51 protein-coding genes and 1 pseudogene (2 of these 52 cut by a window edge) are annotated in these 57,671 nt (G+C 58.4%); 33 read left to right on the forward strand and 19 right to left on the reverse strand.

Going from position 1 to position 57,671, the window contains the following annotated elements; all coding sequences use genetic code 11:
- The 4 genes in view from gyrB to dnaA are tightly spaced (at most 38 nt apart) and all read right to left on the reverse strand, a layout consistent with a single transcriptional unit that may run on beyond the window.
- Positions 1 to 2,335 carry the 5' portion of a DNA topoisomerase (ATP-hydrolyzing) subunit B gene (gene gyrB, locus E4O97_RS01275; RefSeq protein WP_005783347.1) on the reverse strand. Its footprint begins 83 nt before the window's first position, so the window shows 2,335 of its 2,418 coding nt (coding positions 1-2,335); its start codon is at positions 2,333 to 2,335; the stop codon falls past the left edge of the window.
- Positions 2,336 to 2,339: 4 nt separating this feature from the next.
- Entirely contained in the window at positions 2,340 to 3,443 is a 1,104-nt protein-coding gene (recF, locus tag E4O97_RS01280; protein WP_032878606.1) for a DNA replication/repair protein RecF, read from the reverse strand.
- A 20-nt stretch (positions 3,444 to 3,463) separates the two neighbouring features.
- Positions 3,464 to 4,567 carry a DNA polymerase III subunit beta gene (gene dnaN, locus E4O97_RS01285; protein ID WP_005783345.1) on the reverse strand — a complete coding sequence of 368 codons (1,104 nt, stop codon included), beginning with the start codon at positions 4,565 to 4,567 and terminating at the stop codon, positions 3,464 to 3,466.
- Positions 4,568 to 4,605: 38 nt separating this feature from the next.
- A complete protein-coding gene (dnaA, locus tag E4O97_RS01290; protein ID WP_032878608.1) occupies positions 4,606 to 6,123 on the reverse strand; it encodes a chromosomal replication initiator protein DnaA in 1,518 nt (505 codons plus the stop codon).
- A 575-nt stretch (positions 6,124 to 6,698) separates the two neighbouring features.
- Between dnaA and rpmH the strand changes: the two genes are divergently transcribed.
- From rpmH to glmS, 21 genes are all read left to right on the forward strand, one after another.
- Positions 6,699 to 6,833 carry a 50S ribosomal protein L34 gene (gene rpmH / locus E4O97_RS01295; protein WP_003213577.1) on the forward strand — a complete coding sequence of 45 codons (135 nt, stop codon included), beginning with the start codon at positions 6,699 to 6,701 and terminating at the stop codon, positions 6,831 to 6,833.
- Positions 6,834 to 6,849: 16 nt separating this feature from the next.
- Positions 6,850 to 7,254 carry a ribonuclease P protein component gene (gene rnpA / locus E4O97_RS01300; RefSeq protein WP_003177079.1) on the forward strand — a complete coding sequence of 135 codons (405 nt, stop codon included), beginning with the start codon at positions 6,850 to 6,852 and terminating at the stop codon, positions 7,252 to 7,254.
- Entirely contained in the window at positions 7,247 to 7,492 is a 246-nt protein-coding gene (gene yidD / locus E4O97_RS01305) for a membrane protein insertion efficiency factor YidD (RefSeq protein WP_019816912.1), read from the forward strand. Before rnpA ends, yidD begins: the two co-directional genes overlap by 8 nt.
- A gap of 2 nt (positions 7,493 to 7,494) precedes the next feature.
- Positions 7,495 to 9,177, forward strand: a complete 1,683-nt coding sequence (gene yidC / locus E4O97_RS01310) for a membrane protein insertase YidC (protein WP_005792609.1) — start codon at positions 7,495 to 7,497, stop codon at positions 9,175 to 9,177.
- Between the two features lie 79 nt (positions 9,178 to 9,256).
- Positions 9,257 to 10,627, forward strand: coding sequence for a tRNA uridine-5-carboxymethylaminomethyl(34) synthesis GTPase MnmE (gene mnmE, locus E4O97_RS01315; protein WP_032878611.1), 1,371 nt, complete (start codon positions 9,257 to 9,259; stop codon positions 10,625 to 10,627).
- A 551-nt stretch (positions 10,628 to 11,178) separates the two neighbouring features.
- Positions 11,179 to 13,071, forward strand: coding sequence for a tRNA uridine-5-carboxymethylaminomethyl(34) synthesis enzyme MnmG (gene mnmG, locus E4O97_RS01320; protein WP_005792607.1), 1,893 nt, complete (start codon positions 11,179 to 11,181; stop codon positions 13,069 to 13,071).
- Positions 13,068 to 13,712 carry a 16S rRNA (guanine(527)-N(7))-methyltransferase RsmG gene (rsmG, locus tag E4O97_RS01325; protein WP_032878612.1) on the forward strand — a complete coding sequence of 215 codons (645 nt, stop codon included), beginning with the start codon at positions 13,068 to 13,070 and terminating at the stop codon, positions 13,710 to 13,712. Before mnmG ends, rsmG begins: the two co-directional genes overlap by 4 nt.
- A gap of 18 nt (positions 13,713 to 13,730) precedes the next feature.
- Entirely contained in the window at positions 13,731 to 14,528 is a 798-nt protein-coding gene (locus E4O97_RS01330; protein WP_005792605.1) for a ParA family protein, read from the forward strand.
- Positions 14,529 to 14,537: 9 nt separating this feature from the next.
- Complete coding sequence (locus E4O97_RS01335) at positions 14,538 to 15,410, forward strand: ParB/RepB/Spo0J family partition protein (RefSeq protein WP_057701858.1); 873 nt, start codon at positions 14,538 to 14,540, stop codon at positions 15,408 to 15,410.
- A 148-nt stretch (positions 15,411 to 15,558) separates the two neighbouring features.
- Positions 15,559 to 15,966 (forward strand): F0F1 ATP synthase subunit I, encoded by a 408-nt coding sequence (locus tag E4O97_RS01340; RefSeq protein ID WP_010565865.1) that lies wholly within the window; start codon positions 15,559 to 15,561, stop codon positions 15,964 to 15,966.
- Positions 15,967 to 15,982: 16 nt separating this feature from the next.
- Positions 15,983 to 16,852 (forward strand): F0F1 ATP synthase subunit A, encoded by an 870-nt coding sequence (atpB, locus tag E4O97_RS01345; protein WP_003195886.1) that lies wholly within the window; start codon positions 15,983 to 15,985, stop codon positions 16,850 to 16,852.
- A gap of 133 nt (positions 16,853 to 16,985) precedes the next feature.
- Positions 16,986 to 17,243: a F0F1 ATP synthase subunit C gene (atpE, locus tag E4O97_RS01350; protein WP_002555987.1), complete on the forward strand. Its 258-nt coding sequence runs from the start codon at positions 16,986 to 16,988 to the stop codon at positions 17,241 to 17,243.
- Positions 17,244 to 17,299: 56 nt separating this feature from the next.
- Positions 17,300 to 17,770 (forward strand): F0F1 ATP synthase subunit B, encoded by a 471-nt coding sequence (locus E4O97_RS01355; protein ID WP_003195835.1) that lies wholly within the window; start codon positions 17,300 to 17,302, stop codon positions 17,768 to 17,770.
- Between the two features lie 12 nt (positions 17,771 to 17,782).
- Positions 17,783 to 18,319: a F0F1 ATP synthase subunit delta gene (locus E4O97_RS01360; RefSeq protein WP_003195833.1), complete on the forward strand. Its 537-nt coding sequence runs from the start codon at positions 17,783 to 17,785 to the stop codon at positions 18,317 to 18,319.
- Between the two features lie 21 nt (positions 18,320 to 18,340).
- Positions 18,341 to 19,885, forward strand: a complete 1,545-nt coding sequence (gene atpA / locus E4O97_RS01365; RefSeq protein WP_003195831.1) for a F0F1 ATP synthase subunit alpha — start codon at positions 18,341 to 18,343, stop codon at positions 19,883 to 19,885.
- Positions 19,886 to 19,935: 50 nt separating this feature from the next.
- Positions 19,936 to 20,796 carry a F0F1 ATP synthase subunit gamma gene (gene atpG, locus E4O97_RS01370; protein WP_005792602.1) on the forward strand — a complete coding sequence of 287 codons (861 nt, stop codon included), beginning with the start codon at positions 19,936 to 19,938 and terminating at the stop codon, positions 20,794 to 20,796.
- Between the two features lie 27 nt (positions 20,797 to 20,823).
- Positions 20,824 to 22,200 (forward strand): F0F1 ATP synthase subunit beta, encoded by a 1,377-nt coding sequence (atpD, locus tag E4O97_RS01375; RefSeq protein WP_003195827.1) that lies wholly within the window; start codon positions 20,824 to 20,826, stop codon positions 22,198 to 22,200.
- Between the two features lie 44 nt (positions 22,201 to 22,244).
- Positions 22,245 to 22,661, forward strand: a complete 417-nt coding sequence (locus E4O97_RS01380) for a F0F1 ATP synthase subunit epsilon (RefSeq protein WP_003177061.1) — start codon at positions 22,245 to 22,247, stop codon at positions 22,659 to 22,661.
- Positions 22,662 to 22,784: 123 nt separating this feature from the next.
- Complete coding sequence (gene glmU, locus E4O97_RS01385) at positions 22,785 to 24,152, forward strand: bifunctional UDP-N-acetylglucosamine diphosphorylase/glucosamine-1-phosphate N-acetyltransferase GlmU (RefSeq protein ID WP_223017800.1); 1,368 nt, start codon at positions 22,785 to 22,787, stop codon at positions 24,150 to 24,152.
- A 229-nt stretch (positions 24,153 to 24,381) separates the two neighbouring features.
- A complete protein-coding gene (locus E4O97_RS01390) occupies positions 24,382 to 25,149 on the forward strand; it encodes a DeoR family transcriptional regulator (RefSeq protein ID WP_032878617.1) in 768 nt (255 codons plus the stop codon).
- A 10-nt stretch (positions 25,150 to 25,159) separates the two neighbouring features.
- On the forward strand, positions 25,160 to 26,992 hold the full coding sequence (gene glmS / locus E4O97_RS01395) for a glutamine--fructose-6-phosphate transaminase (isomerizing) (RefSeq protein WP_078822690.1): 1,833 nt from the start codon (positions 25,160 to 25,162) through the stop codon (positions 26,990 to 26,992).
- Between the two features lie 271 nt (positions 26,993 to 27,263).
- On the opposite strand, the pseudogene E4O97_RS01400 reads toward glmS, so the two are convergent.
- Positions 27,264 to 28,238 (reverse strand): annotated as a pseudogene (locus tag E4O97_RS01400) (IS5 family transposase).
- A 432-nt stretch (positions 28,239 to 28,670) separates the two neighbouring features.
- On the opposite strand from E4O97_RS01400, the gene E4O97_RS01405 reads away from it, so the two are divergent.
- Positions 28,671 to 32,915, forward strand: a complete 4,245-nt coding sequence (locus E4O97_RS01405; RefSeq protein ID WP_248160770.1) for an autotransporter domain-containing protein — start codon at positions 28,671 to 28,673, stop codon at positions 32,913 to 32,915.
- Positions 32,916 to 33,263: 348 nt separating this feature from the next.
- On the opposite strand, the gene E4O97_RS01410 is transcribed toward E4O97_RS01405, so the two are convergent.
- The 6 genes from E4O97_RS01410 to E4O97_RS01435 are packed head-to-tail and all read right to left on the reverse strand — an operon-like array spanning position 33,264 to position 38,944.
- A complete protein-coding gene (locus E4O97_RS01410) occupies positions 33,264 to 34,196 on the reverse strand; it encodes a phosphatidate cytidylyltransferase (RefSeq protein WP_057710628.1) in 933 nt (310 codons plus the stop codon).
- A 1-nt stretch (position 34,197) separates the two neighbouring features.
- Positions 34,198 to 34,818 carry a lysophospholipid acyltransferase family protein gene (locus tag E4O97_RS01415; protein ID WP_216090507.1) on the reverse strand — a complete coding sequence of 207 codons (621 nt, stop codon included), beginning with the start codon at positions 34,816 to 34,818 and terminating at the stop codon, positions 34,198 to 34,200.
- Between the two features lie 9 nt (positions 34,819 to 34,827).
- Positions 34,828 to 35,271: a hypothetical protein gene (locus tag E4O97_RS01420; RefSeq protein WP_032878622.1), complete on the reverse strand. Its 444-nt coding sequence runs from the start codon at positions 35,269 to 35,271 to the stop codon at positions 34,828 to 34,830.
- Positions 35,261 to 36,559: a phosphatase PAP2/dual specificity phosphatase family protein gene (locus E4O97_RS01425; protein WP_078822685.1), complete on the reverse strand. Its 1,299-nt coding sequence runs from the start codon at positions 36,557 to 36,559 to the stop codon at positions 35,261 to 35,263. Before E4O97_RS01425 ends, E4O97_RS01420 begins: the two co-directional genes overlap by 11 nt.
- Before the next feature lie 2 nt (positions 36,560 to 36,561).
- Positions 36,562 to 38,310: a bifunctional alpha/beta hydrolase/class I SAM-dependent methyltransferase gene (locus tag E4O97_RS01430; RefSeq protein WP_078822684.1), complete on the reverse strand. Its 1,749-nt coding sequence runs from the start codon at positions 38,308 to 38,310 to the stop codon at positions 36,562 to 36,564.
- A gap of 10 nt (positions 38,311 to 38,320) precedes the next feature.
- Positions 38,321 to 38,944 carry a CDP-alcohol phosphatidyltransferase family protein gene (locus E4O97_RS01435; RefSeq protein WP_078822683.1) on the reverse strand — a complete coding sequence of 208 codons (624 nt, stop codon included), beginning with the start codon at positions 38,942 to 38,944 and terminating at the stop codon, positions 38,321 to 38,323.
- 308 nt (positions 38,945 to 39,252) lie between these two features.
- Here E4O97_RS01435 and E4O97_RS01440 point away from each other — a divergent pair, with 308 nt between their 5' ends.
- From E4O97_RS01440 to cfaB, 8 genes are all read left to right on the forward strand, one after another.
- Positions 39,253 to 41,178 (forward strand): protease modulator HflK, encoded by a 1,926-nt coding sequence (locus E4O97_RS01440; RefSeq protein WP_078822682.1) that lies wholly within the window; start codon positions 39,253 to 39,255, stop codon positions 41,176 to 41,178.
- Between the two features lie 9 nt (positions 41,179 to 41,187).
- On the forward strand, positions 41,188 to 42,183 hold the full coding sequence (locus E4O97_RS01445) for a protease modulator HflC (protein WP_216092210.1): 996 nt from the start codon (positions 41,188 to 41,190) through the stop codon (positions 42,181 to 42,183).
- Entirely contained in the window at positions 42,180 to 43,214 is a 1,035-nt protein-coding gene (locus E4O97_RS01450) for a protease modulator HflK (RefSeq protein WP_078822681.1), read from the forward strand. Before E4O97_RS01445 ends, E4O97_RS01450 begins: the two co-directional genes overlap by 4 nt.
- Positions 43,211 to 45,097 carry a cation-translocating P-type ATPase gene (locus E4O97_RS01455; RefSeq protein ID WP_103734107.1) on the forward strand — a complete coding sequence of 629 codons (1,887 nt, stop codon included), beginning with the start codon at positions 43,211 to 43,213 and terminating at the stop codon, positions 45,095 to 45,097. The genes E4O97_RS01450 and E4O97_RS01455 overlap by 4 nt, the downstream gene beginning before the upstream one ends.
- A gap of 116 nt (positions 45,098 to 45,213) precedes the next feature.
- On the forward strand, positions 45,214 to 45,465 hold the full coding sequence (locus tag E4O97_RS01460; RefSeq protein WP_078822679.1) for a hypothetical protein: 252 nt from the start codon (positions 45,214 to 45,216) through the stop codon (positions 45,463 to 45,465).
- A 65-nt stretch (positions 45,466 to 45,530) separates the two neighbouring features.
- The gene (locus E4O97_RS01465) at positions 45,531 to 46,376 is read left to right on the forward strand and encodes a DUF692 domain-containing protein (protein ID WP_248133121.1); all 846 of its coding nucleotides are present in this window, start codon (positions 45,531 to 45,533) and stop codon (positions 46,374 to 46,376) included.
- Positions 46,367 to 47,155, forward strand: a complete 789-nt coding sequence (locus tag E4O97_RS01470; RefSeq protein WP_216090505.1) for a DNA-binding domain-containing protein — start codon at positions 46,367 to 46,369, stop codon at positions 47,153 to 47,155. The genes E4O97_RS01465 and E4O97_RS01470 overlap by 10 nt, the downstream gene beginning before the upstream one ends.
- A gap of 87 nt (positions 47,156 to 47,242) precedes the next feature.
- Positions 47,243 to 48,427 (forward strand): C17 cyclopropane fatty acid synthase CfaB, encoded by a 1,185-nt coding sequence (gene cfaB / locus E4O97_RS01475; protein ID WP_005792585.1) that lies wholly within the window; start codon positions 47,243 to 47,245, stop codon positions 48,425 to 48,427.
- A 76-nt stretch (positions 48,428 to 48,503) separates the two neighbouring features.
- On the opposite strand, the gene cls is transcribed toward cfaB, so the two are convergent.
- Entirely contained in the window at positions 48,504 to 49,943 is a 1,440-nt protein-coding gene (gene cls / locus E4O97_RS01480) for a cardiolipin synthase (protein WP_148853767.1), read from the reverse strand.
- 130 nt (positions 49,944 to 50,073) lie between these two features.
- Between cls and E4O97_RS01485 the strand changes: the two genes are divergently transcribed.
- Positions 50,074 to 50,595 (forward strand): DUF3617 domain-containing protein, encoded by a 522-nt coding sequence (locus tag E4O97_RS01485; protein WP_248160771.1) that lies wholly within the window; start codon positions 50,074 to 50,076, stop codon positions 50,593 to 50,595.
- Here E4O97_RS01485 and E4O97_RS01490 read toward each other — a convergent pair.
- The 6 genes from E4O97_RS01490 to folE2 are packed head-to-tail and all read right to left on the reverse strand — an operon-like array spanning position 50,592 to position 55,801.
- Positions 50,592 to 51,929: a dihydroorotase gene (locus tag E4O97_RS01490; RefSeq protein WP_248160772.1), complete on the reverse strand. Its 1,338-nt coding sequence runs from the start codon at positions 51,927 to 51,929 to the stop codon at positions 50,592 to 50,594. The genes E4O97_RS01485 and E4O97_RS01490 overlap by 4 nt on opposite strands.
- Positions 51,930 to 51,932: 3 nt before the next feature.
- Positions 51,933 to 52,493 carry a DapH/DapD/GlmU-related protein gene (locus E4O97_RS01495; protein ID WP_005792581.1) on the reverse strand — a complete coding sequence of 187 codons (561 nt, stop codon included), beginning with the start codon at positions 52,491 to 52,493 and terminating at the stop codon, positions 51,933 to 51,935.
- A complete protein-coding gene (locus E4O97_RS01500) occupies positions 52,490 to 53,368 on the reverse strand; it encodes a metal ABC transporter substrate-binding protein (protein WP_078822675.1) in 879 nt (292 codons plus the stop codon). The genes E4O97_RS01495 and E4O97_RS01500 overlap by 4 nt, the downstream gene beginning before the upstream one ends.
- An 11-nt stretch (positions 53,369 to 53,379) precedes the next feature.
- A complete protein-coding gene (locus E4O97_RS01505) occupies positions 53,380 to 54,246 on the reverse strand; it encodes a metal ABC transporter permease (RefSeq protein WP_005792579.1) in 867 nt (288 codons plus the stop codon).
- Positions 54,246 to 54,914: an ATP-binding cassette domain-containing protein gene (locus E4O97_RS01510; RefSeq protein WP_248160773.1), complete on the reverse strand. Its 669-nt coding sequence runs from the start codon at positions 54,912 to 54,914 to the stop codon at positions 54,246 to 54,248. Before E4O97_RS01510 ends, E4O97_RS01505 begins: the two co-directional genes overlap by 1 nt.
- Entirely contained in the window at positions 54,911 to 55,801 is an 891-nt protein-coding gene (gene folE2 / locus E4O97_RS01515; RefSeq protein ID WP_248160774.1) for a GTP cyclohydrolase FolE2, read from the reverse strand. Before folE2 ends, E4O97_RS01510 begins: the two co-directional genes overlap by 4 nt.
- A gap of 128 nt (positions 55,802 to 55,929) precedes the next feature.
- On the opposite strand from folE2, the gene E4O97_RS01520 reads away from it, so the two are divergent.
- Positions 55,930 to 57,141 (forward strand): N-acetylmuramoyl-L-alanine amidase, encoded by a 1,212-nt coding sequence (locus tag E4O97_RS01520; RefSeq protein ID WP_078822671.1) that lies wholly within the window; start codon positions 55,930 to 55,932, stop codon positions 57,139 to 57,141.
- Here E4O97_RS01520 and E4O97_RS01525 read toward each other — a convergent pair.
- On the reverse strand, positions 57,138 to 57,506 hold the full coding sequence (locus E4O97_RS01525) for a hypothetical protein (protein ID WP_032803757.1): 369 nt from the start codon (positions 57,504 to 57,506) through the stop codon (positions 57,138 to 57,140). The genes E4O97_RS01520 and E4O97_RS01525 overlap by 4 nt on opposite strands.
- 126 nt (positions 57,507 to 57,632) lie before the next feature.
- Between E4O97_RS01525 and dksA the strand changes: the two genes are divergently transcribed.
- Positions 57,633 to 57,671, forward strand: partial view of an RNA polymerase-binding protein DksA gene (dksA, locus tag E4O97_RS01530; RefSeq protein WP_148853769.1) — the start only. Its footprint extends 366 nt past the window's final position; 39 of the gene's 405 nt are visible here — the first part of the coding sequence; the start codon lies at positions 57,633 to 57,635; its stop codon lies off the right edge, out of view.

Raw genomic sequence — 57,671 nt, forward strand, 5'->3', positions numbered from 1 at the left:
TGAAGATCTGGTCTGCGCCAATGGCGTCTTCGATGGTCACACGCAACATACGACGCTGAGCCGGGTCCATGGTGGTTTCCCACAGCTGATCCGGGTTCATCTCGCCAAGACCTTTGTATCGCTGGATGGTATGGCGCTTGGTGCTTTCAGCCATCAGCCAGTCCAGGGCTTCCTTGAACTCTTTGACCGCTTTCTTGCGCTCGCCACGCTGAATGTAAGCACCATCGTCCAGCAGGGTGCTCAGTTGCGCGCCGAGGGTAACGACCGTTTTGTAATCGTTGCTGCCGAAGAAGTCGCGGTTGAAGGTGACGTAGTTGGACAAACCGTGGGAGATCAGTTCGACCTCCGGCAGCCACACGTTACGTTCACGGTCTTCGCGCAGGCTGGCTTTGTACACCAGGCCAGACTTCTCAACGGTACGCAGACGCACTTCGTACTGGGCCAGCCAATCCTGCATGGCGGCGTGATCGCCCAACTGCTCCAGGCTCACGGCCGGCAGGTAGATGAAGTGCTCGGTCAGCTCCTGAGGATACAGGCGCGACAAACGCTTGAGCGTCTTCATGACCATACGGAAGTCGTTGACCAGACGCTCCAGCGCCTCACCGGAGATGCCCGGGGCTTCGTCGTTCAGGTGCAGGCTGGCATCTTCCAGGGCCGACTGCGTCATGTATTCTTCCATGGCGTCGTCGTCTTTGATGTATTGCTCTTGCTTGCCTTTTTTCACCTTGTACAACGGCGGTTGGGCAATGTAGATGTAGCCACGCTCGATCAGCTCTGGCAGCTGACGGAAGAAGAACGTCAGCAGCAGGGTACGAATGTGCGAACCGTCGACGTCAGCATCGGTCATGATGATGATGTTGTGGTAACGCAGCTTGTCGATGTTGTACTCATCACGGCCAATACCGCAGCCGAGTGCAGTGATCAAGGTGCCGACTTCCTGAGAGGAAATCATCTTGTCGAAGCGCGCCTTCTCAACGTTGAGGATCTTGCCCTTCAACGGCAGGATGGCCTGGGTGCGACGGTTACGACCCTGCTTGGCGGAACCGCCAGCAGAGTCACCTTCCACCAGGTACAGTTCGGAGAGGGCAGGGTCCTTCTCCTGGCAGTCAGCCAGTTTGCCAGGCAAGCCGGCGATATCCAGCGCGCCTTTACGACGGGTCATCTCACGGGCTTTACGCGCGGCTTCACGGGCGCGGGCAGCATCGATCATCTTGCCGACAACCAGCTTGGCCTCATTGGGGTTTTCCAACAGGAAGTCGGAGAAGTATTTGCCCATTTCCTGTTCAACCGCGGTCTTCACTTCGGAAGACACCAGCTTGTCTTTGGTCTGGGAGCTGAACTTCGGATCCGGAACCTTGACCGAGATAATAGCCGTCAGGCCTTCACGGGCATCGTCACCGGTGGTGGCGACTTTATGCTTCTTCGCCAAACCTTCCGCTTCAATGTAGGTGTTCAGGTTACGCGTCAACGCAGAACGGAAACCCACCAGGTGAGTACCGCCATCGCGCTGGGGAATATTGTTGGTGAAGCACAACAGGTTCTCGTTGAAGCTGTCGTTCCACTGCAGGGCGATTTCCACGCCGATGCCGTCTTCACGCTGGATATTGAAGTGGAACACCTGGTTGACCGCAGTCTTGTTGGTGTTCAGGTATTCAACAAACGCACGCAGGCCGCCTTCGTACTTGAACAACTCTTCCTTGCCGCTGCGCTCATCCTTGAGGACGATGCCAACACCGGAGTTGAGGAAGGACAGTTCACGAATCCGCTTGGCCAGGATGTCCCAGCTGAAGTGGATGTTCTTGAAGGTCTCAGCCGATGGCTTGAAGTGGATCTGGGTACCGGTGGTTTCACTGTCACCAACGATTTTCATCGGTTCCTGTGGCACACCGTGGACGTAAGTCTGTTCCCAGATCTTGCCGCTACGGCGAACGGTGAGAATCAACTCTTCGGACAGAGCGTTCACTACCGACACACCTACACCGTGCAAACCGCCGGATACTTTATAGGAGTTGTCGTCGAATTTACCGCCGGCGTGGAGCACGGTCATGATGACCTCTGCCGCCGAAACGCCTTCTTCTTTGTGCACGTCTACCGGGATGCCACGACCGTTGTCACGCACGGTAATGGACTCATCCGGGTGGATGATAATGCTGATGTCGTCGCAGTGACCGGCCAGAGCTTCGTCGATGGAGTTATCGACCACCTCGAACACCATGTGGTGCAGACCGCTACCATCATCGGTGTCGCCAATGTACATACCGGGACGTTTGCGTACGGCATCCAAACCTTTCAGCACTTTAATGCTGGTCGAGTCGTACGTGTTTTCTTCGCTCATGCCTTCACTCCCGATGGTCGTGGGTCTGGGTGATACGGCCTTGTTCCACGTGGAACAAAGCGACTGGCGTTTCCGTCTGCCAGCCTTCCCTCAATAATTCGTGGTCTACACAGGTAATGAATACCTGGCAGCGTAAGTCTTCCAACAAGCGGCATAGCGAACGGCGGTGCTGCTCGTCGAGCTCCGACGGCAAGTCATCCACCAGATAAATACACTGACCGCGCCTTGCCTGGCTAACCAAGTGCCCTTGCGCAATACGCAGCGCACACACCACCAACTTCTGCTGGCCGCGGGACAAAATATCCGCAGCATTATGTGCACCTAATCTAAGGCGCAAATCAGCGCGTTGGGGGCCGGCCTGGGTGTGTCCGATTTGCTGATCCCGCTGCAGGGACGTCGCAAGCACAGCACTGAGCTCACGGTCTTTATCCCAACCTCGGTAGTAACTCAGCGTCAGCCCCTCGAGGTCCAACAACTCGCTCAAGGTCTGCTCAAAGACTGGTTTCAAGGCTTTGATATAGGCACGACGGTACTCATCTATTTCGTCGCTGGCCAGGCATAGCTCTCGGTCCCAGGCTGCTTGCGAAGCGGCGTCAAGTGTACCATGCCGCAGCCATGAGTTCCGCTGCCGCAGGGCCTTCTGCAGGCGCTGCCAAGTGGCCATGAAGCGGGGTTCCACGTGGAACACACCCCAGTCCAGAAATTGGCGGCGGATTTTCGGTGCACCTTCCAACAGACGGAAGCTGTCGGGGTTGATCAACTGCAACGGCAGAATTTCTGCCAGTTGTGCGGCACTGCGCGCATTTTGCCCGTCGATACGAATCTGAAACTCCCCGCCGCGATCGCGGGATATCCCCAGTGCACTCTGACCACCTTCCGCCAACTCGACTTGGCCAAACACTGTACACGCCAACTGTTCGTACTGAATCACCGGCAACAGGCGGGCACTGCGGAAGGAACGGGCCAGCCCCAACAAGTGGATAGCTTCCAGCACACTGGTTTTGCCACTGCCGTTGGCGCCATGGAGGATATTGATGCGGGGGGAAGGGGAGAAGGTCACCGGGTGCAGATTACGCACCGCGGTGACAGAGACGCGACTAAGGGACATCTAGCTTCTGCTGAGCATGATTACAGGCGCATCGGCATGACAACGTAAGCCGAGTCGTCGTTATCGGATTCTTGCACCAGGGCGCTGCTGTTGGAGTCCGACAGGATCAGGCGAACCTGTTCGGTAGTCATGACGCCCAGCACGTCCAACAGGTAGCTCACGTTAAAGCCGATTTCCAGAGAGCCGCCGTTGTAGTCGACGCCCACTTCTTCTTCTGCCTCTTCCTGTTCCGGGTTGTTGGCCTGGATTTTCAATTGGCCGTTGGCCAATTGCAGGCGAATACCACGGTACTTTTCGTTCGACAGAATCGCAGTACGGCTGAACGCTTCACGCAAGGCCTGGCGATCGCCAATCACCAGCTTGTCGCCACCTTTAGGCAACACACGCTCGTAATCCGGGAACTTGCCGTCAACCAATTTGGAGGTGAAGGTGAACTCACCAGTGGTCGCGCGGATATGGTGCTGACCCAACACGATGCTGACATTGCCGTCCGGCTCGGTGAGCAAACGCGCCAACTCAAGGATACCTTTGCGCGGAACGATCACTTGGTGACGATCAGGCTGGCCGATATCGGCACGCATCGAGCACATCGCCAGACGGTGACCGTCAGTGGCAACCGCACGAATGATGCCTTCGGATACTTCCAGCAACATGCCGTTAAGGTAGTAGCGCACGTCCTGCTGGGCCATGGCGAAGCTGGTGCGCTCGATCAAGCGACGCAGCTTGCTTTGCTCCAGGCTGCACGTCAGCGAGCCTGGCCCTTCTTCCACGGTTGGGAAGTCATTGGCCGGCAAGGTCGACAGAGTGAACCGGCTACGGCCAGCCTTGACCACCAATTTTTGCTCATCGACCTTGATGTCAATCAGCGCATCGTTGGGCAGGCTTTTGCAGATGTCCATCAGCTTGCGCGCCGGCACAGTGATTTCGCCGGGTTCGGCGGGCTCTTCAAGCTGCACACGACCAACCAGCTCGACTTCCAGGTCGGTACCGGTCAAGGACAACTGCTGGCCTTCGACCACCAGTAATACGTTGGAGAGCACCGGCAAGGTCTGTCGGCGCTCGACGACGCCTGCGACCAGTTGCAGGGGTTTCAACAGGGCTTCGCGTTGAATGGTGAAATGCATGGTCTAGTCCCTTGCCTTAATAAGCTGCGCTGGTGTCATCACGTAGTCAGTGTACGCAGCAGGTTCTTGTAGTCCTCGCGAATATCCGCGTCGGATTCCTTAAGTTCGTTGATTTTGCGGCAGGCGTGCAAGACCGTGGTGTGGTCGCGACCGCCAAACACATCGCCGATTTCCGGCAGGCTGTGGTTGGTCAGCTCCTTGGAGAGAGCCATAGCCACCTGACGCGGGCGTGCAACCGAGCGCGAACGGCGCTTGGACAGCAGGTCGGAAATCTTGATCTTGTAGTACTCGGCCACGGTGCGCTGGATGTTATCCACACTCACCAACTTGTCCTGCAGGGCCAACAAGTCTTTCAGGGATTCGCGAATCAACTCGATGGTGATATCACGGCCCATGAAGTGCGAGTGAGCGATGACCCGCTTGAGCGCGCCCTCCAGCTCACGCACGTTGGAGCGAATGCGTTGGGCAATAAAGAAGGCAGCGTCGTGAGGCAGATCAACCTTTGCCTGATCGGCCTTCTTCATCAGGATCGCAACCCGGGTTTCCAGCTCCGGCGGTTCCACCGCAACGGTCAGGCCCCAGCCGAAACGCGACTTCAGGCGCTCTTCCAAGCCTTCAATTTCTTTCGGGTAACGGTCACTGGTCAAGATGACCTGCTGGCCACCTTCGAGCAGGGCGTTGAAGGTGTGGAAAAACTCTTCCTGGGAACGTTCCTTGCGAGCGAAGAACTGAATGTCATCGATCAGCAAAGCATCAACGGAGCGGTAGAAACGCTTGAACTCGTTGATCGCATTGAGCTGCAGGGCCTTGACCATGTCAGCCACGAAGCGCTCCGAATGCAGGTACACGACCTTGGCGTTCGGGTTCTTCTTTAATAGGTGGTTACCTACGGCGTGCATCAAGTGCGTCTTACCCAAGCCAACGCCACCATAAAGGAAGAGCGGGTTGTAACCGTGCTTGGGGTTATCGGCGACTTGCCAGGCAGCTGCACGGGCCAGCTGGTTGGACTTGCCCTCGACGAAGTTCTCGAAGGTGAAGGTGCGGTTCAGATAACTGGTGTGCTTGAGCCCACCCTCAACCTGCACAGTGCGCTGTTCGGCACGAACGGGAGCCTGCTGGGAGCTGGCGCCTGCCATCGGATCGAAGCTGTCGCGAGACGGTTCTTCATGCTCTGGCGCATTTTTTTGCGCAGAGGATTTGGACGACGTTGCAGCAGGTGCAGTAGAAGCAGCAACCGGTGCCGCTGCCGCCTGGGCTTGCGATGCCGCTGCAGCCAAAGGCGCGTTCGGCGCAGCACGGGGTGCTGAGCTACGTTTGCTGCCTATTAATAAGGAGAGCACGGGCGCGAGGCCATTGCCATGTTCATCGAGCAATTCGAGAACGCGGCTCAGGTACTTCTCATTGACCCAGTCGAGAACAAAACGATTGGGTGCGTAGACACGCAACTCGTCGCCTTCGGCTTCGACCTGTAGCGGACGGATCCAGGTGTTGAATTGCTGGGCAGGCAGCTCATCGCGCAAAAGCTCCACGCACTGCTGCCAAAGTTCCACTGACACGGATATCCCCTAAGTTGAAAGCCGGTGAGGCAAAAACAGCCGCCATTGTAGCGACCAGCCGCCCACTTATCCACATGTAGGTTGCTCACAGGGCACCCAAAATCAATGTGTTAACCGCAGAAAAGGCGACCAATGGTCTGTGCATAAGCTCTGTGGATAAGCCACCCTGAGCTCGTTGCACAAGTGGGGGCAAAAGTCTGTGGGTAACCGGCCTGTGGATAACAACCCATTCCACGCACAGCTTATCCGATAGCGCAGCACAGGCAGAGCACTGCTTCTCCCCCGTGTTGTCATTCTCTGTACAGCACGCAGAATAAGGGCTAAAGGCAGTTATCCACAGATGATCGCCTGGCTAGCTTTTATAAGCTTTACAGAAAAGCTTTAAATAACTTCCTTCTTTATTTTTATATCTATGGCATGGCGGATGAAAGCAGAACGGCTCGGAAGGCGGCAAAGATCTAATTGAAGGAAAAGCTGGTTGGAAATTGACCTAGAGGCTTGCTTTCTCTAGAATCGCCGGTCTCTTAAAACGGGGGCCATTCCGGCCCGTTGTGGACGAACCAGGTAACAACGCCATGAAACGTACTTTCCAACCAAGCACCATCAAACGCGCCCGTACTCACGGCTTCCGTGCTCGCATGGCTACCAAGAACGGCCGTGCTGTCCTGTCGCGTCGCCGCGCCAAAGGTCGTGCGCGTCTGGCAGTTTGATAATCCGGTACTGGTGGTGAGTCAGGACTTCAGTCGGGAAAAGCGTCTGCTTACCCCCCGGCATTTCAAGGCAGTCTTTGACTCCCCCACCGGCAAGGTTCCGGGGAAAAATCTCCTGCTCCTTGCGCGTAACAACGATCTTGATCACCCCCGTCTCGGGCTGGTGATTGGCAAGAAGAGCGTCAAGCTCTCCGTTGAGCGCAATCGCCTCAAGCGTCTGATGCGCGAATCGTTTCGCCTCCACCAGGACACTCTGGTTGGTTGGGATATTGTTATCGTCGCGCGCAAAGGCTTGGGTGATGTAGAAAACCCCGAATTGATTCAGCATTTCGGCAAGCTCTGGAAACGTTTGGCTCGTACCCACAAGCCAGCACCAGCAGTCAGCACCGAAACTGTAGGGGTAGACAGCCTTGATGCGTAAACTGGCAATCGTTCCGATCCAGTTTTATCGCTATGCCATTAGTCCTCTGATGGCCAGCCACTGTCGTTTCTACCCCAGTTGTTCCTGCTACGCGTTAGAGGCCATAGAAAATCATGGTCTTCTGCGCGGTGGCTGGCTGACCTTTCGTCGTTTAGGTCGCTGTCATCCGTGGAATCCCGGTGGTTATGACCCGGTTCCACCTATCCCTACCTCCCGTTCTTCTTCGATGGCCGAGTAATCATGGATATTAAACGCACAATCCTGATCGTCGCCCTGGCAATCGTGTCCTATGTCATGGTCCTTAAATGGAACCAGGACTACGGCCAGGCTGCCCTGCCGACTCAGAATGTTGCTACCAATCAGGCTGCGCCGGCTATTCCGGACACCCCGCTGGGTAACAATGCGTCCGCGAGTGCCGATGTTCCCAGCGCGAATGGCGAGACAAGTGCCCCGTTAGAAACGCCAGTGGTCACCAACAAAGACCTCATCCACGTGAAAACGGATGTGCTCGACCTGGCTATCGACCCACAAGGTGGTGATATTGCACAGCTGAAGCTGCCGCTTTATCCACGTCGCCAGGATCATCCGGATGTTCCGTTCCAGCTGTTCGATAACGGCGGTGAACGTACTTATCTGGCGCAAAGCGGCCTGACCGGCACCAATGGTCCGGATGCACGTGCTACCGGTCGTCCGGTTTATTCGACCGAGCAAAAGACTTATCAACTGGCAGACGGCCAGAACCAGTTGAACGTCGACCTGAAATTCAGCCTCGACGGCGTCAACTACATCAAGCGTTTCAGCTTTACCCGTGGTTTGTACGATCTGAAGGTCACTTACCTGATCGACAACACCAGCGACAAAGCCTGGAGCGGCAACCTGTTTGCCCAGCTCAAGCGTGACGCCAGTTCCGATCCGTCTTCCAGCACCGCCACCGGCACCGCGACTTACCTGGGCGCCGCCCTGTGGACAAGTAACGAGCCGTACAAAAAAGTGTCGATGAAAGATATCGACAAGGGCACGCTGAAAGAAACCGTCCAGGGTGGCTGGGTAGCGTGGCTGCAGCACTACTTCGTGACCGCCTGGATTCCGAACAAGGGTGACGCGAACCTGGTTCAAACCCGCAAGGACAGCCAGGGCAACTACATCATTGGGTTCACTGGCCCGGCGTTGACCGTCGCTCCAGGTGCCAAGGCTGAAACCAGCGCTACCCTGTACGCCGGTCCTAAAAGCCAGGCCGTATTGAAAGAGTTGTCCCCAGGTCTGGAACTGACTGTGGATTACGGCTTCCTGTGGTTCATTGCCCAGCCGATCTTCTGGCTGTTGCAACATATCCACAGCATCGTCGGCAACTGGGGCTGGTCGATCATCTTCCTGACCATGCTGATCAAGGGGATCTTCTTCCCACTGTCGGCAGCCAGCTACAAGTCGATGGCGCGTATGCGTGCCGTTGCCCCGAAACTGGCGGCACTGAAAGAACAACATGGCGATGACCGGCAGAAAATGTCGCAGGCCATGATGGAGCTGTACAAGAAAGAGAAGATCAACCCGCTGGGTGGATGCTTGCCTATTCTGGTACAGATGCCGGTGTTCCTGTCGCTGTACTGGGTACTGCTGGAAAGCGTGGAAATGCGCCAAGCGCCGTTCATGCTGTGGATAACTGACCTGTCGATCAAGGACCCGTTCTTTATCCTGCCGATCATCATGGGCGCGACCATGTTTATCCAGCAGCGTCTGAACCCAACCCCGCCGGATCCGATGCAGGCCAAGGTAATGAAAATGATGCCAATCATCTTCACCTTCTTCTTCCTGTGGTTCCCTGCTGGCTTGGTACTGTACTGGGTGGTCAACAACGTGTTGTCGATCTCTCAACAGTGGTACATCACACGTAAGATCGAAGCGGCTACCAAAAAAGCCGAGGCGTAATTTACTCTGTGGATAACCACTCAAGACGCCCCCTAGTGGGGCGTTTTGCTTTCCGTCACTTTTGTTCTGGAACCTGCTGATGAGCGCTCCTCGTGAAACCATCGCTGCTGTCGCCACCGCTCAGGGCCGAGGCGGAGTCGGTATCGTTCGAATTTCCGGCCCCTTGGCGGGCGTTGCGGCCATGGCAATCAGTGGCCGAGAGCTGAAACCCCGTTATGCTCATTACGGCCAGTTTCTGGATGCTGACCAAAGCGTATTGGACGAGGGCTTGGCGATCTATTTTCCGGGACCCAACTCTTTCACCGGTGAAGATGTCCTGGAATTACAGGGGCACGGTGGTCCTGTGGTCCTGGATATGCTCCTGCAGCGTTGCTTGCAACTGGGTTGCCGCTTGGCACGGCCTGGGGAATTCAGCGAACGGGCATTTCTGAACGACAAGCTCGATTTGGCCCAAGCCGAAGCGATTGCGGATTTGATCGAAGCCAGTTCTGCACAGGCTGCACGTAACGCTTTGCGCTCATTGCAGGGGGCTTTTTCCCTGCGTGTGCATAACCTGACCGAACAACTGATCAGTCTGCGTATCTACGTTGAAGCGGCGATCGATTTTCCCGAAGAAGAAATCGACTTCCTCGCGGATGGCCATGTGCTGGCAATGTTGGATAAGGTCCGTGAGGAATTATCCACAGTGCTGCGTGAAGCCGGGCAGGGAGCCTTGCTGCGCGATGGTATGACGGTGGTGATTGCCGGGCGGCCCAATGCCGGTAAATCCAGCCTGCTCAACGCCCTGGCAGGGCGCGAGGCGGCGATCGTCACCGAGATTGCCGGCACTACCCGGGATATCTTGCGCGAACATATCCACATCGACGGCATGCCGCTTCACGTCGTCGACACCGCCGGGCTGCGCGACACCGACGACCAGGTGGAAAAAATTGGTGTGGAACGCGCGCTCAAGGCTATCGGGGAAGCCGATCGTGTGTTGTTGGTCGTCGATGCCACGGCACCGGAAGCTGTGGATCCTTTTGCGCTGTGGCCAGAATTCCTCGAGCAACGACCTGACCCGGCCAAAGTCACCTTGATTCGTAACAAGGCCGACCTGACGGGTGAAGCGATTGCCCTGCAAACCAGTGAGGATGGCCATGTCACTATCAGCCTGAGCGCCAAAGCGGCAGGTGACGGCCTGGAATTGCTGCGTGAGCATCTCAAGGCCTGCATGGGCTATGAACAGACCTCGGAAAGCAGCTTCAGTGCACGTCGCAGGCATCTTGAGGCACTGCGCCATGCCAGTGCCGCCTTGGAGCACGGCCGGGCGCAGCTGACCTTGGCGGGTGCTGGGGAGCTGCTGGCTGAAGATTTACGTCAAGCACAGCAACTGCTGGGAGAAATTACCGGCGCGTTCAGCTCGGACGATTTGCTGGGCAGGATCTTCTCCAGCTTCTGCATCGGTAAATAGACCTTCGTTGTCCACAGACAGGCCATTCGCGCCTGTCTGTTCAGCCCGTTTCAGGGCAACCCAATCCATTTTTTGACTGACTCGCCGAGCAATCGGTGTTTTTCCGTGCGCGCTATTCGCCTCGGCTGGTACTTTTCTGTGGATTAAACCCTGTGAGTAACCGCGCCTGTGCCCAGTTGATAACAGGGCTTGAAACCTGAGTAAAAACCCGTCTGTGGATAACCATCACTTTAATCCACAGGCTTAAAGCACTTATCCAAGGGCCTCATTGGTACATGACCACAGACTTTTGAATCGCTGTACACATTGAATATAAAGGGCTGTAGAGATCTATCCACAGAAACGTTGCTCAGTAGAAATAAACATAAAAACAAAGATTTAATAAATTTCTCTCTTTTAATTTCTATTGTCTGAGATTCATCCACAGCTGGTTAAATTTTGTGCAAAGGGTTCTTTAGGAAGGGCGAAGTCCCTATACTTGCCGCCATAGCTCCAAAACTCTTTCAACAGACAATTCCTGATTACCTACATAAGCAGGCACGAGGTGCGTGGTGGATTTCCCTTCCCGTTTTGAAGTGATCGTCATCGGCGGCGGTCATGCCGGTACCGAGGCAGCACTGGCGTCAGCACGCATGGGCGTAAAAACCCTGTTGCTTACGCACAACGTGGAAACCCTCGGTGCCATGAGTTGCAACCCCGCTATTGGCGGGATTGGCAAAAGCCATCTGGTCAAGGAAATCGATGCCCTTGGCGGTGTAATGGCGATGGCCACCGACAAAGGTGGTATTCAATTTCGCGTGCTAAACAGCCGTAAAGGCCCGGCCGTAAGGGCTACCCGAGCCCAGGCCGACCGCATCCTGTACAAGGCAGCGGTGCGCGAAACCCTGGAAAACCAGCCGAACCTGTGGATATTTCAGCAGGCTGCCGATGACCTGATCGTCGAGCAGGACCAGGTACGCGGTGTCGTCACGCAAATGGGTCTGCGTTTTCACGCAGATTCGGTAGTACTGACCACAGGGACGTTCCTCGGCGGACTTATCCACATCGGTATGCAAAATTATTCCGGTGGTCGCGCTGGTGATCCGCCGTCGATTGCCCTGGCAAAACGTCTGCGTGAACTGCCGCTGCGCGTCGGCCGCTTGAAAACCGGTACCCCGCCACGCATTGACGGGCGCTCTGTGGATTTCTCGGTGATGACCGAGCAAGCCGGCGATACGCCGATCCCGGTGATGTCGTTCATGGGTTCCAAAGAACAGCACCCCAAACAGGTCAGTTGCTGGATTACCCACACCAACGCCCGTACCCACGAAATCATTGCCGCGAACCTTGATCGTTCGCCGATGTATTCCGGGGTAATCGAAGGCATTGGCCCGCGGTATTGCCCGTCGATCGAAGACAAGATCCACCGCTTTGCCGACAAGGAAAGCCACCAGGTCTTTATCGAACCCGAAGGCTTGACCACTCACGAGCTGTACCCCAACGGGATTTCCACCTCGCTGCCGTTCGATGTGCAGATCCAGATCGTGCAATCGATTCGCGGTATGGAAAATGCGCACATCGTGCGTCCCGGCTACGCCATTGAGTACGACTACTTCGACCCGCGTGATCTGAAATACAGCCTGGAAACCAAGGTGATCGGGGGGTTGTTCTTTGCTGGCCAAATCAACGGGACCACCGGTTACGAAGAAGCCGGCGCCCAAGGTTTGCTGGCCGGAACCAACGCGGCATTGCGTGCACAAGGCAAAGACAGCTGGTGCCCGCGTCGTGATGAAGCGTACATCGGCGTATTGGTCGATGACCTGATCACCCTGGGCACCCAGGAACCGTACCGCATGTTCACTTCCCGCGCGGAATACCGTCTGATCCTGCGCGAAGACAACGCCGATCTACGCCTGACTGAAAAAGGTCGCGAGTTGGGCCTGGTCGATGACGCGCGCTGGGCTGCCTTCTGCAAAAAACGTGAAAGCATTGCGCTTGAAGAGCAACGCCTGAAAAGTACCTGGGTTCGCCCAGGCACCGAGCAGGGCGACGCGATCGCGGAAAAATTCGGCACGCCGTTGACCCATGAGTACAACTTGCTCAACCTGCTTTCTCGTCCGGAAATCGACTACGCTGGTCTGGTTGAAGTGACAGGCCAGGGCGCAGAAGACCCACAAGTCGCCGAACAGGTGGAGATCAAGACCAAGTATGCCGGTTACATTGATCGCCAGCAGGACGAAATCGCTCGCCTGCGCGCCAGTGAAGATACCAAGTTACCTGTGGATATCGACTACACCGGGATTTCCGGGCTGTCGAAAGAAATTCAAAGCAAGCTGGGGATAACTCGGCCTGAAACACTCGGGCAGGCTTCACGTATCCCTGGCGTGACCCCAGCAGCTATTTCGCTGTTGATGATTCATTTGAAAAAACGCGGCGCGGGCCGTCAGTTGGAGCAAAGCGCTTGAGTTCGTTGGTCACCTCGCAACACGCCGAAGAGTTATCCACAGGGGCGCGCCAGTTGGGCGTAGCGTTGACCGAAGTCCAGCATGAGTTACTGCTGGGCTACCTGGCCCTGTTGATCAAATGGAACAAGGCCTACAACCTGACCGCAGTGCGTGATCCAGACGAAATGGTCTCGCGCCATCTGCTCGATAGTCTCAGTGTGATGCCGTTCATCGAAAACGGTCGCTGGCTGGATGTCGGCAGCGGCGGCGGGATGCCTGGTATTCCGCTGGCCATCCTGTTTCCCGAGTCGCAAGTGACCTGCCTGGACAGCAACGGCAAGAAAACCCGCTTCCTGACCCAGGTCAAACTCGAACTCAAGCTGGACAACCTGCACGTTATCCACAGTCGCGTCGAAGCCTTTACGCCTGAACAGCCTTTCCACGGAATTGTTTCCCGGGCGTTCAGCAGCATGGAGAACTTCAGCAACTGGACTCGCCATCTAGGCGATCGCGACACGCGCTGGCTGGCAATGAAGGGCGTCCATCCAAGCGACGAGCTGTTAGCATTGCCGGCAGACTTCCACCTCGATAGCGAACACGCCTTGGCCGTCCCCGGTTGCCAAGGCCAACGCCATCTGCTGATACTGCGCCGCACGGCATGATTGGGAACACAAGCAAGAATGGCTAAGGTATTCGCGATTGCGAACCAGAAAGGTGGTGTGGGTAAAACCACCACCTGTATCAACCTCGCAGCATCCCTGGTCGCCACCAAGCGTCGGGTGCTGTTGATCGATCTCGATCCACAGGGCAACGCCACCATGGGTAGCGGTGTGGATAAACACGGCCTTGAAAACTCGGTCTACGATTTGCTGATTGGTGAATGTGACCTGGCCCAGGCCATGCACTATTCCGAGCACGGTGGTTACCAACTGCTGCCGGCCAACCGCGATTTGACCGCGGCGGAAGTGGTGTTGCTGGAAATGCAGATGAAAGAAAGCCGTCTGCGCAGCGCCTTGGCACCTATCCGCGAGAATTACGACTACATTTTGATCGACTGCCCGCCGTCGCTGTCGATGCTCACACTCAACGCGCTGGTTGCCGCCGATGGGGTGATTATCCCCATGCAGTGCGAGTACTTCGCCCTTGAGGGCTTGAGCGACCTTGTGGATAACATCAAGCGTATCGCTGAGTTGCTCAACCCGAACCTGAAAGTCGAAGGCCTGCTGCGGACAATGTATGACCCGCGCCTGAGCCTGATGAACGATGTCTCGGCGCAGCTCAAGGAACATTTTGGCGATCAGTTGTACGACACCGTGATTCCACGCAACATCCGCCTGGCCGAAGCACCAAGCTATGGCATGCCCGCGCTGGCGTACGATAAATCCTCGCGTGGTGCCATTGCCTACCTGGCGCTGGCTGGCGAGATGGTTCGTCGTCAACGCCGCAATTCACGCACCGCTGCAGCCCAGCCAACTTAAGGAATCCCCATGGCCGTCAAGAAACGAGGTCTCGGACGTGGACTGGATGCACTCCTGAGTGGTCCTACCGTCACATCGCTTGAAGAACAAGCGGTGCAGGCCGACGAGCGCGAGCTGCAGCACTTGCCCCTGGATCTGATCCAGCGCGGCAAATACCAGCCGCGGCGGGACATGGATCCCCAGGCGCTGGAAGAACTGGCCAACTCGATCAAGGCCCAGGGCGTGATGCAACCGATTGTGGTGCGCCCAATTGGCAGTGGTCGCTTTGAGATCATCGCCGGTGAACGTCGCTGGCGCGCCAGCCAACAGGCAGGCAAGGAAACCATCCCGGCGATGGTGCGTGATGTGCCGGATGAAACTGCCATCGCCATGGCGTTGATCGAGAACATCCAGCGTGAGGACCTCAACCCGATCGAAGAAGCGATCGCGTTGCAGCGTTTGCAGCAGGAATTTCAGCTGACCCAGCAACAAGTGGCCGAGGCGGTCGGAAAATCCCGTGTCACGGTTTCCAACTTGCTGCGTCTGATCGCCTTGCCGGAAGTCATCAAGACCATGTTGTCCCATGGCGATCTGGAAATGGGCCACGCTCGTGCTTTGCTGGGTTTGCCGGAAAATCAACAGGTTGAAGGGGCGCGACACGTTGTCGCACGAGGGCTCACCGTTCGTCAGACCGAGGCCCTGGTTCGCCAGTGGCTCAGCGGTAAACCTGCACCGGTTGAAACCGCCAAACCTGATCCGGATATCGCGCGCCTCGAGCAGCGCCTGGCCGAGCGGCTAGGCTCTGCGGTGCAAATTCGCCACGGCAAGAAGGGCAAAGGCCAACTGGTCATCGGATATAACTCTCTCGATGAGCTTCAGGGCGTCCTTGCCCACATCCGCTGAAACATTTGCTTATGTAGCGCGTGATCGGAAATCACTACCCGACAGTTGAATAGGGGCAGAACCGCCCCTATACTCTGCGCGCATTTTGTCGGCACAAATTATGCCAAGTTATTGATTTCCGGCAGCCGACCATTGAGGAGCAAGAGTGATGGAAACCCGCACGCCAAACACGTTGCCGTTCCATCGCTTGGCTGTTTTTCCGGTTTTGTTGGCTCAATTTGTCATTTTGCTGATCGCCGCTTTGGCGCTTTGGTACTGGCATGGAGTCGTAGCCGGATATTCAGGACTCTGCGGAGGCCTGATAGCCTTGCTGCCCAATATGTATTTTGCTCACAGGGCCTTTCGGTTTTCCGGCGCCCGAGCAGCCCAGGCTATCGTGCGGTCTTTTTATGCCGGCGAAGCAGGGAAACTGATTTTGACGGCAGTGCTGTTTGCACTGACCTTTGCAGGTGTGAAGCCATTGGCGCCGCTGGCTGTATTCGGCGTCTTCGTGTTGACCCAACTGGTCAGCTGGTTCGCTCCCCTGCTAATGAAAACAAGACTTTCGAAACCTTAGGGCGTTTGAGGCAACCATGGCAGAAACAACCGCTTCGGGCTATATCCAGCACCACTTGCAGAACCTGACCTTCGGTCAGCTTCCTAATGGCGGCTGGGGCTTTGCCCACACCGCAGCAGAAGCCAAAGAAATGGGTTTCTGGGCTTTCCACCTGGATACTCTGGGTTGGTCGGTCGCATTGGGTCTGATCTTCGTCCTGATTTTCCGCATGGCGGCAAAGAAGGCGACTTCCGGTCAGCCAGGTGCTTTGCAGAACTTCGTTGAAGTATTGGTCGAATTCGTCGATGGCAGCGTGAAAGACAGCTTCCATGGCCGTAGCCCGGTGATTGCACCGTTGGCACTGACCATCTTCGTCTGGGTATTCCTGATGAATGCCGTCGACCTGATCCCGGTGGACTGGATTCCTCAGTTGGCCATGGCGATCTCCGGCGATCCGCACATCCCATTCCGTGCCGTATCCACCACTGACCCGAACGCTACCCTGGGCATGGCCCTATCGGTGTTCGCGTTGATCATTTTCTACAGCATCAAGGTCAAGGGCATCGGCGGCTTCATCGGCGAACTGACCCTGCACCCGTTCGGCAGCAAGAACATCTTCGTTCAAGCCCTGCTGATCCCGGTGAACTTCCTGCTGGAATTCGTCACCCTGATCGCCAAGCCGATTTCCCTGGCTCTGCGACTGTTCGGCAACATGTATGCCGGCGAGCTGGTGTTCATTCTGATCGCTGTGATGTTCGGCAGCGGTCTGCTCTGGCTTAGCGGCCTGGGCGTAGTACTGCAGTGGGCGTGGGCTGTGTTCCACATCCTGATCATTACCCTGCAGGCCTTCATCTTCATGATGCTGACCATCGTCTATCTGTCGATGGCGCACGAAGAGAACCATTAAGACCAGTCTCGACTAGTCTGATGTCCTTCCCGGTCAAACGGGAAGGTGGCCCAACAGGGCTATGAAACGATTTGTTTTACCGCTTTAAAATCTAAAAAACCTAAACCATACGACGTAAAAGTCGGGAGGAAAGATGGAAACTGTAGTTGGTCTAACCGCTATCGCTGTTGCACTGTTGATCGGCCTGGGCGCCCTGGGTACTGCCATTGGTTTCGGCCTGCTGGGCGGCAAATTCCTGGAAGGCGCCGCGCGTCAGCCAGAAATGGTCCCAATGCTGCAAGTTAAAATGTTCATCGTCGCCGGCCTGCTCGACGCCGTGACCATGATCGGCGTTGGTATCGCACTGTTCTTCACCTTCGCGAACCCCTTCGTTGGTCAACTCGCTGGCTAATCACTCGAATTTTCGAGTGATTGGGGTGATGGACAACGAATGAGCGAGGTGTTGGCGTGAACATTAATGCAACCCTGATTGGCCAATCCGTTGCGTTCTTCATTTTTGTAGTGTTTTGCATGAAGTTCGTGTGGCCTCCGGTCATCGCGGCTTTGCACGAACGTCAGAAGAAGATCGCGGATGGTTTGGACGCTGCCAGCCGTGCAGCTCGCGACTTGGAGTTGGCCCACGAGAAAGTGGGTCAGCAACTGCGCGAAGCTAAAGCACAGGCAGCCGAGATCATTGAGCAAGCCAAGAAACGCGGTAACCAGATCGTCGAAGAGGCTGTTGAAAAAGCCCGCGTCGAAGCTGACCGTGTGAAGGCTTCGGCTCATGCCGAGATCGAACAGGAACTGAACGGCGTCAAAGACGCGCTGCGTGCCCAACTGGGTGCTCTGGCGGTCGGCGGTGCTGAGAAGATCCTCGGTGCCACAATCGATCAAAACGCGCACGCGGAGCTGGTTAACAAACTGGCTGCTGAAATTTAAGCGAGGGCGATCATGGCAGAACTGACCACGTTGGCCCGACCTTACGCTAAGGCAGCCTTCGAGCACGCCCAGGCCCACCAGCAGCTGGCCTCTTGGTCAGCCATGCTCGGCCTGGCTGCAGCAGTGTCGCAAGACGACACCATGCAGCGCGTGCTCAAGGCCCCGCGCCTGACGAGCGCAGACAAGGCCGCCACTTTTATTGAAGTGTGCGGCGACAAGTTTGATGTGAAGGTGCAGAACTTCATCCACGTCATTGCCGAAAACGACCGTCTCCCGCTATTGCCGGAGATCGCCGCTCTGTTCGACCTGTACAAGGCCGAAGCAGAGAAATCGGTAGACGTTGAAGTGACCAGTGCTTTCGCATTGAACCAAGAACAGCAAGACAAACTCGCCAAGGTTCTCAGTGCACGACTCAATCGGGAAGTGCGCCTGCAAGCTTCGGAGGACGCATCCCTGATTGGTGGTGTTGTTATCCGTGCCGGCGACCTGGTTATCGATGGCTCGATTCGCGGCAAAATCGCGAAACTTGCCGAAGCATTGAAATCTTGAGTTTGAAGGGGCAGCAGAGCAATGCAGCAACTCAATCCTTCCGAAATAAGTGAAATTATCAAGGGCCGCATCGACAAGCTCGATGTGACCTCCCAAGCCCGTAACGAAGGCACTGTCGTCAGCGTATCTGACGGCATCGTGCGGATTCACGGTCTGGCCGACGTAATGTACGGCGAGATGATCGAGTTTCCGGGCGGCGTCTACGGTATGGCCCTCAACCTGGAGCAAGACTCCGTAGGTGCCGTTGTATTGGGCGCGTACACCAGTCTGGCTGAAGGCATGAGCGCCAAGTGCACAGGCCGCATCCTGGAAGTTCCGGTTGGTAAGGAACTGCTGGGTCGCGTAGTCGACGCACTGGGTAACCCTGTTGACGGTAAAGGTCCACTGGGCAACACCGAGACCGACGCGGTCGAGAAAGTTGCTCCAGGCGTGATCTGGCGTAAGTCGGTAGACCAGCCTGTACAGACTGGCTACAAGGCTGTCGATGCCATGATCCCGGTCGGCCGTGGCCAGCGTGAGCTGATCATCGGTGACCGTCAGATCGGTAAAACCGCTCTGGCGATCGACGCGATCATCAACCAGAAAGACAGCGGCATTTTCTGCGTCTACGTAGCCATCGGTCAGAAGCAATCGACCATCGCCAACGTGGTTCGCAAGCTGGAAGAAAACGGCGCCCTGGCCAACACGATCATCGTGGCTGCCAGTGCTTCGGAATCTCCTGCGCTGCAATTCCTGGCACCGTACTCCGGTTGCACCATGGGTGAATTCTTCCGCGACCGCGGTGAAGACGCGCTGATCGTTTATGACGATCTGTCCAAGCAAGCAGTGGCTTACCGCCAGATTTCCCTGCTGCTGCGCCGTCCACCAGGCCGTGAAGCCTACCCAGGCGACGTGTTCTATCTCCACTCCCGTCTGCTGGAGCGCGCTTCCCGTGTTTCGGAAGAATACGTAGAGAAGTTCACCAACGGCGCAGTGACCGGCAAAACCGGTTCCCTGACCGCACTGCCGATCATCGAAACCCAGGCTGGCGACGTTTCCGCGTTCGTTCCGACCAACGTGATTTCCATCACTGACGGTCAGATCTTCCTGGAATCGGCCATGTTCAACTCCGGGATCCGTCCTGCTGTGAACGCCGGTGTTTCGGTATCCCGTGTGGGTGGTGCCGCTCAGACCAAGATCATCAAGAAGCTCTCCGGTGGTATCCGTACCGCTCTGGCTCAGTACCGTGAACTGGCGGCATTCGCCCAGTTCGCTTCTGACCTGGACGAAGCGACCCGTAAGCAACTTGAGCATGGTCAGCGCGTTACCGAGCTGATGAAGCAGAAGCAATACGCCCCAATGTCGATCGCTGACATGGCGTTGTCGCTGTATGCCGCTGAGCGTGGGTTCCTGACCGACGTTGAAATCGCCAAGGTCGGCAGCTTTGAACAAGCGCTGATTGCTTACTTCAACCGCGATCACGCCGAATTGATGGCGAAGATCAACGTGAAGGGTGACTTCAATGACGATATCGACGCTGGCATGAAAGCCGGTATCGAGAAGTTCAAGGCCACCCAAACCTGGTAAGCCGCAGCGGGAGCCGCAAGGCTCCCGCTTGCTAACCTGATAGGTGTTACATGGCAGGCGCAAAAGAGATTCGCAGTAAGATTGCGAGCATCAAAAGCACGCAAAAAATTACCAGCGCCATGGAAAAAGTGGCGGTCAGCAAAATGCGCAAGGCACAAATGCGCATGGCTGCTAGCCGTCCTTATGCGGAGCGTATCCGCCAGGTAATTGGGCATCTGGCCAACGCCAACCCGGAATACCGCCACCCGTTCATGATCGAGCGCGCCGTCAAGCGTGCAGGTTATGTGGTAGTGAGCAGTGACCGTGGTTTGTGCGGTGGTCTGAATACCAACCTGTTCAAGGCCCTGGTCAAGGACATGGCGGTAAACCGCGAAAACGGCGTCGAGATCGATCTGTGTGTGGTGGGTAGCAAGGGTGCGGCCTTTTTCCGCAACTTCGGCGGTAACGTCGTTGCAGCTATCAGCCATCTGGGTGAAGAGCCGTCGATCAATGATTTGATCGGCAGTGTGAAGGTGATGCTGGATGCGTACCTGGAAGGCCGTATTGACCGCCTTTCCGTGGTATCCAACAAGTTCATCAACACCATGACCCAGCAGCCAACCGTGGAGCAATTGATTCCACTGGTGGCGACTCCGGATCAGGAACTCAAGCACCACTGGGACTACCTCTACGAACCAGACGCCAAAGAGCTGCTTGATGGCTTGATGGTGCGCTACGTGGAGTCGCAGGTGTACCAGGCGGTGGTCGAGAACAACGCAGCTGAACAAGCGGCGCGGATGATCGCGATGAAAAACGCTACCGATAACGCCGGTGATCTGATCAGCGATTTGCAGCTGATCTACAACAAGGCGCGTCAGGCTGCGATCACCCAAGAGATCTCGGAAATCGTCGGCGGCGCTGCCGCGGTTTAACGGTTCAAATATTCAGAGGATCCAGCTATGAGTAGCGGACGTATCGTTCAAATCATCGGCGCCGTTATCGACGTGGAATTTCCACGCGACAGCGTACCGAGCATCTACAACGCGCTGAAAGTACAAGGCGCGGAAACTACCCTGGAAGTTCAGCAACAGCTGGGCGACGGCGTAGTTCGTACCATTGCGATGGGTTCCACCGAAGGCTTGAAGCGCGGTCTGGACGTTGTCGACACTGGCGCTGCCATCTCCGTACCGGTCGGTAAAGCGACCCTGGGCCGGATCATGGACGTACTGGGCAACCCGATCGACGAAGCTGGCCCGATCGCTACCGAAGAGCGCTGGGGCATTCACCGCGCAGCGCCTTCGTTCGCAGAACAAGCGGGCGGCAACGACCTGCTGGAAACCGGCATCAAGGTTATCGACCTGGTTTGCCCGTTCGCCAAAGGCGGTAAAGTCGGTCTGTTCGGTGGTGCCGGTGTAGGCAAGACCGTAAACATGATGGAACTGATCCGTAACATCGCCATCGAGCACAGCGGTTATTCCGTGTTCGCAGGTGTGGGTGAGCGTACTCGTGAGGGTAACGACTTCTACCACGAGATGAAGGACTCCAACGTTCTGGACAAAGTGGCACTGGTTTACGGTCAGATGAACGAGCCGCCGGGAAACCGTCTGCGCGTAGCACTGACTGGCCTGACCATGGCCGAGAAGTTCCGTGACGAAGGTAACGACGTTCTGTTGTTCGTCGACAACATCTACCGTTACACCCTGGCCGGTACTGAAGTATCCGCACTGCTGGGCCGTATGCCTTCTGCAGTAGGTTACCAGCCGACCCTGGCTGAAGAGATGGGCGTTCTGCAAGAACGTATCACTTCGACCAAGGAAGGTTCGATCACCTCGATCCAGGCGGTATACGTACCTGCGGATGACTTGACCGACCCGTCGCCAGCCACCACCTTCGCCCACTTGGACGCCACCGTCGTTCTGTCCCGTGACATCGCTTCCCTGGGTATCTACCCAGCGGTCGATCCACTCGACTCGACTTCGCGCCAGCTGGACCCGAACGTGATCGGCCAGGAGCACTACGACACCGCTCGCGGCGTTCAGTACGTGCTGCAGCGCTACAAAGAACTGAAGGACATCATTGCGATCCTGGGTATGGACGAGCTGTCGGAAGCCGACAAGCAGTTGGTAAACCGTGCTCGTAAGATCCAGCGTTTCTTGTCGCAGCCGTTCTTCGTGGCTGAAGTCTTCACCGGTGCCTCGGGTAAATACGTTTCCCTGAAAGACACCATTGCTGGCTTCAAAGGCATCCTCAACGGTGACTACGACCACTTGCCAGAACAAGCGTTCTACATGGTCGGCGGCATCGAAGAAGCGATCGAGAAAGCCAAGAAACTGTAATCCTGGCGCCCGGAAACGGGCGCTCATCAGGTTGAGGCAATCAGATGGCTATGACAGTCCATTGCGATATCGTCAGCGCGGAAGGGGAAATCTTCTCCGGTCTGGTAGAAATGGTGATTGCACACGGCGAACTCGGTGACCTGGGTATTGCCATGGGCCACGCGCCATTGATCACCAGCTTGAAGCCAGGTCCGATCACTCTGACCAAGCAAGGCGGGGAAAAGGAGGTGTTTTACATCTCTGGTGGTTTCCTCGAGGTTCAGCCGAACATGGTCAAGGTACTTGCCGACACCGTGCAACGTGCTGGCGACCTGGATGAAGCCTCCGCTCAGGAAGCCGTCAAGGCTGCCGAGAAGGCGCTGAACGAAAAAGGCGCAGACTTCGACTACAGCGCTGCTGCAGTTCGTCTGGCCGAGGCTGCAGCTCAGCTGCGCACGCTCCAGCAGATCCGCAAGAAGTAAGCGGCCTTGCCGTTACACTTCATGCGTGATTGATTAAAAAGGGTGGCCTCGGCTACCCTTTTTCTTTTTTTGCAAAACACTTCTTTGGTCTGAACCCGGACCGCCCAGGATTGGTAGCCATTCATGTCTCTTGAAATCGTCATTCTCGCCGCAGGCCAGGGCACCCGTATGCGTTCAGCCCTGCCCAAGGTGCTGCACCCGGTCGCGGGTAACTCCATGCTGGGTCATGTTATCCACAGCGCCCGGCAATTGGACCCGCAACGTATTCATGTGGTGATTGGCCACGGTGCAGACGTGGTCCGTGAGCGTCTGGCTGCGGACGACTTGAATTTCGTATTGCAAGACAAGCAACTGGGCACCGGCCACGCTACCGCGCAGGCTGTGCCCTTCATTACCGCCGACACGGTGCTGATCCTCTATGGCGATGTACCGCTGATTGAAGTAGAAACCCTGCAACGACTGCTCAAGCACGTAGTGCCTGGCCAGATGGGCTTGCTCACCGTTGAGTTGGACGATCCTACCGGCTATGGCCGCATCGTGCGCAATGCCGACGGCAAGGTTGCCGCGATCGTCGAGCACAAGGACGCCAGTGAAGCCCAGCGCGCCATTACCGAAGGCAACACCGGCATTCTTGCCGTACCTGCCGATAAGCTGGGCGACTGGATGAGCCGTCTGTCCAACAACAATGCCCAGGGCGAGTACTACCTCACCGATGTCATTGAGATGGCCGTCAGCGATGGCCTGGTGGTCGCCACTGAGCAGCCCCACGACCCGATGGAAGTGCAGGGCGCCAACGACCGCAAGCAGCTTGCAGAGCTGGAGCGTCACTACCAGTTGCGTGAAGGCCTGCGTCTGATGGCCCAGGGCGTGACCCTGCGTGACCCGGCGCGTTTCGATGTGCGTGGCGACGTAACAGTAGGCCGCGACGTGCTGATCGATATCAACGTGATCCTCGAAGGCCGGGTGATCATTGAAGACAATGTGGTCATCGGCCCGAACTGCGTGATCAAGGACAGCACCTTGCGCAAAGGCGTGGTCGTCAAGGCCAACAGCCATGTCGACGGTGCCGTGATGGGTGAGGGCAGCGATGCGGGGCCGTTTGCGCGCTTGCGTCCAGGTAGCGAGCTGGGGGCCAAGGCCCATGTGGGTAACTTTGTCGAACTGAAAAACGCACACCTCGGCGAAGGTGCAAAAGTCGGTCACCTGACTTACCTGGGCGATGCCGTCATCGGCGCCCGCACCAACATTGGTGCCGGCACCATCACCTGCAACTATGACGGCGCCAACAAGTACCAGACGACGATTGGTGAAGATGTATTCATTGGCTCCAATAACTCGCTGGTTGCTCCCGTCTCCATTGGCGATGGTTCAAATACGGCGGCAGGCTCGACCATCAACCAGGATGTGGATAAGTCCCAGCTGGCGGTAGCCCGCGCCCGTCAACGCAATATCGACGGTTGGAAACGCCCGGTCAAAATCAAGAAGACCTGAGTTATCCACAGCCTTGGCAGCGTCAAAACTCCAATGTGGGAGGGGGCTTGCTCCCGATAGCGGTGGACCAGTCAACTCATCAGGTGACTGACACACCGTCATCGGGGGCAAGCCCCCTCCCACATTTGCCGGTGTTGTTCGAAAAATAGTTATCGCCCCAGCTTGACGATCTTTCGCCAATAGGTTTTGATTGCCTTCGTTATCTTTCGGAACGAAACTTATCACTGCCATGTCGAAACGAAATACTCCCCAGCGGCGCCACAATATCCTCACCTTGCTCAATGAGCAGGGCGAAGTCAGCGTGGACCAACTGGCCAAGCGTTTCGAAACTTCGGAAGTCACCATCCGCAAGGACTTGGCCGCCCTCGAAAGTAACGGCCTGCTCCTGCGTCGCTACGGTGGCGCAATCACCATGCCCCAAGAGCTGGTAGGCGATGCCGCCCAGCCCATCTCGGCCTACAAGCGTGCCATCGCGCGTGCGGCCGTGGTGCGCTTGCGTGAACATGCGCGCATCATCATCGACAGCGGCAGCACCACCGCCGCCATGATTCCGGAACTCGGTCATCAACCCGGGCTGGTGGTTATGACCAACTCCTTGAATGTGGCCCGCGCCCTGAGCGAACTGGAACATGAACCGGTGCTGTTAATGACCGGCGGTACCTGGGACCCGCATTCGGACTCGTTCCAGGGGCAGGTTGCCGAGCAGGTGCTGCGTTCTTACGATTTCGATCAGTTGTTCATTGGCGCCGACGGCATCGACTTGCAGCGCGGCACCACCACCTTCAACGAACTGCTGGGCCTGAGCCGGGTGATGGCTGAGGTCGCCCGTGAAGTGGTGGTGATGGTCGAGTCCGACAAGATTGGCCGCAAGATTCCCAACCTGGAGCTGCCCTGGAGCAGCGTCCATACCCTTATTACCGATGATCGCCTGCCACTTGAGGCCCGCGACCAGATCCAAGCCCGCGGCATTACGCTGATATGCGCGGCAGTCATCTAGGAGAAACACCATGTGTGGAATTGTTGGCGCAGTCGCCGAACGTAACGTAACTGCTATCCTGATCGAAGGCCTCAAGCGCCTGGAATACCGCGGCTATGACAGCGCAGGCGTGGCTGTCTTCACCAACGCCGGCAAGCTGGAGCGTATGCGCCGCCCGGGCAAGGTCAGCGAGTTGGACCAGGCTCTGGCCGGCGAGCCTCTGGCGGGTCGCCTGGGTATCGCCCACACCCGTTGGGCCACCCACGGCGCGCCGTGCGAACGCAACGCCCACCCGCATTTTTCCGGTGACCTGGCGGTGGTGCACAACGGCATCATCGAAAACCACGAAGTGCTGCGTGAGCAACTCAAGGGCCTGGGCTACGTGTTCACCTCGGACACCGACACCGAAGTGATCGCCCACCTGCTCAACCACAAGCTCAAAGACCACAGTGACCTGACCACGGCCCTCAAGGCCACAGTCAAAGAGCTGCACGGCGCCTACGGCCTGGCCGTGATCAGTGCCAGCCAGCCTGACCGCTTGGTTGCCGCGCGCAGTGGCAGCCCATTGGTAATCGGCCTGGGCCTGGGCGAGAACTTCCTTGCCTCCGACCAACTGGCCCTGCGCCAGGTGACCGACCGTTTCATGTACCTGGAAGAAGGCGATATTGCCGACATCCGCCGTGAAAGCGTACAGATCTGGGACGTTGACGGTCAGTCGGTCGAGCGTGAAGCCGTGCAATACCGCGACGGTGCCGAAGCCGCCGACAAAGGCGAGTTCCGCCACTTCATGCTCAAGGAAATCCACGAGCAGCCGTCCGTTGTACAGCGCACCCTGGAAGGTCGCCTGAGCCAGAACCAAGTGTTGGTGAACGCTTTCGGCCCGCAAGCCGCCGAACTGTTCGCCAAAGTGCGCAATGTGCAGATCGTCGCCTGTGGCACCAGCTACCACGCCGGTATGGTGGCGCGTTACTGGTTGGAAGAACTGGCCGGCATCCCGTGCCAGGTCGAAGTCGCCAGCGAGTTCCGCTACCGCAAAGTGGTGGTGCAGCCCGACACCCTGTTCGTGACCATTTCCCAGTCTGGTGAAACCGCCGATACCCTGGCCGCCCTGCGTAATGCCAAGGAACTGGGCTTCCTCGGCAGCCTGGCGATCTGCAACGTCAGCATCAGCTCCCTGGTGCGTGAATCCGATCTGACCTTGCTGACCCAGGCTGGTCGTGAAATCGGCGTAGCCTCCACCAAAGCCTTCACCACCCAACTGGTGGGCCTGTTGCTGCTGACCCTGTCCCTGGGCCAAGTGCGCGGCACCCTCGCCGACGGTGTCGAAGCCACCCTGGTGGAAGAACTGCGCCGCCTGCCAACCCGCCTGGGCGAAGCCTTGGCCATGGACAGTACCGTGGAAAAAGTCGCCGAGCTGTTCGCCGACAAGAACCACACCCTGTTCCTGGGTCGTGGCGCGCAGTACCCGGTGGCGATGGAAGGCTCGCTGAAACTCAAGGAGATCTCGTACATCCACGCCGAAGCCTACCCGGCCGGTGAGCTCAAGCACGGCCCGCTGGCCTTGGTGGATGACGACATGCCGGTGGTTACCGTCGCGCCGAACAACGAACTGCTGGAGAAGCTCAAGTCCAACCTGCAGGAAGTGCGCGCCCGTGGCGGCCAGTTGATCGTTTTCGCAGATGAAAAAGCCGGTATGACCAACGGTGAAGGCACCCACGTCATCAACATGCCGCACATTCACGACACCCTGTCACCGATCCTCTACACCATTCCACTGCAGTTGCTGTCGTACTACGTTGCCGTGCTCAAAGGCACTGACGTTGACCAGCCACGTAACCTGGCGAAGTCAGTGACGGTGGAGTAAGGCTTACTGGCGTGTCGAAAAAGTGAAGCTATGAAATAAAGTCTGTCGCTGGCGCCTTCCTGCCCCCCCGGTTGAGCAGCCAGCGACGTTTTCCTGCGTGCCGCATTGCTCTCGACGCAACTCTAGGGAAGGTCTGAAGTACCCGCAGATTTTTGAAGCACGCGCTACTTGAGGCTCAAAAAATCGTGAGTCGGTCGAAAATCAGACCTTTCCTGCCTTTAGTTCATCGGGTTTTCCTCTGATTGCTGTGTTTCAGGGCAATCAACCCGCACTACAGGCGCACCTCTCCTGCATTTAACAACCGTTTGCGCACCATCCACAGGTTCGACAAAGCGAACAAGGTTGTCTGTTGCGCGATGTTTTTCGACAAGCCACGAAAGCGTACTTTCGTATAACCAAACTGGCGCTTGATTATACGAAACGGATGTTCAACCTTGGCCCGTACCTGCGCTTTCGCATACTCGATCTTGCGGCGAATCCGCCCGATCAAACTTTTTTCCGTGCTTTTTATAGCTGCTTGGACGCGCGGCAATCGACCAGATCATCTGGCGATCCTGATGCTCGGCTCGCTTGTCCACGCTGGTGTAACCGGCGTCGCCGCAGACATAAGTTTCCTCGCCGTGCAGCAACTGATCCACCTGCGTCACGTCCGCCACATTGGCCGTCGTGCCCACCAGGCTATGGACTAAACCAGACTCGGCATCGACGCCGATGTGCGCTTTCATCCCAAAGAAATATTGGTTTCCCTTCTTCGTTTGATGCATTTCTGGATCGCGCTTGCCGTCCTGGTTCTTAGTCGAACTCGGTGCATGAATGATCGTCGCATCGACCACCGTGCCGTGGCGCAGCATCAAACCACGATCCCCCAAATAACCATTGATGACCTGCAAAATCCCGCCCGCCAGCTCATGTTTTTCCAGCAAGCGCCGGAAGTTGAGGATCGTGGTTTCATCGGGAATCCGATCCAGATTCAACCTCACGAACTGGCGCAGAATCGTCGTCTCATACAGTGATTCTTCCATCTCCGGATCGCTATAGCCGAACCAGTTTTGCATCAGGTGAACTCGCAACATGGCCATCAACGGATACGCCGGACGGCCACCTTCGCCCTTCGATAATGCGGCTCGATCAACGCAATCAGCGCCTTCCAGGGCACCACCTGATCCATCTCGATCAGGAAGCGCTCGCGGCGGGTCTGCTTACGTTTGCCGGCATACTCGGCATTGGCGAAGGACATCTGGTTCATCGGGGTTCAACCGTTCAGTTTGTGCGAGGTGCGTACTTCATCAAATCTGGAACTCTTTTTCAGATTTTCCTTAGGTGAAAAGGATGTCGCTGGCAGTATATTTTGAACAAAATCTGTCGCAAACAAACACGTTGCTGGCGTTTTACCATTCAATGTTGTCGTGTCAAGACAAAGGTCTGGATTGTATTAAATTAGGATTAAGACCTTCCAGAGAGTAAAAAAGTGCACGGCTGCAACTTATGCCATCTAAAGCGTTTGTGCTGAAAGGTACGGTACAAAGTGTATGTGTGGGACGCACTGCATCTTGTGTTTCTCAGATCTCCCTTGCTTTAGGCCTGGGGTATTTCATGCTCCTTTGACCAGCTACCAGAGTTGCGTTGCTCACGAAAGATCGTACAGGACCTGAAACCAAAGAGCGCAAGGAGAGGTGTGATGAAAATCACGAATAGAAGTAGGGGGGCTCATCGTAAAGCCACAGTAATAACAACCAGTGCATTGCTCCTAGGGCTATGTGTTCCAGAAGCTATTGCTGAGGAAAAAATCCCGAAAAATTTCGCCATAAAAACCATGGCTTTTAATATCTGGAATCATGCGGAGAACTCAAGGATTTGGAAACTGGGAAGCGGTATAGAAAATCTCACATACTCAGACTCTATGAAAAAACTACTTTTGGATGTGTCTCCAGATATTCTTGTATTTCCTGAACTTGATAATAATGCTAGAACAATTAACACGAAGTACGGTGATCAAGTTTATGACGCATTCAAGCAAAATACAACTAATGTCTTGAATAGCGCTCCCCGAAAACAAGATAGTTTTGTCGATTTTCGCAAGAATGAAGATACATATCCTAAGGGCAGTCCTGAATATACTGACAGAGATAATCGTAAGAAAAATGGGCTATACTATAAAGGGATTGGAAGTGTTTTCTCTTCCGTGCCTTTTAAGGATTTGCCCGGAGATAGCATTAGAATTAATCCTGGCAATGGTTTTCCGGTAGGTGTCGTAACAGGCATTCATTTGGATCACTCGGACAGTTCGAGCGCTCGAGTCTCTGCGGCACAAGATTTTAATAAGGCAGCGGCAGCCAGCAACGTCCCGATGATTATTCTGGGTGACTTCAACGCCGGCGATGTTTCAGAGCGAGGGTTGAATAGGAAGACGCAGCAGAATTTAGTGATTAAAAAGGCTGACAGCAATGGATTATATACAGCGCTTGCCCGTGAATATACGGCTAGTAAACAAGTATATGCTGAAGTAGGGAAAACAGTTAAAAATTATTACGAAGGAAAAGAAAATTACGACGGGAAAAATATTCAAAAAATGTCGTGGGCAGAATGGGGAGAAGCTCTAGAGTCTGCTATAAAGAATAATAAAGATACTGGGCTGCAGGATGAAACCTACCCAGTTAACAGCAATCTTCCGAGAACGCTTAACACATTCAAGAGACAGTATCAGCTTTTTCAGAAAGACCAGAACAGGGAACTATTCCAACCTAGTCAAGTAGGTGATCAGCGTGCAACGTGGACAAGTGATGGGGAGAATTGGACTAACACATCTCCAAGCTGGGACCGTGCGACCATTGATCACATCATGGTCTCTCGACCTTTTGCCAAATGGATTGAGATTGCTGATGATGGTAAGCCATCAGGTAATCTTAGCAAGCAAGCCAAGCTGCCTAATAATAAGGACTCTCTTTCAGACCACGAACCCGTGGCGCAGAATCTGCGCTGGGTAGGGCCGCAGCTTGAAGTGTACAAAGACATTGCAGACAAAAAAGAAAAAACACGCCTTGTATGGGGAGCCGATGCTTACAACTTTGCGGGGAGAAACAAAAAATTTAATCTTGTTCGCAATAACTATCGTAATGATGTTTATCTTGGACAAGTTTCGGATGAGGCAGGTAATCCCACTTTAACGTTGCTGACTCTTCCAGAGAAAATGGATCTGCTCAATTGCAACGGTAGCAAAAGCAAGCTTCAGCGGGCTGTCGATGATTACTGTATCGACAATCACTCTTTTATCGGTGAAACCCTGGTAAAGGACGGGGGCCTTCTCGTCGTTGATGAGGATAAAGCTTTGGGAGGGAGCAAGGCTAAACTGCGGCTTGCCAATGGCGGGCTCATGGTAGCAGGGCTGTCCATGCCTGAGCTCGATCGTGAGATCGTTCTCGAACAGCAAGGATGGATCGATATTGCCGAATCCGGCCTCGTGGTGTCTGCTAAGAAAGCCGTGACGGGCACGGGCAGCCTCACGAAACTGGGGGCCGGAACATTGGCGCTTTCAGGCCCCAACAGCTATACGGGTGGAACGTTGGTCGAGGAGGGTATCCTCAGGGCTGACACAGGCGTTGGGTTCGTGAACAACACCGCTTACTCCATCAATGGTGGAGCGCTTGATCTCAACGGATTCGATCTAATCGCTTCGAAGCTCGAAGGCAAGGGGGGCGCGGTCCGGCTTGGAACGGGGTCGCTCACCCTGGACCAGAGCGTCAATACACGCTATGACGGCTCGATAGAGGGCTCCGGCGGGCTCACAAAATCAGGTAGCGGTGGGCTCATCCTTAATGGTCAGAATAGCTATACCGGTGCAACTCTGGTTCGGGATGGGCATCTTGTCATTGGCGACAGTGATCATCCGGATGCCCGCCTGGAAAGCCCCGTCACTGTGAGCCCGGGCGCTACGCTGGGTGGTATAGGCACGTTGGGTGCTCTGACAATCAACGCAGGAGGCAGGATAGCGCCGGGTAACTCCATCGGTACGCTGCACACCGGTGATGTGACATTTGATGCGGGCTCAGTTTATTCCGTCGAAGTCGGCCCCAACGGGCGCAGTGACCTGATCGATAGTGCCGGTGTCGCGACCCTCAATGGCGGTGAAGTCAGGGTGTCATTGGAGAACCGCTCCAACCTCCTGACGGAAGACGAGGCAAAAACGCTGGTTGGCCAGACCTTCAATATTCTTACAGCCAAAAAAGGCATCGTTGGTCAGTTTGCATCCATCACGCCGAATTATCTGTTCCTGGACAGTCAGATAAGCGTTCCGCGGACACAGCAATTGCTTAATGGGCCTCCCGTCCCTGCTGCGCCCCCTGCTGCGTCCGCAATACCGGGAGCAACCGTTCCGCCAGTTGCTGACGCACAGATTGTTGCTGCGCCTGCCCCTGCTGAGCCCGGGGCACCGGAAACAACCGTTCCGCCAGTTGCTGGCGCACAGATTGTTGCTGCGCCTGCCCCTGCTGAGCCCGGAGCACCGGAAACAACCGTCCCGCCAGTTGCTGACGCACAGATTGTTGCTGCGCCTGCCCCTGCTGAGCCCGGGGCACCGGAAACAACCGTTCCGCCAGTTGCTGGCGCACAGATTGTTGCTGCGCCTGCCCCTGCTGAGCCCGGGGCACCGGAAACAACCGTTCCGCCAGTTGCTGGCGCACAGATTGTTGCTGCGCCTGCCCCTGCTGAGCCCGTAACACCGAAAGCAAGCGTTGATGTAGCGATTGCTCCCGCGCCTGTCCTGTCACCCGTGGGTGTAGCACCTGTTCAGCCAGTGCCCGATATGACGGCTATGAGCATTGCTATTAAGCGCAACAACACCAGCTTTGCCAGCGTTGCACAGACTAAAAACGAGCGTGCGGTTGCAGCCGTGGCTGACACTTTAGCCCTGGGAAACCCTGTGTATGAGAGCCTTTTGACCTTCAACTCCGCTGAACAGGCCCGCCAGGCCTTCAAGCAACTTGATGGCCAGGTTCATGCTGATGCCGCCGCTGCGCAGATCGCCGACAGTCGTTATGTTCGTGATGCGGTGAATGCTCGCCTACAACAGGCGCAAGCGCTGAATCCAGATGCAAAAATTCAAGTCGACAGTAGCAACGGCGGCTGGGTGCAATTACTCGGAGGTCACACGCAACTCGACTCCGATCACAACGCCGCCAGCTACAGCACCTCTACCACTGGCGTGCTGCTCGGTCTGGACACTGACATCGGCGATGGATGGCGAATCGGCGGGGCGACGGGCTACACCAAGACCGATCTGAAGGGAGCCTCCAGAAAGTCGGCCAATAGCGACAACTATCACCTGTCGATCTATGGGGGTAAACGCTTCGATAGCATCGCCCTACGGTTCGGAGGAGCGAGCACTTGGCACCACTTTGACACCTCGCGTAACGTGGGATACGGCAGCCAATCGGCTCATCAAAAAGCTGTCTATAACGCACGAACGGATCAGGTATTTGGTGAAGTCGGTTATACCGGCTGGTCAGCCTTCGAGCCTTTTGCAAATCTGACCTACATTAACTTTCAGAGCGACGCATTCAAAGAACGTGGGAAAGCGACGGCGTTGCACGCCAGTAAGCAAAGTCAGGATGCTGTCGTCTCGACGGTCGGTCTGCGTGGGCAGATGCAATTGCCAGTGAGTTCGACTCGCTCGGTGAAACTGCGCGGTGAGTTGGGTTGGGAGCATCAGTACGCAGAGCTGGACCGTGAAAGTTCCTTGAAATTTGTCGGCAGCGAAGCTGCGTTTGCGGTGAACAGCGTGCCAGTGTCCCGTGATAGTGCGGTGGTCAAAGCCTCGGCAGAGATGGCCATGACCAAGGACACGCAGGTGTCTCTTAACTACACCGGACTGGTTTCAAGTCATGGTGGTGGCAGCGCGGTCAACTTGGGGTTCACTTTCCAGTTCTGATCTAAGGTCGGTAGTGGTGCAATGAGTTTCATTGCACCACACTGGGCCAATGGATATGCGCGCAGGTAACGCTGAGTTGAGACAGTTTCTAAACTCGACTTAAACGCCTGACTCTAGCGTTTACTGGGTGAACCGAGACGGATTTTTAATCCCGATCAAAAGGGCTGTTTTCAACAGCCCTTTTTCTATTTTGGATGCGCGCCCGCCCTTTACCCCTGCGCAAGGCAGTGACCTTATGCATCCGGGATGCCCATGGCACAGTGGCAACTGCCCAACCGCGAGACGTTCCAGGAGAGCGTGGGGCCATTCCACGAATGGATGGCTTTGCTGTATCAGCGCCGGGGCGGGTCACGTCCACCAGTACCGCACAAGATGAAAGAAAATCGGTGCCGCAAAGCACACCGAATCCAGCCGATCCAACATCCCGCCGTGCCCTTCGATCATGTGCCCCCAGTCTTTTACGCCGCGGTCACGCTTGATCGCCGACATCACAATCCCGCCGGCAAAGCCCAGCAAGTTGATCAGCAGCGCGATCAGGAACGACTGCCAGGGATTGAACGGTGTGGTCCACCACAGCGCCGCGCCGATCAAGGAGGACAGCAGAATCCCGCCCACAAACCCTTCCACCGTTTTCGACGGCGAGAGGTTGGGCGCGATCTTGTGTTTGCCGAACAGCTTGCCGCATACGTACTGCAGCACGTCCGAGAGTTGCACCACGATCACCAGGTAGGCGATCAACAACAGGTTGCGGCCTTCGTAGCCGGGGATGTCCAACGTCAGCAGGGCAGGGACGAAGGACACGCAGAACACCGCGATCATCAGCCCCCATTGCACCTTCGAGGCGCGTTCCAGGAAGTGTGTGCTGTCGCCGCCAAGGGAGGCGAGGATCGGCAGCAGCAGGAACACGTACACCGGGATGAAGATCGAGAACAGCCCATACCAGTCGGCGTAGATCAGCAGGTATTGCAGCGGCAGGGCCAGGTAGAACGCGGCCACCAGGGCCGGGTAGTCGCTGCGCCGGGTGGGTGTGAGAGTGAGGAATTCACGCAGGGCGTAGAACGACACGGCGTAGAACAGCAGGATCACCGCGCCGGTGCCTAACCAGAAGGCGATGCCGATTACCACCACCATCACCCACCAGGCGTTGATGCGGGCGTTGAGGTTGTCGATCACGGCATTCGGGTTGCCACGGGTGCGCAGCTTGAGGATCAGGCCGATCAGCGAGGCGATGACCAGGATCGCGCCGATGCCGCCGAATAACATCAGGGTTTGGCTATCCATCTCAGGAATGCTCCGGGGCAAGGGCGAGCAGGGCGTCGCGGCTGCGAGCAAGGAAGGCGGCTTTGTCTTCGCCTTCTGCCAATTGCAGAGGGGCACCGAAGCTGGTTGTGCATAACAACGGTAGCGGCAGCACGCGCCCTTTAGGCATGACCCGGTTGAGGTTGGCTATCCACACGGGAACCAGTTCGGCCTGTGGGTAACTCTTTGCCAGGTGATACAAGCCGCTTTTGAACGGCAGCAAACCCTCGTCGAGATTGCGCGTGCCTTCGGGAAAGATGATCAGCGAGTCACCGCGTTCCAAAGCCGCGAGCATGGGCAGTAATGGGTTATCCACAGGGTCCTTGCGCTCGCGGTCGATCAGCACGCCATTGAACACCCGGTTGATGATGTAGCGGCGCAGCGCGCTCTTGTTCCAGTAATCGCTGCCGGCCACCGGGCGTGTGAATTTGCGCAGGTTCTGCGGCAGCGACGCCCACACCAGCACGAAGTCGCCGTGGCTGCTGTGGTTGGCGAAATAGATGCGTTGCACCGGTACTGGCGCGCACCCCAGCCACAGGCTGCGAGCGCCGGTGACGGTGCGGGCCATGGAGGTAATCAGCGTGGCGACCACGGGTTCGAACATGGGAATTCCTTATCCGGCGAAAGGCAGCCAAGGGCTGGCGAGGATGACGCCCAAGGTCAGCAGCGCTTGCGCGCCCAGCAACCAGGCTTGTTTACGCAATAGTTTAAGGGCGCCACGGCGGCGTTCGGTCCACGGCCGACCGGCTCGCTTGGACGATTGCAGGCCGAGGGTTTGCAGGGCCTGGTCAAGGTCTGGAGTGCGGGTAACGTCGCGGGCCAGCATGGCGAACAGGTCGGCGTCGAAGGCCACTCGCAGCGCCCAGTACTTTTGCAGCAGGCCCAGCACGATCATCCACAGGGCCAGCAGCAGGCAGATCGTCGAGATACTGGCCAACAACAATTGGGCGAGGCCGAACAGTATGCCGAGCAACGTCAGGCCTGTGGATAACTGATCCAGGGAACGGCCACGGCGTAGCAGGCTGGCAACTATCTGGAGTTCCATATCAGGGTGCATGGTGCAAACCCTCCAACGCTTTACGGTGTGCGGGGTGCAGGACCACAGTGGCCCGTGCTGTACGAATAATAGCCAGTGCTTCATCGACCGTGGCGGCTCGGCCAGTATTCAGCAGCCAGGCGGCAACAGCAGTGGCGCTACGGGAGTAACCGAGGGCGCAGCACACCAGCAAGGGGCCGCTCGTTCGCAGGCGTTCAATGGCGTGTGCGGCTTCCAGGCATTCGTCGGCTGTTGGGGTGACGAGGTCCAGTACCGGCACGCAGGCATAAGCGCGGCCCAGTGGATTAATCGGCAGTTCGGCGCACAGATCGACAATGGCCCTGAACGAGCCCTGCTCGCTGGCCGTAGGAATGCGCCCCAGCCAGACGTTATCCACAATCAGGTCCGGCTGTGGATGTTTGCGTGTCCACAGCCGCGAATTGACCCACGCACCCGCTAAATAAGGCGCATACAACCAGCGGGCTGCAGGCGTAAGGCGGCCATCCGCACGTTTTTGAAAGCCCGACGCGCCGATCACAAGGTAGTTGGCGGTGATCAAACCCAGGGAAACTGCTGGCCACAGCAGCCACAGCCAGCCGCCGCCCAGTACCAGGGCAAGTGCCACCAGCAATAGCGTGCCCAGCCCATAGCGCACAGCCAGGCGCCAGCGTTGGTTATCTCGCGTCAACCACGCACTCGACAACGGGCTCGGGTGCTCCACCGGCCATAACCACACGCACAGCCACCCCGCGAGGGCGCCTGTGGGTAAGTCGATAAAGTGATGTTGATAAGTAGTCAGCACCGAGATGCCGATCAGCGCAAACCAGCCGTGCACCACCCAGCGCCAGACCCCCTGGGTGTGCCGCTGGTACATGACCCACAGGATCACCAGCAATGCGATATGCAGCGAAGGCGCCTGGTTGAACGGTTTGTCGAAACCGGCCAGCACCGCGAATAGCCAGCCAAACACGCCGTCCAGTTCTGGCCGCTCAAAGGTAAAGCGCAATGGCCAGATCAGGAAGCAACTGACGGCAATCACCTGCGCACTCAGCAGGCGCAGTGCATGTTGTTTCAGCTCATGCCGTGTATTGGGCAGCAGCAGAGAGAAGCCGTAGAGCAGGTCGATGGACCAATAGGGCACGATGGTCCAGGCCCAGAACGGCATATGGCTTTCCCAGCCGAACACCAGCGTGCCGACGTCGCTGCGCTGGCTGGTGACCCAGGTGGCAAAGCCATAGGTGCTGAAAAACAGCGGCGCCAACAGCAGCAGCCAAAGCACCGCAGGTTTCAATAAACCGGGTTCGCGCATGTTCAGATCTTCTGTGCCAGGGACACGGTGAAAATGCCCCACTCATCCACGCGCTGGGTGATCTTGCGAAAGCCCGCGGCTTCAACCAACTGGTCCATTTCCGCCTGGCTGCGCCGACGCATCACCCAGGCCTGGCCCTGGCGGTGGCTGGTGAGCGCGCGGGCAATCAGCTCCAACTGCGGGTGCCACGGCTGCCCGGTGTAGACCAGGTAACCGCCAGGTTCCACAGCTTCGGCCAGGCCCGCCAGTGAACCGCCGACCATGGCGTTATCGGCAAACAACTCATACAACCCGGACACCACGGCCAAGGTCGGCTTGGGGTCCAGGGCAGCCAGGTCGGCGCGGTCGAACGCATCGCCTTTGATGAACTGGGCGATGTCCCCCAAGCCCTTCTCGCGAATCAGCGCGCCACCGTCGCGCACGTTGATGTCGCTGTAGTCGCGCAGCAGGATCGACTCCGGCAACGGCGATACGCCCTGCAAGGCTTCAAGGATGTAACGGCCGTGGCCGGCGGCGATATCGACGATACGGACCTCGCGGTGCTCGTCACGCAGCTTGGTCATGGCCAGGCGCAGCAGTTCCTCGACGTTCAGCTTGCGCTGGCGAATACCGCGCCAGCCAATGGAGTTGAGGTAGTTGGTGTCGATCATCCGCCCCAGCCCGCCCTTGCCGGTAGGCTTATTGCGATACACGTAGTCCAGCGTGCTGCCGGAGTCGAAACCGGTGTCGAAGCCCAGTTTCACGCCGTCCGACAGGTTCTTGCCCAGGCCCATGCTGGCGCGGGTCATGCGCCAGTAGAGGTCGCGCAGGGAATTGCGTGGCAGTGGCGCGGCAAGGGATTCGGATTCGGCGCAGGTGGCGCCAAGTTTGTCGGCGTCCAGTAGAGAGGCGCGGTCCAGCGGGTGTGCGAAGTTCTGCAAGATAAAGCGTTTGGCGCTGCTCACGGCCACGGCTCGGTCACGTTCACCGAGGGTGTCGTGGAAAAACCCAGGGAGGATATGCAGCTCTTTTTTCAGGCTGCCGAGGCGGTCGAAAAATTGCTGCTGGGGTTTACGGTGCACCACAAAATCGGAGCCTGAGATAAGCAACTGGGTAGGCACCTGGATCGCCAGGGCGTCGGCTACAACCCGGTCGGCCGCTTCGTACAGGCCAAGCAGTACATTCACCGAGATGGCCTTGGTGATCAGCGGATCGCTGTCGTAGGACGCCACCCGTTCCGGGTCATGGCTGAGGAACTTGGCCTTGACGTAGCTGTTGACGAAAAAGTTGCCGCGAAACCTGCGCATCAGGGCCAGGCCCGGGCGGGCGAAGGGCACGTACAGCTTGACCTTGAAGGCGGGCGAGGCGAGCACCAGGGCGCGGATCTTCGGCGCGTAATCGTGAACCCAGGTGGCCGCGATCACTGCGCCGACGCTTTGGGCGATCACGGCCAGGTTTTGCTCTTCGATGCCGTAGGTGGCGCCGATATGGTCGCAGAAGGTCTGCACATCACGGGCACTGGTGGCAAAGCTGGGGCTGTCGCCGCGCTCGCCGGGGGATTGGCCGTGGCCGCGGGCGTCCCAGGCGAAGAAATCAAACCCCGGTAAGTCCAGTTCATCCACCAGGTGGGCAATACGTCCGGAGTGCTCATGGCCGCGATGGAACAACAGGATTGCCTTGCGCGGCCCGGCGTCTGCCGTGGCCGGCCAGTGCCGGTAGAAAAGCTCGACGCCATCATGGGTACTGAAGGTGTGCACTTGCTGTTCGCGCATCGCAAAATCCTTATGCAGAAGGGGGAGTTTGTGGCTGTTCTTTGAGGCCTTGGCGCACCCGGTTGACCAAGGTATAGGCGAGCAGGGCGGCGACCAGCCACATCACCGCCTCGACCCAACCGGCGCCGAGCCAGCCCAGCGCCACGCCGGTGGCCAGTACACCCAGTACAAAAGCCCGATCACTCTTGCCCATCGGCCCGTCATAGCGACGCGAGGCGCCCACCATCGGCCCCAACACACCGGCGTACTCGCTGAAGACCGCAAGCAGTGTCACCAGCACCACCGGCACCGGGCTCACGCCGGGGATCAGGGCAAAGGGCAGGATCAGCGCGCTGTCGGCGATCACATCGCACAGTTCATTGAGGTAAGCGCCGAGGCGTGACTGCTGGCCGAATTCTCGAGCGAGCATGCCGTCGATGGCGTTGAGGGCCATGCGCACGATCATCCATAAAGGGATCAGCGCAAACAGCCAGAGGTGTTGGGCGAAGCCTGCGATCAACAACCCCACCAGCAGGGAAATAACGCCGGCCAGCACGGTGATCTGGTTGGCGGTGGTGCCGTTGTCGTAGAGGCGCTGCACAAGCGGGCGCAGCAGGTTTTGAAACCGCGGTTTGAGTTGGTAGATGGAAATCATGGGGTGGCGCTTCCTTGTCCGTGAACCCGCGAAAAGCTGTTTCGGAGTGTGCCGATTAATCGCAGCCGACACCAGTGATGGCTCGTGTTTATAGGGGGTTAGTCACACTCCAGAGAGCACAGCAAAACAAATGTGGGAGGGGGCTTGCCCCCGATTGCGGTGTATCAGTAACTAATCAGTCGACTGACACACTGCTATCGGGGGCAAGCCCCCTCCCACAAGGGATTCAGAGTGGATGCAAAAGCGAACAAAAATTTCACGCTTCGTGTTATATCGTAACGAATTGTGTGCAAGTGGGCATTGAGCGGATGCAGGTGGATTTAGAAGCTGACGGCGCTTCGGTAGAAGGCCTGGCGCGTTTTCAGCAAGGGCTGTTCCATGCCCGTCGGTTACGCCAAGCGGGTATCAGCCTGACGACCCTGGCGATCAGCGGATGGGTGTTGGCGCTGTTCGTGGCGTTGTTTGCGCCACTGTCGATCTGGCCGGTGGTGTTGATCAACTGCGCTTCGGCCCTGCTGCTGTTGGTGGCCGGGTTGCAGTCGGCCTGGTGGGTGGCTGATTGGCGTGCCCAGGCGATGGAGGTGCCGAGCGCTGAGTTGATTGAGCAACCCATTGAGCCCACTGCCTGGCACAAGGGGCTGATCAACCGTTTTGGCAACGGCCTGCTGGCACAGGTTGGCGCACCGGTGCTGTGGTTGGCGGGCTGGTCGTTGCTGGCGTTGGTCAGCGTTATCCAGTTCTGGAACCTGGCCTTGCCTGCTGCGGCCATCGGTCAGTCCGCCAGCATCGGTGCGGCGCTGGCATTGGGGCTGGCTTTTGGCTTGCTGGTGTTCGAGCGTCGCCTGGCCCAGGAAACCGCCGCCCAGTGGCCGGAAGCTTCACAGCTGGCGCAGTTGAGTCGGGTGGCGATTATCTGCCTGGTGCTGAGTGCCATCTGCCTGTTGTTTGCCAATGCCGAGTCGGTGTGGCCGCTGCGTCTGGCGACACTCGTCGGCCTGTTGCCGGCGCTGGTGGCGCTGGAGTTCCTGCTGCGGGGCGTGCTGTCGCTGTTCAGCCCGCGCCAGCCGCGCCTTGAGCCGCGCTTGATGGCGCAGAGTTTTATCGCCGGCCTGCTGCGTTGGCCGCCACAACCGTTGCTGGCGTTGCAGCATGAATTGCACAACCGTTTTGGCATCGACCTGCGCCAGATCTGGGCCTTCACCTACATGCGCCGGGCTTTCCTGCCGGTGTTGCTGGTGGTGCTGACGGTAGGTTGGGCGCTGACCGGCGTGCATGAAGTCCCCCTGCAAGGGCGTGGGATTTATGAGCGCTTCGGCAAACCGGTCGAGGTGTTCGGCCCCGGCCTGCATACGGGTTTGCCGTGGCCGCTGGGTCGCGTACTCAACGTGGAGAACGGCGTGGTGCATGAGTTGGCGACCAGCGTCAGCGAAGCCGCCACACCGGAGCTGGCCGCTGCCGAAGGCCCGGCGCCGTTGATTGCCAACCGCCTGTGGGACGCCAGCCATGTGAATGACAAATCCCAGGTCATCGCCAGCAGCAGCGGCGATAAGCAGGGCTTCCAGATCGTCAACATGGACGTGCGATTTGTCTACCGCATCGGCCTCACCGACCAGGCTGCGCTTGCCGCCACTTACAACAGCGCGGACATACCCACCCTGATCCGCAGCACCGCCAGCCGCATCCTGGTGCATGACTTTGCCTCGCGCACTCTCGACGAATTGCTCGGTGAACAACGCACCAGCCTCGCCGACGAGATTGGCCGCACGGTGCAAGCAGACCTGCACACCCTCGACAGCGGGGTGGAAATCCTCGCCACGGTGGTTGAAGCGATCCACCCACCGGCTGGCGCCGCCAATGCTTACCACGGTGTGCAAGCCGCCCAGATCGGCGCCCAGGCACTGATCGCCCGTGAACGTGGCGCGGCCAGCGAGCAGACCAACCAGGCGCTGCTGCAAGCCAGCACCGTCCGTGATCAGGCCCAGGCCGGCGCCCGCGAAGTGAATGCCGGCGCCCAAGCGGCGAACCTGCGCTTTGCCGCCGAACAAAAAGCCTATGCCGCTGCGGGCCAGGCTTTCGTGCTGGAACAGTACCTGAGCCAACTGAGCCTGGGCCTGGCCCACGCCAAGCTGCTTATTCTGGATCATCGTTTGGGCGCCGACAGCGCGCCGACGATTGATCTGCGTTCTTTTACTTTGCCCGCCGATCCACTGGCGCCGCGCAAAGCCGTTCAATAAGGAGTCTGTCTGTTGAGCGCTCATTCTCACGATCACGGTCATCACCATCATCACGGCCACCACCATCACCACCATGGTGATGAAAAAGCGGCCGGGCCTTTCCCTTGGCGGCGCATGGCCTGGGCGGCGTTACTGGTGCTGTTTGCCGTGGCAGCGGCGAGCCTGGTGCAGGTGCGCTCCGGCGAGGCCACGGTGATTACCCGCTTCGGCAACCCCGCGCGAGTGCTGTTGGAGCCGGGCCTGGGCTGGCGCTGGCCGGCGCCATTCGAAGCGGCGATCCCGGTGGACCTGCGCCTGCGCACCACGTCCAGCGGCTTGCAGGATGTGGGCACCCGCGATGGCCTGCGGATTATCGTGCAGGCCTATGTGGCGTGGCAGGTGCAGGGCGATGCCGACAATGTGCAGCGCTTCATGCGCGCAGTGCAGAACCAGCCGGACGAAGCGGCGCGGCAGATCCGCACCTTCGTCGGCTCGGCGCTGGAAACCACGGCGGCCAGCTTTGACCTGTCCAGCTTGATCAACACCGACGCCAGCCAAGTGCGCATCGCCGATTTTGAAGCGCAGTTGCGCCAGCAGATTGATCAACAATTGCTCGCCACCTACGGCGTGCGCGTGGCGCAGGTCGGCATCGAGCGCCTGACATTGCCTTCGGTGACACTCACCGCCACGGTTGATCGTATGCGCGCCGAGCGGGAAACCATCGCCACTGAACGCACCGCCGTGGGCAAGCGCGAAGCGGCGCAAATCCGCTCCGCCGCCGAGCGTGATGCGCGCATTGTGCAGGCCGATGCCACGGTGAAAGCCGCGGATATCGAAGCGCAATCGCGGGTAGAAGCTGCGCAGATTTATGGCCGTGCCTACGCGGGTAATCCGCAGCTGTACAACCTGCTGCGCTCGCTGGATACCTTGGGCACGGTGGTCACGCCGGGTACCAAAATCATCCTGCGCACCGACGCCGCGCCGTTCCGCGCCCTGGTGGATGGGCCGAAGGACATCCAGCCATGAGCGAACGCGGCAGTCCCGACAGCCCTTGGATTCAGGCCGGGCGCCTGACCTTCCTGGCGCTGTACGCGGTCACTGTGTTGGCGGCGTTGGCCTGGGCCTTTTCCAATGTGCGCCAGATCGACCCGCAGAATCGCGCGGTGGTCCTGCACTTCGGCGCCCTTGATCGCATTCAGAACGCAGGGCTGTTGCTGGCCTGGCCGCAGCCGTTCGAGCAGGTGGTGTTGTTGCCGGCGGCGGACCGGGTGATCGAGCGCCGAGTGGAGAACCTGCTACGTTCCGACGCGGCGCTGCAGGCTGATCGCGTGGCCAGTTTCGCTACGCCGTTGAGCGATGCCCTGGCCGGTTCCGGCTACCTGCTGACCGGCGATGCCGGGGTGGTGCAGTTGGATGTGCGGGTGTTCTACAAGGTGACCGAGCCCTATGCCTTCGTGTTGCAGGGCGACCACGTGTTGCCCGCGCTGGATCGGTTGGTGACGCGCAGCGCCGTAGCCCTGACGGCAGCGCGGGATCTGGACACCATCCTGGTAGCACGCCCGGAACTGATCGGCAGCGACAACGGCGCCGCCGAACGCCGCGAGCGCCTGCGCGGCGATCTGGTGCAAGGCATCAATAAACGCCTGGCCGATTTGGCCGCCAGCGGTTTGGGCCTGGGCATCGAAGTCACCCGTGTCGATGTGCAATCGAGCCTGCCGGGCCCGGCGGTGAATGCCTTCAACGCAGTGCTGACTGCCAGCCAGCAAGCGGATAAAGCGGTGGCCAACGCCCGCACCGAAGCGGAAAAACTCACCCAGACCGCGAACCAGGAGGCTGACCGCCAGGTGCAAGTCGCCCACGCCCAGGCCAGCGAACGCTTGGCCAATGCCCAGGCGCAAACCGCTACCGTCGCCAGCCTCGCCCAGGTCAAAGACCCCGGCTTGCTGTTGCGCCTGTACCGCGAACGCCTGCCGAAGATTCTCGGTCAGGCGGGTTCCGTGACCACCGTCGACCCCAAAGACGACTCCCGCTTGATCATCCAGGGAGCCGAACAATGAGCGCACCCATGCTGACCTCGGCCGAACAGCGCAGCGCTGCCCGGCAATTGACCCTGGCCATGCTCGCCCTTGGGTTGCTCGTGCTGGGCCTGGTATGGCGCTGGCTGGCGCCGGACCAGAACGGTGTGAGCCAATTGCTGCTGGGGGTGGCATCGCTGTTGGTGGCGGTGCCGGTAATGCGTTCGGCCTGGTACAGCCTGCGCTTTCCCAGCTTGCACGGCATCACTGACCAACTGATTGCCCTGGCCATGCTTGGCGCCTGGGCCACCGGCGATCTGCTCACCGCCGCGTTGTTGCCGATCATCATGATCTTCGGCCATGTGCTGGAAGAGCGCAGCGTGATCGGCTCCCAGGAGGCGATCCATGCCCTGGGCAAACTCACCCGCAGCCACGCCCGTTTGGTACAGGCTGACGGAACCATCACCGAAGTGGATAACGCCACGCTGAACCCCGGTGATATCGTCGAAGTGCGCGCCGGCGACCGCGTGCCGGCCGATGGCGTGGTGCTGTCCGGCCAGGCGAGCCTGGACACGGCACCAATCACCGGTGAGTCGGTGCCGTTGGAAGCCAGCGCGGGTGTGCAGGTGTTTGGTGGCGCGATCAACCTTGATGGTCTGCTGCGCCTTGAAGTGACGCGCACTGGCAACGAATCGACCCTGGGCAAAGTCATCGCACTGATGCAGAACGCCGAGCGCTCCAAGCCGCCGATCACGCGGCTGCTGGAGCGTTATGCCGGTAGCTATATGGTGTTGGTGCTGTTGCTGGCGGCGGTCACCTGGTTCGTCACCAACGATGCGCAGGCGATGCTGGCGGTGCTGGTGGCGGCGTGCCCGTGTGCCTTGGTGCTGTCGGCGCCGGCCACGGCGATTGCCGGGATCGCCGTGGCGGCGCGTCATGGGATTCTGATTCGCAGCTCGGCGTTTCTCGAAGAATTGGCTGACCTGACCTCGTTGGTGGTCGACAAGACCGGCACCCTGACCTTTGGCACCCTGCGTTTGCAGTCCATCGAGACCACCGCACCGGATCGCCAGGAGCTGCTGAACCTGGCGGCCAGCCTCGGCTCGGCGAGCAGTCACCCGGTCAGCCGAGCGTTGGCGGGGTTGGCGACTCAGGAGCAGTTACTGGCGCTCACCGACATTCGCGAGCGTCAGGGCCTGGGCGTGGTCGCACAGACCGAACAGGGCGAAGCGGCGCTGGGGCGGCCGGAGTTGTTCGAACAATTGGGCATCGTCACCAGCGGCGTTCCCAACCATGACGGCCCTATTGCCGGGTTGGCGTTGAACGGCGATTTCCTGGCCTGGCTGTTGCTGGCCGACAGCGTCAAGCCGGAGGCGCGCCAGGCCCTGCAAGAGTTGCGTGATTTGGGCCTGGGCCGCCAGCTGCTGCTGACCGGCGACCGCCAAAGCGTAGCCGACAGCCTGGCGCTGGAGGTGGGCATCAGTGATGTCGAAGCCCAAGCCTTGCCGGAAGACAAGCTCAACCGCGTGCTGGGTGAAATCAGCAGCGGCTTCCGGCCGATGGTGGTGGGCGATGGCATCAATGATTCGTTGGCGCTCAAGGCCGGTGTGGTTGGTGTGGCGATGGGGGCGGGCGGTGCCGATATCGCACTCGCATCGGCGGACGTGGTGTTGATCGGCAGCGACTTGCGCCGCCTGGGTACCTGCGTGCGCTTGAGCCGCCAGTGCCGGCAGACGTTGCAGGTGAACGTGATCATCGGCCTGGGCTGGACGTTGGCCATCGTGGTGTTCGCGGCCTTTGGCTGGTTGGGCGCGGCGGGTGCCATGATTGCGGCGGTGCTGCATAACCTCAGTACCTTGCTGGTGCTGGGTAACGCTGGGCGGTTATTACGCTTCCAGGAGCCGCTGTTGAAGCTTGATGAATAATTTCAGAAATATTTGCACACGGCTGTAACGCCAATGGGGGCCCTCACTCTAGTGGTGTGTCGAGACTGAACAATCCGTTCGGACCGACTTCACCACTGATCATGAGGAATACAACAATGAGCATTAAATCCGCTGCTGCTGGCGCCGCCCTCGCGATGGCTGCCGCCACTATGTTTGCCGGTGTGGCCACCCAGGCACACGCAGCCGATGCCACTGTGCATTGCTATGGCGTCAACGCTTGTAAAGGGCAGAACGACTGCAAGACCAAAGATCACGCGTGCAAAGGTCAAGGTTCCTGCAAAGGCCAGGGCTTCCTGTCCATGAGCAAGGCGATGTGCGACGAGAAGGGCGGTACCGTCGGCGAGTAACGGCAACCGAGTGCAACCGCAGCGACCGCCCCCCGTCGCTGCGGACACTTTTCCTGGAGCGTCTTATGCCCACTTCTTTTTCGAGCCTCGGTTACGGCCTGGGGCTGCGCAGTGAGTACTACCAGCAGATCCTCGAACAGTCGCCGGCCGTGGATTGGTTCGAAGTGATCTCCGAGAATTATCTGGTGCAGGGCGGCAAAGCCTTGTACTACCTGGATGCGATAGCCGAGCGTTACCCCGTGGTAATGCACGGTGTGTCCTTGTCCATCGGTGGGCCCCATGCCCTCGATACCGATTACCTTGCGCAAATCAAACAGCTCGCCGAGCGCATCCAGCCGGCCTGGATTTCCGATCACCTGTGCTGGAGCCGCGGCAGCGCGCATCAGCTGCATGACCTGCTGCCGCTGCCCTACACCGAAGAAAGCCTCTATCACGTGGCCGGTCGTGTGCGTCAGGTGCAGGACGTGTTGCAGCGCCCGCTGGTGCTGGAAAACGTCTCCAGCTATGTGCGCTCCAAGGCTGATGAGTTCACCGAGTGGGAGTTCCTCAACGCTTTGGCCCACCTGAGCGGGTGCCAGTTGTTGCTGGACGTGAACAATGTGTATGTGAGTGCGCGTAACCATGGCTTTGATGCCTGGACGTTTATCCGCAACCTGCCGCCCGAGAGTATCCGCCAACTGCACCTGGCCGGGCATATGGACTACGGCGACTATGTGGTCGACACCCACGACCATCCTGTGTGCGACCCGGTGTGGGCGCTTTACCAGCAGACCCTGGAGCATTTGGGGCCGGTGTCGACGCTGTTGGAGCGCGATGATCATTTCCCGCCGTTCGAAGAATTGCTCACTGAGTTGAGCAAGGCCCGCGAGCTGGCAGCCAGTGCCCTGGCCAGGAAATCGCTATGCGCCTGATCGACTGGCAATTGGCTTTTGAAGAGCACCTGTTATCTGAACCTTGCGCGGCCAACAGCAGCTTTGCCGCCACCTTGCTGGGGGGGCCGACCCTGGATGTGGACACCGGCCTGGCGATTTACCACAACGCCTATCTGTCGCGATTGAAGGAAGTGCTGTGCCATGACTTCAGCGCTATCCGATATTGGCTGGGTGATGATGAATTTGCCGCGCTGAGCGAAGCCTACGTTCGTCGTTACCCCTCGGCCCACTACAGCCTGCGTTGGCTCGGTGAGCGCTTTTCGATGTTTATCCTTGAGCACTTGGTCGCAGAACACAGTGCGCCGCTGGCTGAATTGGCGCGTCTGGAGTGGGCGTTTACCCTGGCGTTCGATGCACCCCAGGGGACGCCGCTGACCGTGAATGACATGGCGCAATTGGCACCCGGGGACTGGCCGACGCTGCAGGTAAGCCTGGCGCCTTCAGTGCAGCATTTGCTGTGCCGTTTCAACACGGTGGCGATCTGGCGAGCCAGCAAGGACGCATCGGGTTTTCCCGGCAGCCAGGCGCTGGACCCGATGCAAATCTGCCTGGTATGGCGTCATCAGAATGTGTGTCACTACCGCAGCCTGGAGCCTGACGAAGCCTGTGCACTGGCAGGGATGGTGACTACCGGCTGGAATTTTTCAGAACTGTGCGCAGAGTTGGCAGTCACTTATTCAGAGGGTGCGTCGCTGCAAGCGGCCACATGGCTGAAACAGTGGATCCAGGACGGTTTGCTCGAACTCCGAGCCCCATAGAGACGTGCTATTAAATCGATAGCCTCCTACTTTGTCTTCGGATGGTCTACCCTCAGTCCAGACGTCTGAAACAAGGGGGGATTACTCATGCTCGCGCAACTTCCACCGGCCTTACAGAATCTTCAGCTACCGCTGCGTCTGCGACTCTGGGACGGCCATGAATTCAACTTGGGTCCTGAGCCCAGTGTGACGATTGTGGTCAAGGACCCCACGATGGTGTCCAAGCTGACCCACCCAACGCTCGATTCACTGGGCGAAGCCTTCGTCGAAGGCAAACTGGAGCTGGAAGGCTCCATCACCGAGGTGATCAGGGTATGTGACGAGTTGAGCCACGCCTTGATCGATGACGACGAAGGCAGCCGTCCGGTGCGCTCGATCCACGACAAGGCCACCGACGCGGCGGCCATTTCCTACCATTACGACCTGTCCAACGAGTTCTACCAGCTATGGCTGGATCAGGACATGGCGTATTCCTGCGGTTATTTCGAAACCGGCAGCGAATCCATCGACCAGGCCCAGCAAGACAAATTCCGTCACCTGTGCCGCAAACTGCGGCTGCAGCCGGGCGAGTACCTGCTCGACGTGGGGTGTGGTTGGGGCGGGCTTGCGCGGTTTGCGGCGCGGGAATTCGGGGTCAAGGTGTTTGGTATCACCTTGAGCAAGGAACAGCTGGCGCTGGCCAGGGAGCGGGTAAAAGCCGAAGGCCTGGAGGATCAGGTCGACCTGCAACTGCTCGACTACCGCGACCTGCCCCAGGATGGCCGCTTCGACAAAGTGGTGAGCGTGGGTATGTTCGAACACGTCGGCCACGCCAACCTGGCACAGTACTGTCAGACGCTGTTCGGTGCCGTGCGTGAAGGCGGCCTGGTGATGAACCATGGCATTACCGCCAAACATACCGATGGCCGCCCGGTAGGCCGAGGCGCCGGGGAGTTTATCGAGCGCTACGTATTTCCCAACGGCGAACTGCCTCACCTGGCGATGATGACTGCCGAGATCAGCGAGGTCGGGTTGGAAGTGGTGGATGTCGAAAGTTTGCGCTTGCACTACGCCCGCACGTTGGACCATTGGAGCGAGCGCCTGGAAGACAATCTGGAAGCGGCGGCAAAGATGGTGCCGGAGCAGGCGCTGCGCATCTGGCGGCTGTACCTGGCCGGTTGCGCTTATGCGTTTGCCCGGGGCTGGATCAACTTGCACCAGATCTTGGCGGTCAAACCCCATGCCGATGGTGGTCATGAACTGCCGTGGACGCGGGAAGATCTCTACCGCTGACCCGATTTTCCAGAACACTGAAGATCCAAATGTGGGAGGGGACTTGCCCCCTCCCACATTTTCCCTGCGTTGTCTGTTAGAGAATCGGTGAGATCAAGCGCGCCACCCGCATCCCCAACTGTTGCAGGCGTCGCGTCTCGCGGCTTTCTTCCTGACTGACTTCATGGGACAGGGCAAAATCGTCCAGCAGCATGTGTTCAACCTGGCTGGCGAAAGCCTCATCCACTGTCAGCAACATCACTTCGAAATTCAGTCGGAACGAACGGTTGTCCATGTTGGCGCTGCCAATGGCGCTGATTTCGCTGTCTACCAACACCACCTTCTGATGCAGAAACCCGGGCTTGTAGCGGAACACCCGCACACCTGCGCGCACGGCTTCGATGGCGTAAAGGCTGGAGGCGGCATATACGATACGGTGGTCGGGCCGCGATGGCAGCAACAGGCGCACGTCCACCCCGCGCAATACCGCCAGGCGCAGTGCGGCGAATACGGCTTCGTCGGGGACGAAGTACGGGCTGGTAATCCATACCCGCTCGGTCGCGGCGTGGATGGCCTCGACGAAAAACAGCGAGCAGGTTTCATAGGGGTCTGCCGGGCCACTGGCGAGCAGTTGGCAGAGCACGCCGTCTTCGGGGTAGGCATCCGGCAGGATCAGCGGCGGCAGTTGCCGCGCCGCCCAGAACCAGTCTTCGGCAAACGACTCCTGAAGGCAGGCCACCACTGGGCCGGTGACCTGTACATGGGTATCGCGCCATGGCGCCAGCGGCGGCTTTTTGCCCAAGTACTCATCGCCCACATTGTGCCCGCCGACAAAGCCGGTGATGCCGTCCACCACCACGATCTTGCGATGGTTACGGAAGTTGACCTGGAAACGATTGAGCCAGCCGCTGCGGGTGGCGAACGCCTTGACCTGCACCCCGGCGTCGCGCAGCGATTGTACGTAGCGATGGGGCAGGGCGTGGCTGCCGATGCGGTCGTACAGCACGTAAATGTCGACGCCCTGGGCGGCCTTTTCCTTCAATAGCACCTGCAATTGGCGGCCAAGCTCATCGTCATGGATGATGAAAAACTGGAACAGCACGGCGGTCCTGGCGTTGCGAATCGCCTCGAAAATCGCGCTAAAAGTAGCCTCGCCATTGATCAACAGGCGCACTTCATTATTGGCCAGGCACGGCATGCGCCCGAGCTTGGGCATGGCTCGCAGAGAGGCATAGGCACTGGAGTTGCGTGCCGCGAGCGCTTCCTCTACCCACGGGCGCCAATTCAGTTCGGCGATCGCCGTGTGCATTTCCTGGTTGGCCTGGCGACGGGCCTGGATGTACGCGTCGAAGGTGCTGCGGCCGAAGATCAGGTAAGGGATCAGCGTCAGGTAAGGCATGAACATCAGCGACAAGGCCCAGGCGATCGAGCCTTGGGCGGTGCGGACAGTCAGTACCGCGTGAATTGCGGCGAGGCTCCCGAGAACGTGCAGCGTGGCAATGAAGTAGGCGAGCAGGTGCGGGCCAAAGAAATCCATGAACGACGTAACTCCAGGCAGTCCAGTGCGTAACAGACCATGAACCGCTGCGAATGTCGCTATTTTATTTGCCGTGCAACACTGGCCGCATTGCGACGTCTAACACGCACAATTACCCAGGAGTTACCCGATGAATGCTCGTCTGCTTGGTTTGGCCATGGTTGTTGGTTTGTCGCTGCCGGTGGCGGCGCAGGCGCAGATGCTGGCGCCGGGCTTGTGGGAGTTGACCACCAGCAATATGAAAGTCGATAACCAGGACCTGCCGGACCTGTCGCTGATCCTCGGTCAGCTCAAGCAACAAATGACTCCTGAACAGCGCGCCATGCTCGAAAAGCAAGGCATCAACATGGCCGGTAAGGGTGTGCAGGTGTGCCTGACCCCAGCCCAGGTTGCCACCGATTCCATCCCGCTGACCGACCCGCAATCGGGCTGCAAGCAGGAAGTGACTGACAAGGCCGGCAACCAATGGAAGTTCCGTTTCAGCTGCCCCAAAGCCCAGGGCACGGGTATAGCGACCTTCCAAAGCCAGAAGGAATTCACCACCACCGTCAACGGTACGTTCAATGCCACCGGCATCCAGCAGAAGGGCAGCCTGGACAGCCACGCTCAGTGGCTGGGCAACAATTGCGGTACGGTCAAACCCCGCGCTTAACGCAGAAAATGCAGGGGCAAGCCCTGGCAACTGTCGACCACCTGGCCGTTGTGCCAGGCCAGGTGGCCGGACACCAGCGTGGTGCTCACGCTGTGACGAAAGCTGCGCTCTGCAAAGGGTGTCCAGCCGCAACGGGCGAGAATCGGTTGGCTGCTGACCGGTTTGCCCTGAGGCTCAGGTTTGATCAACACCAGATCGGCCCAATAGCCTTCACGCAGGTAACCGCGATCAGGAATGGCAAACAGGTCGGCCACACGATGACTGGTTTTCGCCACCAGTGTGGTCAGAGGCAAATGCCCGTCGGCCACCAACTCCAATAGTGCCGGCAGGGCGTGCTGCACCAGGGGCAAACCCGAGGGTGCTTCACGATAGCCCAATTGTTTTTGCGCCCAGGTATGCGGCGCATGGTCAGTGCCAATCACATCCAGACGATCACTTAATAACGCCAGGCGCAGCGCCTCGCGGTCGGCGCGTGTCTTGATGGCCGGGTTGCATTTGATCTGGTGGCCGAGGCGGTGATAGTCGCGGTCGTCGAACAGCAGATGATGCAGGCAGACCTCGGCGGTGATGTGTTTTTCGGCCAGGGGCTTGTCTTCGAACAGCGCGAGTTCACGGGCGCTGGTCAGGTGCAGCACGTGCAGTCGCGTGCCATGGCGCTGGGCCAGTTCCACGGCATACGATGACGAGCGATAACACGCTTCGGCGTCGCGGATCAGTGGATGAGCGACAGCGGGAATGCGCTCGCCAAAGCGCTCGCGCAAGCGTTGCTCGTTGGCCAGGATGCTCGGAGTGTGTTCGCAGTGCGCGAGCAGAATGGTCGGCACGTCGGCAAACAAACGTTCCAGAATACGTGGGTCGTCCACCAGCATGTTGCCGGTGGAGGCGCCCATGAACACTTTGACTCCAGCCACTTCACAGGGGTCGAGGCCGGCGACGATATCCAGATTGTCGTTGCTTACGCCAAAGTGAAAGCCGTAGTTGGCCACTGAGTGCAACGCAGCACGGTGCTTCTTATCGGCCAAGGCTTGCAGGTTCAAAGTGGCTGGCTGGGTGTTGGGCATGTCCATGAAGCTGGTGATACCGCCGGCCACCGCGGCACGGGATTCGCTGTAGAAACTGCCTTTGTCTGGCGCGCCGGGTTCGCGAAAATGCACCTGGTCATCGATCATTCCCGGCAGCAACCACTGGCCTTTGGCGTCGATTTCCACCGGTTCGTCAGCGCCTTCAATGCTGGCGGCAATCTTCTCGATACGGCCATTGGCGACCAGCACGTCGGCGTCGAATACCTGGCCCTCGTTGACCAGGCGGGCGTTGCGTATCAGCAGGCGACTCATGGTTCAGAACTCGTTTTGCAAGGCTTTGTAGCCGCGCACCAGGTCGACGTTGGTGCGTGCCACGTCTTCGGAAAACTCCGAGGCACTGACACTCACCGGCGGGAATTGAGACAGGTCGGTGTTAGGCCCGATGCGGGTGGTGGAGGGCACGTAGAAGGCCGCGGGCAGGTCGCGGCCATCGACCACCGAGTTGTGGCGCACCACGCAGCCATCGCCGACGGCGCAATTGAACAGCACGCTGTTGAAGCCGATGAACACGCGGTCGCCAACTGTGCAGGGGCCATGGACGATGGAACGGTGGGCGATAGAGGTGAACTCGCCAATGGTCACCGCCGCGCCGGACTTGGAGTGGATCACCACGCCGTCCTGGATGTTGGAGTTCGCGCCGATCGTGATCGGGTCCATGGCGCCGCTGGCATCGACTTCGTCGGCGCGGATCACGGCGTAGGGGCCGACGAAGACGTTCTCGCCGATGATGACCTTGCCGCAGATGATCGCGGTCTTGTCGACGTAGGCTGACTCGGCAATGACCGGCAGGTCACCTGAAGGGTTTTTTCGGATCATGGTTTGCTCAACGCCGCGCACAGGGTGTTCAGGTTGTATTCGAACAGCCCGATAAAGGTGCTGGCCGGGCCTTGAGCGGCGAGGGCGTCGGAGTACAGCGTGCCGCCTATCTGCGCGCCGCTTTCATCGGCAATCTGCTTGAGCAGGCGCGAGTCCTTGATGTTTTCGATAAACACGGCTTTGACCTTGTCTTTACGGATCTGGGTGATTAGCGCGGCGACTTCGGCGGCCGACGGGTCACGCTCGGTAGACAAGCCCTGGGGCGCGAGGAATTGGATGCCATACGCCTGGCCCAAATAGCCGAAGGCGTCATGGGAGGTGACGATGCGGCGGTTGCCCGACGGCAGTGCAGCGAACTTGGCCTTGGCCTCGGTCAGCAGGCTGTGAATTTGCTTCAGGTAAGCCTGGCTGTTGCGCAGGTAGTCGCTTTTATTGGCAGGGTCGGCGGTCACCAATGCCTTGGTGATGTTGCTCACATAAATTTCGGCGTTGGCCAGGTTGTGCCAGGCGTGTGGGTCGGGAATGGTCTCGCCGTCTTCCTCCATGGTGTGCGAGATCACGCCTTTGCTGGCGGTGACGACCGTAGCGGTGGTTTCAGTGCTGGTGACCAGGCGATCCAGCCACGGCTCGAAACCTAGACCGTTCTTGATGATGACCTTGGCCTTGAGCAGCGCTTTGGCGTCATCCGGTGTGGGTTCATAGGTATGAGCATCGGCGTCCGGGCCGACCATGTTGCTGATCTGAATATGGTCGCCACCGATCTGGTGGGTGATGTCATCGAGAATACTGAAGCTGGTGACTACCTGGAGTTTGTCTGCGGCGTGAGCCATCGACAGCGGCAGCAACAGACTGAACAACACAAGAAGAGCGCGCATCGGGAAACACCTCATGAGGATGTAGGCAAAGGTGGGCGGCGCAATAAGCCATGCACCGGACCGAATACCACGGACAACACATATCCAGCGCCCGCCACCAACACGATCGCCGGGCCGCTGGGCAGTGAGTAGTAGAACGACAGCAGCAAACCCAGCCACACCGACAGGCATCCCAGCACCGCCGATACCGCGATCAACACCGGCAGGCGTCGGCTCCAGAAGCGTGAAGCGATGGCCGGCAGCATCATCAAACCCACCACCATCAGTGCGCCGATGGCTTGAAAACCGATCACCAGGTTCAGCACCACCAGGGTCAGGAACAGGCCGTGGGCCAGTGGGCCAAGGCGGCTGACGGTTTGCAGGAACAGCGGGTCAAGGGTGTCGAGCAGCAGGGGTTTGTAGATCAGTGCCATGGCGATCAGGCTGAAGCTGGACACCCAGAGCATTCCGGTCAGTGTGGTTTCGTCCACGGCCAGGGCGGAGCCGAATAACAGGTGCAGCAGGTCCAAGCGTTTGCCGGCAATGCCCAGGATCAATACACCGGCCGCGAGCGAAATGGGGTAGATGGCGGCGAGGCTGGCGTCTTCGCGCAGGCCGGTGCGGCGGGTAATCCACGCCGCCAGGCCGGCCATGCTCAGGCCTGCGCCGAGGCCGCCGAGGGTCAGGGCGGGCAGGCTTAGCCCTGCGAACCAGAAACCCAGTGCGGCGCCCGGCAGAATGCCGTGAGCCACGGCGTCACCGATCAGGCTCATGCGTCGCAGGATCAGGAACACGCCCAAGGGGGCGGTGCTACATGCAAGCACCAACCCGCCGATCAGTGCGCGGCGCATAAACACGAAATCCTGAAATGGCATCCACAAGTGAGCGGTGAGGTGCATCAGGCCACCTGCATCTGTGGTTGCGGGCGGATCAGCTCTTTGCTGGGGCCGAACACGCAGCCGGTGTTTTTAAGCTGCAATACGTGCTGGGTGTGGTGACGCACGGACGCCAAGTCATGACAGACGACCACCAGCGTGCGGCCTTGGTTGTGCCAGGTATGGATGTGTTTCCAGCACAGTGCCTGGCCGTCTTCGTCGAGGGCGGCGTGGGGTTCGTCGAGCAGCAGGATGGGGGAGTCGGCCAGGCTCATACGGGCGAGCAGGGCGCGTTGCAGTTCGCCACCGGATAACGCCATCAGCGGGCGCTGTTCCAAACCGCTGAGACACCACTCGTCCAATACCGCGTGCAGGCGCTCGTTGCGTTCATGTGAATTCAGCTGGGTGCCCCAGAAGCCGGCAGCCACCAACTCTTGCAAACTGATCGGAAACTGACGATCCAGGTGCTGTTGCTGGGGCAAGAACGACAAGCCGCCGCGACGTGGAACATCGACATGCACCTTGCCCGTCAGCGGCTTTTGCAACCCGGCGATCACTTTGAGCAGGCTGCTTTTGCCGGTGCCATTGGTGCCAATAATCCCCGTGAGGCTACCTTTTTCCAGCGTCAGGTTCAGCGCCGGCGTCAGTGGTTGGCCGGGGGCGCCCCAGCGCAAAGCGTGGCAGGTAATCATGCAAAGTCTCTCGCCCAACGGCTTTCAGCCACCGCATCGTGGGCGTGCAGGCTTTCGGCGTGGATCACTTTGAGGTGGAAGGCTTTGACGGCATCCGAGCGCTTCAAGGCGAAGTTCAAGCGGCGAGCGGCATCTTCGCAGAACATGAGGTTCTGTCCGTTAGCCAGGGCGAACGCTTGTTCATCCGCACGTTTCACCGCGGTTTGTACGGCAGTGCCCAGAGCTGCTTCGGCAGCGTTGATCAAGTCGACTATCGCCAGATCGTCACCCTGCAGCTGAACGTTTAACTGCGCGGTACTGCGTTGGCTATGGGGCGTGGCCACAATACCGTAGGCGCTGCCCAGCCAGCTCAACACGTCTTCATGCTGCAGAGGAGTGTCGGCAAAATCTTCGAGAAACTGCTGCTGAATTAGCTGTCTGGCCAGGGCAGCGGAGCAAGGGCAGGTTGAGGAATAAGTAACGTCAATTTTTAGTTCCACGTGGAACATCTGATTTTCCAGACGCGCTTCGATGCTGACCGGATAGCTTTTCCACCCCTCCAAAGGGCTGACCAGCGCTGGGCGTTTTAACAACAGATTTGTGTGAATACGCAGGTAGGCGTTCTTAGATAAATCTTCATGTGTGTCGAGAAAACGCTGCAGTACATTACGCAAAAGTGCAGATGTAAGGGGTTGCTGTTCGAGCATTTCCAACGCCAGGTAGAGGCGTGACATATGAATGCCACGGGCTGTACCGTCGTTCAGGCTTACGCCCGCATCGGCGGTAGCGGCCAGGTGTTGGCCGCCGAGCAGCACAGGCAGGGCAATGCCGCACATGCCCACCCAGTCGAGTGGCAAGGCTTGGCGAGAAGCCTGCGCGGCGATATCCGGCAGAGTCAGCGCATTCATGAGCAGGTCCATCGTTGGAAATGATTGGTCATGTTATAGTATAACAATAACTGCCACGATGAAATTTCTGTCCCAGCCTTTGTTCAGTCCTGTCGAGTAGGGATGCTCCTTTATCTGCGGTATATGTCATGTACAGACGTCAGCTCCTTAACCTGCTGCTGGTCAGCCCCTTGTTCACGTTGCCTTTGGGGGCCTACGCCACGCAGATCCGCAATGCGCGGCTGTGGCGTTCGGACGATAAGCTGCGGCTGGTGTTCGACCTTAGCGGCCCGGTGCAATACAAGACGTTCTCCCTGACGTCGCCGGACCGCCTGATCATCGACTTGAGTGGCGCCGGCCTCAGCGGCGACTTTTCCCAACTGGCGCTGAAGAACAGTGGGATTACCTCGATCCGCTCCGGGCATTTCGGCAAGAGCGATACGCGTATCGTCCTGGATTTGGTCGCGCCGATGCAGCTCAACAGTTTTGTGCTGCCGCCCCAGGATGGCCAAGGCCATCGCCTGGTACTGGACCTGACCAACGCCACGCACGCGCGCCGTCAAATCGCTGCTGAACCGGTGCCCTTGGTGGCGCCGGTGGACAAGGCGCATCCCAAACGCGACATCATTGTGGTGGTTGACCCCGGCCATGGCGGCAAAGACCCGGGCGCCGTGGGCTCCAAGGGCCAGCGCGAAAAAGATGTGGTGCTGTCGATCGCCCAGTTGCTGGCGAAACGTTTGAAACGTGAAAAAGGTTTTGCCGTAAAGCTGGTGCGCAACGACGACTTCTTCGTACCGCTGCGCAAGCGCGTGGACATCGCCCGCAAGTACAAGGCCGATATGTTCATCTCGGTGCACGCCGACGCCGCGCCACGGCTTACTGCATCGGGCGCTTCGGTGTATGCGTTGTCGCAAGGCGGTGCCACCTCTGCCACGGCGCGGTTCATGGCCCAGCGCGAGAACGGCGCAGACCTCTTGGGCGCCACGACGTTACTCAATTTGAAGGACAAGGACCCGATGCTGGCCGGAGTAATCCTCGACATGTCCATGAACGCCACCATCGCCTCCAGCCTGCAACTGGGCAGCGCGGTACTGGGCAGCCTGCAAAGCATCACCAGCCTGCATCAGAAGCGGGTGGAACAGGCAGGGTTCGCGGTGCTCAAGTCACCGGACGTGCCTTCGATCCTGGTGGAGACCGGGTTTATCTCCAATGCACGGGACGCCCAGCGGCTGGTGACGGCGCGTCATCAACAAGCGGTGGCGGATCGGCTTTTTGAAGGGTTGAAACAGTACTTCCAGAAGAACCCGCCCATCAACAGTTACATGGCTTGGGTGCAGGAACAGCAGAAAACCCAGGCTTAACAGCCGGTCATTCGGTTACAGGTGAACTTGGCGCTGGCGCCGCCTGAACTGGAAAACCGGTTGATGGTGGTCCAGCCCACGCGACGTGTGTAGCCAACCCACGCCTCGCCATCCGATGCCAACCCGGTGAAGAACGTCAGTTGCCCGTAGCGGCTATTGGTCTGTGCCCAATAGCGTTTGCCGATCACTTCGAAACCGCGCAGGTAAGTGATGTTGCCCGCAGTCGCCACGCTGTAGGCATTGCCCAGCGGGTCCACGCAAGCCAGCAGGGTGGCGCTGCGGGTGCAGTTGGCCAACGGGCTTGGGACTTGGGCGCAGGCAGGTCCTGCGGTTGCCAATAGCAGGGCGCACAGTACGTATCTCATCGTGTTTCTCGGGGGGCGAAAGTGATCAAGCATTGCGCCCTTCGTCGTGAGGAGCAAGGGAAGTTGGCTTATTTGTATTGTTATACTATAACATAAATGCACAGCCCCACCCGTGAACCGTTTCCCATGACCGAACAAGAATTGCTGGCCCAACCGGCTGCTGAC

The sequence above is a fragment of the Pseudomonas sp. W15Feb34 genome (assembly GCF_023127765.1).
GTDB classification, from domain to species: domain Bacteria; phylum Pseudomonadota; class Gammaproteobacteria; order Pseudomonadales; family Pseudomonadaceae; genus Aquipseudomonas; species Aquipseudomonas synxantha_A.

Coding starts and splice junctions, on each gene's coding strand:
- recF (WP_032878606.1), bottom strand. CDS start 3,443: ATGTCCCTTAGTCGCGTCTCTGTCACCGCGGTGCGTAATCTGCACCCG.
- dnaN (WP_005783345.1), bottom strand. CDS start 4,567: ATGCATTTCACCATTCAACGCGAAGCCCTGTTGAAACCCCTGCAACTG.
- rpmH (WP_003213577.1), top strand. CDS start 6,699: ATGAAACGTACTTTCCAACCAAGCACCATCAAACGCGCCCGTACTCAC.
- yidD (WP_019816912.1), top strand. CDS start 7,247: ATGCGTAAACTGGCAATCGTTCCGATCCAGTTTTATCGCTATGCCATT.
- yidC (WP_005792609.1), top strand. CDS start 7,495: ATGGATATTAAACGCACAATCCTGATCGTCGCCCTGGCAATCGTGTCC.
- mnmE (WP_032878611.1), top strand. CDS start 9,257: ATGAGCGCTCCTCGTGAAACCATCGCTGCTGTCGCCACCGCTCAGGGC.
- E4O97_RS01330 (WP_005792605.1), top strand. CDS start 13,731: ATGGCTAAGGTATTCGCGATTGCGAACCAGAAAGGTGGTGTGGGTAAA.
- E4O97_RS01335 (WP_057701858.1), top strand. CDS start 14,538: ATGGCCGTCAAGAAACGAGGTCTCGGACGTGGACTGGATGCACTCCTG.
- E4O97_RS01340 (WP_010565865.1), top strand. CDS start 15,559: ATGGAAACCCGCACGCCAAACACGTTGCCGTTCCATCGCTTGGCTGTT.
- atpB (WP_003195886.1), top strand. CDS start 15,983: ATGGCAGAAACAACCGCTTCGGGCTATATCCAGCACCACTTGCAGAAC.
- atpE (WP_002555987.1), top strand. CDS start 16,986: ATGGAAACTGTAGTTGGTCTAACCGCTATCGCTGTTGCACTGTTGATC.
- E4O97_RS01360 (WP_003195833.1), top strand. CDS start 17,783: ATGGCAGAACTGACCACGTTGGCCCGACCTTACGCTAAGGCAGCCTTC.
- atpA (WP_003195831.1), top strand. CDS start 18,341: ATGCAGCAACTCAATCCTTCCGAAATAAGTGAAATTATCAAGGGCCGC.
- atpG (WP_005792602.1), top strand. CDS start 19,936: ATGGCAGGCGCAAAAGAGATTCGCAGTAAGATTGCGAGCATCAAAAGC.
- atpD (WP_003195827.1), top strand. CDS start 20,824: ATGAGTAGCGGACGTATCGTTCAAATCATCGGCGCCGTTATCGACGTG.
- E4O97_RS01380 (WP_003177061.1), top strand. CDS start 22,245: ATGGCTATGACAGTCCATTGCGATATCGTCAGCGCGGAAGGGGAAATC.
- glmU (WP_223017800.1), top strand. CDS start 22,785: ATGTCTCTTGAAATCGTCATTCTCGCCGCAGGCCAGGGCACCCGTATG.
- E4O97_RS01390 (WP_032878617.1), top strand. CDS start 24,382: ATGTCGAAACGAAATACTCCCCAGCGGCGCCACAATATCCTCACCTTG.
- glmS (WP_078822690.1), top strand. CDS start 25,160: ATGTGTGGAATTGTTGGCGCAGTCGCCGAACGTAACGTAACTGCTATC.
- E4O97_RS01405 (WP_248160770.1), top strand. CDS start 28,671: ATGAAAATCACGAATAGAAGTAGGGGGGCTCATCGTAAAGCCACAGTA.
- E4O97_RS01410 (WP_057710628.1), bottom strand. CDS start 34,196: ATGGATAGCCAAACCCTGATGTTATTCGGCGGCATCGGCGCGATCCTG.
- E4O97_RS01415 (WP_216090507.1), bottom strand. CDS start 34,818: ATGTTCGAACCCGTGGTCGCCACGCTGATTACCTCCATGGCCCGCACC.
- E4O97_RS01420 (WP_032878622.1), bottom strand. CDS start 35,271: ATGCACCCTGATATGGAACTCCAGATAGTTGCCAGCCTGCTACGCCGT.
- E4O97_RS01425 (WP_078822685.1), bottom strand. CDS start 36,559: ATGCGCGAACCCGGTTTATTGAAACCTGCGGTGCTTTGGCTGCTGCTG.
- E4O97_RS01430 (WP_078822684.1), bottom strand. CDS start 38,310: ATGCGCGAACAGCAAGTGCACACCTTCAGTACCCATGATGGCGTCGAG.
- E4O97_RS01435 (WP_078822683.1), bottom strand. CDS start 38,944: ATGATTTCCATCTACCAACTCAAACCGCGGTTTCAAAACCTGCTGCGC.
- E4O97_RS01440 (WP_078822682.1), top strand. CDS start 39,253: ATGCAGGTGGATTTAGAAGCTGACGGCGCTTCGGTAGAAGGCCTGGCG.
- E4O97_RS01450 (WP_078822681.1), top strand. CDS start 42,180: ATGAGCGAACGCGGCAGTCCCGACAGCCCTTGGATTCAGGCCGGGCGC.
- E4O97_RS01455 (WP_103734107.1), top strand. CDS start 43,211: ATGAGCGCACCCATGCTGACCTCGGCCGAACAGCGCAGCGCTGCCCGG.
- E4O97_RS01460 (WP_078822679.1), top strand. CDS start 45,214: ATGAGCATTAAATCCGCTGCTGCTGGCGCCGCCCTCGCGATGGCTGCC.
- E4O97_RS01465 (WP_248133121.1), top strand. CDS start 45,531: ATGCCCACTTCTTTTTCGAGCCTCGGTTACGGCCTGGGGCTGCGCAGT.
- E4O97_RS01470 (WP_216090505.1), top strand. CDS start 46,367: ATGCGCCTGATCGACTGGCAATTGGCTTTTGAAGAGCACCTGTTATCT.
- cfaB (WP_005792585.1), top strand. CDS start 47,243: ATGCTCGCGCAACTTCCACCGGCCTTACAGAATCTTCAGCTACCGCTG.
- cls (WP_148853767.1), bottom strand. CDS start 49,943: ATGGATTTCTTTGGCCCGCACCTGCTCGCCTACTTCATTGCCACGCTG.
- E4O97_RS01485 (WP_248160771.1), top strand. CDS start 50,074: ATGAATGCTCGTCTGCTTGGTTTGGCCATGGTTGTTGGTTTGTCGCTG.
- E4O97_RS01490 (WP_248160772.1), bottom strand. CDS start 51,929: ATGAGTCGCCTGCTGATACGCAACGCCCGCCTGGTCAACGAGGGCCAG.
- E4O97_RS01495 (WP_005792581.1), bottom strand. CDS start 52,493: ATGATCCGAAAAAACCCTTCAGGTGACCTGCCGGTCATTGCCGAGTCA.
- E4O97_RS01500 (WP_078822675.1), bottom strand. CDS start 53,368: ATGCGCGCTCTTCTTGTGTTGTTCAGTCTGTTGCTGCCGCTGTCGATG.
- E4O97_RS01505 (WP_005792579.1), bottom strand. CDS start 54,246: ATGCACCTCACCGCTCACTTGTGGATGCCATTTCAGGATTTCGTGTTT.
- E4O97_RS01510 (WP_248160773.1), bottom strand. CDS start 54,914: ATGATTACCTGCCACGCTTTGCGCTGGGGCGCCCCCGGCCAACCACTG.
- folE2 (WP_248160774.1), bottom strand. CDS start 55,801: ATGAATGCGCTGACTCTGCCGGATATCGCCGCGCAGGCTTCTCGCCAA.
- E4O97_RS01520 (WP_078822671.1), top strand. CDS start 55,930: ATGTACAGACGTCAGCTCCTTAACCTGCTGCTGGTCAGCCCCTTGTTC.
- E4O97_RS01525 (WP_032803757.1), bottom strand. CDS start 57,506: ATGAGATACGTACTGTGCGCCCTGCTATTGGCAACCGCAGGACCTGCC.